We start from the raw sequence: 57671 nt of genomic DNA, 5'->3' as shown, positions 1-57671 counted from the left end.
TTTATGGTTGAGAACATTTTGACTGACTCTGCTATTAGAAACTCAGATATATTTATATATGAATTTCCATATATATGCAAATACGTATATTGATTTTATTTAAATTACTCAATGCCAATAAGTGTATATATATTCTTGCAAATTCTTATGAGTGAGAAAAAACGGCACTGTTGCAAATAGTGATTTGAGTCGATGATGTTCCCTTTAAAAAGTGCTTAGAGACCGAAAACCCTGTTGATTAGACACACTTCACCCTGAGGCTGACCATAATAAAATGACGATGCTTGTCCTTTACGTAGTGCACGCATGACTTCAATACCTTTAATTGTGGCATAAGCAGTCTTCATAGATTTGAATCCTAATGTGGCCCTGATGATTCGCTTTAACTTACCATGATCACATTCAATGACATTATTTTTATACTTAATCTGCCTGTGCTCAATATCTACTGGACATTTTCCTTCTCGCTTTAATCGTGATAAAGCATGGCCATAGGTCGCTGCTTTATCTGTATTGATGACCCGTGGAATTTGCCATTTTTTCACCGTATTGAAGATCTTTCCTAGAAAACTATAGGCTGATTTACTGTTCCGTCTAGCGGAAAGGTAAAAGTCAATCGTATGACCCCGTTGATCAACTGCACGATACAGGTAAGTCCATCGCCCCTTCACTTTGATATAAGTCTCATCCATATGCCATGAATGTAAATCTGTAGGATTACGCCAATACCAGCGTAACCGTTTTTCCATTTCTGGAGCATAACGCTGAACCCAACGATAAATTGTACTGTGATCCACATTTATGCCTCGTTCAGCGAGCATTTCTTGAAGTTCACGATAGCTGATGCCATATTTACAATACCAACGAACAGCCCAAAGAATGATTTCACCTTGAAAGTGCCGACCGTGGAAGGGATTCATCTGCTGTATCTCGAAATAAATAAGATATTTAGCTTATCATGTCAGCCTATTTGCAACAGTGCCGCCGAATGTCTTCAAGTTGCTTTTGATGCGGGTGCCAAGAAGGTTGCTTTGCCAATGAGTAGTGCGGCAGATATCCCTACGATTCCTGTGGAACTGTTTACCAAGTTCCAGACCAGTTTCTATGCAGATCCGGTGGATGCTGTGTTTAAGGGGCTAGGGGTGGATTAATTTCATATCTGTCTGGAAGAGTTACAGTAGATTGTTTTAAATTCAGTTTCTCAAGTTAAACACCATGTTGTAAAAGCATAATACTGCCTCTTTTAAAGAGCTAGTATTTTAGGGGGGGATTACCCTGTAGAATCATTTTTACCATCACTTTCCGAAGTACAAATTGCTTCCAAATAAAACTGATTTCCGTCTGGGCATGTGACCAAGAAATCTGGGCGTTTAGCTGAATCATTTGCTAATTCCGGGTGAGGAGACAGTGTAAAATTTTGATTTATTAAATATTGATGTAGCAGAAGTTCAAAAGTAGTTGAAGTAAATTGTCTCGGATCGCCTGATTTTAAACGAGCTATTATTTCGGGTTGCTCGATTACAGGATAATTATTCAAACATTGCTCTAAAAGTGATCGCATGTGCTGGGCTTTTGGCCAAGCACAACGATCTAAGAAATCAAATTCTGACTCATTTGCCTGAATAATATCGTGATTTGTACGAATAAAATTTTGGAATAACATACTAATCTGATAACCATTCGGCATATGCATTCACATCGATCATTGGCACAGTACCGCTAAACTGCAACATTGAAATAAGCTGGAATAGAAACGCAGTTGCTGGTTTTCTTTCTGATACAAATGTATAAGCTTTACTAGTAGAATCCCAAATAAAGTGTCCGTGTGCTGCTACACATCCGATATCTATATGATCTATCTCTGTGCTTCCATCCCCTAAAGCGTTCCTTAATGGTTCACCATCACATGGTGACCAATCACTTTCTAGCGTTAGAATTCCACCTAAGATAGGAATTAATGGTTTTGCTGGATAAGTTCCCTTAGCATAAGGTATTGGTAAGCTGGTGCGATGCAACGCTCTTACTGAAGCTATTTTTTGTCGAGCATATGCAACATGTGAAGCATTAATTGTTTGTTTTGCTTCGAAAACAGCATAAACACTTTCAGCTGGGATGATTGTTTGTCCTTCATATTTGAAAATGAAAGGAGAATACTGTCTATCATAAACTACGATATCAATTTGCTCACTGAAAATGCCATTACTATCTACAATGAAAGCTTTATCCGCAGAGTAGCGTTGCGGAAGATAAGTATTAAGCATCTCAAGCCATACTGACTCACTAGCATCACCTTTTGTTCCAGGATGGGAAAATGATTGTCGTGCAATTTCAAGGCGAAGTTGGATATCTTTATGGAAATTACTAAATAATGTTGATAACGACCACTCACTCATATTTTTCTCTCTTCAAATGGTGGCGTTGGATTCATTTGATTAGTGATTTCCAATGCTCGTTCAAACTTAACGCTATGCGCTGGATAGGCATCAAGAACAATTGTTGGGAGAAGTCGCTGAGTTAAATCGGAAAAAGTAAAACCACAACTATCTGCTTTCTCGCCTGTTGCGGCCACAAAGTGATTAATTTCATCATCATTAAAACCTAGAGCCTGAAGAGATTTACTGAGAACAGCATAACGTTGTATTTCATTAGGTCGTTCAAAAGTTAGAATATCTGCTGCTCTGCGTTTAACCGCGGGATCAAGTGCTCCAATCCGATTTGTACACATAATAACGGCAGCTGGCAATTGACCATTAGCAATTCGATCAATACCCCGTATAAATGCGTTAACTCCTGCACGGTCTTCATGATGCATTTGAGCTGATTCTCGAGATTGGGCAAGAGCATCTGCTTCATCTACTAAAAGAATGACAGCTCCACGTGCTGTACCGTCTGCATTTTTAAGTCTAGTGGCGGCTTCTACTGTATAGTCAAATGCGGCTGATAAAAGTTGAGTCATTTCTCCAACACGACCTTGTCCTCTACTTGATAAACTAAGAGGATACAAGGTGATATCAATATTGTCCTGTCGTGCAACAGCATCACCGATAGTTTCCGCGAGTTCTGTTTTTCCTGAACCAACATCTCCTGCTAATACCACAAGTGGTGGACGACGAAGTACATACTTCAATAAATCTTCAGCATCAGGATGGAATTGTTGTGCCCAAGTTCTTAAACCTGAAGGGTTAACTAGAAGGCTAAGTATCTTAGTAAGACGAGCTTTTTGATCATCAAGCCCAACCAGTTTTGCTAATCTTTCTTGAGGCTCGAAATCTGGGAAATTAAGTCTTTTCTCGAAAAGTTGATCAAGTGATGGTGTATTATGTGAAGTCATTTATTGCTCCTTACGCTTGCTCTACTCAATGCTTTCCCTCCAGCTGAGTAATTTTTATCAGTTTCCAAATATCCGTTTACTGTTGGTTCTTGAGCACCAGTACGCTGATATGGCATCCGTGCTTCAAAAGCATCTTTTTGGGCTTGGTTGAGGGCATTCCATGTAGATGAATAAGTATGGTAATTATAGAATGATGCTCCTGAAGTATCGGCCCCTGGCCTTACGCGACCAGGGTCATCATCAGTAGCTCCCGTTCCAGAAAGATCAAGTGCCGTGTATCTCAGCGTGGGTTCAATCCATTGATCGTTGCGTTTAAATCCCAAAGTGAGAGTACCAAAATAGCCGGCCTTTAGAAGCTCAATCACTTCTGTTTCAATATTTGCAATATGATCGTCTGTAGGTCGCTCATAAAATCGTTGCATACGCTTCAAGTCTGCCGCAACCTTTGCTGCCATATGACGTGCATGAGTAACAGTAAAAGTCGTTGACTCGGTGCTAGTAAAGCTAGACATATTTCATTTACCCCTGGAATGATGCACCAAAAACTTTTTGCCAGTAGTACACAGTCTCTTGCTTGGTCGGTGCGGATAAAGCTGCGTCAATAGCATCACCTGCATCAAGTGCAGCCTCGTAAATTGCGCTAGCATTGGAGTCTGTATACAACTGACTGACATTGTTAGAAGCGTTCACAGGATCAATGATTTGAACACGAGTATTAAAGTTTTCAACCGTAGATGCTGGATAATAATCAGTAAATAAAACCTTTTCTTTGAGGTCAGTCTTTGCAAGATAGGTGAAAAAATGCTGAAGAGCTTCAGGATAGTCGGCTAATGACAAGCCTCGATCACACAAGTGTGCGAGTATCAACTCTATCATGAATGATTTAAATCTGAACCCTTCATTAGCAGCTTTCATTCGGGCTGCCCAAAATTTTATTAATCGAACTACTTGAGAAAAATGTTCAGGCTGAGCTTGTTTACGTTTCCTTATAAATTCAAGATGATAAGGAATATTCGTCATCAGAAATGAACCGTTGTCTTGGCTTACTAAATTCCCATACCAATTCGGATTTCCATCATACAATATTGGTACTACATCAACATCCAATCCAGAACCACGAAAAGAAACCGTTACACAGAAAGTTTTTGGCTGAACCTGATCTGGAGAAAAGTTTGGGAATGCTTTACGCAACCGCTCTGCAAGATACTCCATGAGTGTATTTACATCACGTGGTGCATCAGCCCCACTGATATAACATGCCACATCAATGTCGTTAAGAGAGCGTAGTGCCGTACCTTTAGCTAGACTTCCAGCCAACATCATTTTTTTGAGAGTGAAATCTGGATGTTCACTTAAATAATTCTCAAGTCTATCGCGCAGACGTTTTGCTTGTGCTCGAAATTCATTTGCTTTTTCTTTTGGTAGATTGACCCTTTCTTGAGCAAAACGGGCAATATCTTGATGACTTACGTGTTCTCGGGTCATGGGTATTTTCCATAAGTTACATATCAAAATCGACATGATATATAACTATTTTTTTAATTTATGTTGAAAAACTAATCAACTGTTTTATGACGAATTAGATTGAATAATGAGCTTTCAGCTTTAAGGCTTTTTTTAGGACGGTTAAAAGCTACTAGGTAATTATATAAATGGAGTCTGGGTGAGTTAGCTTGCCGCCAAGTTCTATCGACTATTTTTAGTCGCTGGCTCACGTAAATCGTCATTTGATACACTTCGATGCCTTGCGAATGTATTAATAGTAACTGCAGTGAACCGTACCGGGTTTGTCGGAGACTTTTTATTTAAGTTAAGCCACCTGACCTAACGGGTTAATCTTATCATAGTACATTGCTTCAAACTCAAAAGGCGACACATAACCCAGTGCACTGTGTACACGCTTTTTATTGAACCAATCTACCCAGTTTAGTGTCGCAAGTTGTACATCTGCTAAACCTTGCCAATCTGCTTTTAAATATTCAATCACCTCTGTTTTGTATAAGCCATTCACCGTTTCAGCCAAAGCATTATCGTATGAATCACCAGTTGTACCGACTGATGCTCGTAAATTTGCTGCTTCTAAACGATTGGTATAGCGAATCGAAAGATATTGCACACCCCTGTCGGAATGATGAATCACATTCTTTGGCATGCCTCGATCGTGCAATGCTTGCTCCAATGCATCGAGCACCATATCTGTATTCATCCGTGTAGAACGAGCCAATAGAACACTTCAGGACCGTCTGATCAAAGAAATGCGCCTAGAAGGCATTTGCTCCATTGAGCAAGCCAATGCATGGCTACCCTGCTTTATTGAGCAATTTAATCGTAAATTTGCCAAGATAGCCTTTAAGGCACTGTTGCAAATAACCACGAATGGTAAGCTGAAAACTGTTTTAGCTAAAGGTGCAGCATATGAATCCTTTCCATGGTCGGCATTTTCAGGGCGAAATCATTCTTTGGGCTGTGCGCTGGTATTGTAAATATGGCATTAGCTATCGCGAACTGCAGGAAATGCTGGCCGAACGGGGTGTGAATGTTGATCACACGACTATTTACCGTTGGGTTCAACGTTATGCTCCTGAAATAGAAAAACGTTTACGCTGGTATTGGCGTAATCCTACAGATCTGAGCTCGTGGCATATTGATGAAACCTATGTAAAAGTGAATGGACGATGGTCTTATCTGTATCGTGCAGTCGATCAACGTGGCGATACCATTGATTTTTATCTTTCTTCTAGACGTAATACCAAATCAGCATATTGTTTTCTTGGAAAAATTTTAAATAATGTGAAGAAGTGGCAAATTCCACAAGTGATCAACACGGATAAAGCACCCACATATGGACGTGCTTTATCACGGTTAAAACGGGAAGGTAAATGTCCACCAGACCTTGAGCACAGGCAGATTAAGTATAAAAATAACGTGATTGAATGTGATCATGGCAAGCTAAAGCGGATCATCAGGGCCACATTAGGATTCAAATCTATGAAGACGGCTTATGCCACAATTAAAGGTATTGAAGTCATGCGTGCACTACGTAAAGGACAAGCATCGTCATTTTATTATGGTCAGCCTCAGGGTGAAGTGTGTCTAATCAACAGGGTTTTCGGTCTCTAAGTACTTTTTAAAGGGAACATCATCGACTCAAATCTCTATTTGCAACAGTGCCGGAATTTATTACTAGTTTTTATCCTATTGTGCTTAGCGCATGAATTCTTCATAGACATATATCTAAAAAAGTGTAGCAAGTTGCTACACTTTCTCCTAAATAAGCTCTTTCCCAAAAATATCATTCAGTCTTTCACGAATACTTTGAACGAATTCCGGATTATTTTTAAGTTTATGCTTCATATTTCGTTTAAAGTCATTCAGACCCATACCAATTTCAGCAAAATCCATTTGGAATAAAGTGTCATTAATAACGATATTTGCTTGAGAGTCAGTGAGACATCCTACTTTTTTAAACCACTTCTTGAATTGCTGATAATTTTCATGATTATTAAAAATATACCAAGAACGTATATTCGTATCGAATTTCGCCCCCAATTCTTTTACGAATGCATTGTCTTCAAATGGAACATCAAGATAGATTTTTTCAATTACTGCAATTTCATCCGGTGCTTTATCAGCAATCCGATGATGCAGTTTAAAATTCACACCCACAATTGGACGGCCTTTCTTAACGGTTTCATATTCTAATTGTAGGTCTGTATTTTCATTAATTTCTGCCACTATTTTGTCTAATACATAGCGTCTAAAATCTACCCAGCGATCATATTTGGTTTCATTAATATCAATCAGTGCTTTCAAGTTTTCCAAAAGTAATGGCACTTCATAACTCTTTTGATTGGCGTACTTGAATTCGTTTTTAATGAAATACGTATAAAGACTCATACTGGCAACAGAATTCAAGGCAAAAAGATGTTTTAGCTGATAGGTGGTAAAATTCCCCCCCGCCAGTTGAGTGAAATACGGCAATACCTCATTGGTAAAACGAATCTGAATCGCATTTTTAGAGTCATCTTCCCATCTTAACTCACGGATAATGGGAACGACAGAATGTACTTTTTTAGTTTTTCTCTTACCATCATCAGCAGGCTCCTCAATAATAAAATGAGCCACCCGGGATGAAAGTTCTTTATAGATGCGGTCTATTGCAACATTAATTGAATTACGTTTATTCAATCCTAGTAAATCTGCCAGATCATCCTTATACAAATAAATATAGGTTTGTTCGGTGATTTCACCATTTACCCTATTTTTCTCACTATAATTCGCAACTGCCATTGCATATAGAAGCGCTTTGTATTCATTGGCTGATAACTCGATTGGGCGAATTAAACGGTTACTGGTACTGACAACACCATTATGGCGAATGTTGCCTATACAGTAAGGAATATAATTCGATTCTTTTTGCAATGGTTCAGATTCTGTCATAACCGTGATATTTATAATTTGACTTAGTTTTTATATACAAAAGTGGAAAAACTTTCAAGACTTTCACCACAAGATTCTAAAAGTGGAAGGTTTATCATCAAAAAAAGCGTTTTAGCCGGTTTTTTGCCTTTAAAGTGGAATTAAATATAATATTTCCACCCTATAGTGACAGACCTTCCACCTTTAGCTCCTAAATTACAGTTCAGAATGCCTATTTTTTACTTGTTTTCATCCACATTCAGGTAGGTTAAGTCAGATAGAAACCCTGATGTGACAAGGTTTCCACCTTTCAGTTAGATTTGAAAGGTATAACTGTACATATAATCCTCAGGAAATATCCAATAAAAACAGATTATCCACAGGTTAAAAATATACAGTGACAACCTTTCCACCTTTAAAGCTTATTTACGGGACTTTATTAACAGCCTAAATTATTGTTTTTTTTAAATATTTTATTATAAAAATAGCAGTTTAATAAATAGCAGTGACAAACCTTCCACCCTAGTGACAAACCTTCCACTTTACAGTGACAGACCTTCCACTTTACGGTGACAGACCTTCCACCTTAGAGTGACAGACCTTCCACCTTACTGTGACAAACCTTCCACTTTACGGTGACAGACCTTCCACTTTTAAAAACATAGGTATTTGTTTTATATAATAAAAATATGCTCTTAATTATTAATTAGCTAAATAATTAATTATTCTAATTATTAATTAAGCTAGCCTATTTAAAGATTTATTTTTTAAGCTGTTTTACAGCTGAACAAATAGGTTTATAAATTTAAAAACTATAGTAAGATAAGTGAAAGTTATTTATATTACTAGACATTCAAATACGGAATCATCTGACACGCATGTCTGCAAAAATTATTACTGTTGCTAACCATAAAGGCGGATGTGGCAAAACAACGACTGTTGTGCACCTCGCCTCAGAACTTGCCAATCTGGGCAACAAAGTTTTAGTCATTGATTTAGATCCTCAAGCAAACGCAAGTTTACATATTGGGATCCAACATCCAAGCGAAATTGTTGTGACTACAGCAGAATTACTGGTGGGCGATATTTCGTTGTTGGCAGATGCATTACAAGAAGAAACGAACTTTGAAAAAGTATCATTAATTTATGGTTCCTTGAATTTAGGAAAAACAGAAGACCAACTAAAAGAAGAAGCTCCCCGTCCTTCTGAAGAGTTAAATATCAAGCTAGAACTGTTAAAGGATCTTTATGACTTCATATTGATTGATTGTCCACCTAGTCTTAAATTATTAACCAGCAATGCGCTGGCATCTTCAACCCATGTCATTATCCCTATCGAATCCGGATCACAATATGGACTGTATGGGGTAACAGATCTTTTAAACCATCTTGAAAAGATCAAACGTATTAATCCAGATTTAGAGCTTTTAGGCGCTTTACTGATTAAGCATGATGAACGTCAGAATGTTTGTAAACTGATTCGGGATGAAGCCTTAAAACAGGTAGGCAAAATTTTAGAAACCACCATTCCTCAAAGTACTAAAGTCAATCAAGCAGCGATTCTGCAACAATCACTTTTGAAAGTAGAAAAAAATTCAAAAGTACGTAAGGCTTTTGAAAGCCTTGCCAATGAAATTGTAGCGAAAGTATAAACCTGAGAGCATTATGGCAAGCACCAAAGAGCTTTTAGCTCAGAAACTGAAACAGAATACAGAAAAACATCAGCAAGCACAGAAAGACAATATTAAAGAGCTAAAAGAATTTAGACGTAATGTCCCTATTGAGGATATCAGCCGCAGTCCAAACCAGCCGCGTAAAGTCTTTGAAGAGTCACAGTTAAAGGAACTGGCGGATTCTATTAATGAAATCGGCCTCTTGCAGCCCATTACAGTGCGTAAACTGGATAATCTGAAATATGAACTGATTGCAGGCGAGCGACGCTTACGGGCGCATCAGCTACTCGGTAAGTCTGTGATTGAAGCCATTATCATTGATGCAAATGATGTAGAAGCATCTTTGTTAACCTTGGCAGAAAATTTAAAGCGTCAGGATCTGACAGATTATGAAATTTTTATTGGCCTGAACTCTCTCGATGAGAAATTAAAGAAAAACAAGCAACGTTTAGCCAATTCACTGGGTTTAAATCGCGAAGATATGTACAAGTATTTAGCGTACGAAAGGCTGCCTCAAGCAATTTTAAATGACCTTGATCTGGAACCAGGCCTGCTAGGTCGTACTGCTGCAACTGCATTCAAAAAATTTCTATCGGATCATCTGGAACAACTTTCTGAGGCCGAAACGGCTTTACTCGGGGCTTGGGAAAAAGTAAAAGACAAAAAACTTGAGCAAAGCAAAGTTACTGCCTATGCTGAAAAATTATTGAGTCAGGATCCAGAAAAACTGACCACGACATCAGTGGTCAGAAAAATTGAATATGCGGGTAAGATTGCGGGGAATATTAAACTGAATCAAAAACAGCTTAAGGTTTCTCTGAATATCTCGGAAATTGACGAAGCCAGTCTATTACAACTAGAAGATTTTTTAAAACAGCTGATTCAAAAAAGCGAAAAAGTGTAGCAAGTTGCTACACTTTTTTTAATAACCTCAAACCAATTATATTCTCATGCATTATTGAAATTTATTTTCTTAAGTACACTTCTTTGTATTTTGCCTGATCCTAGACAGTATCGTGGACAACAAATCCCTCTAAATTCTTAAAATATTTCTGTTCAAAGGCTTCTGGGCTTAACCAGCCGGTTGCGGAATGCCTTCTGACCCGATTGTAATAAATCTCAATATAGTCAAACAAGACTGTATTCGCTTCTTTTCGAGTCGAAAACACACTGCCATGTACCACATTGTTAGCGGCAATGTAAAAATGACCCCCTAATGGCATTTAAAAACTGACCCCCTTGGTTAATATAGCGGTCATTTTGGACTGCTCAATATGTTAACTTTGGAGCAAGCAGTGACAATCCAAATACTTCATCAACAAGGTAAATCTATTAAAGCCATTAGTCGTGAACTGGGGGTGTCCAGAAATACCGTACGTAAATATTTACGGCAAAACACCACACCTCAGTATCAGCGTATACAGCCTAGAATAAGTATCCTTGACCCATATAAACCTTATTTACTCCAACGTGTAAACGCAGCTCATCCTGAATGGATTCCTGCTGTTGTGCTCTACCAGGAAATTTTAGGGTTGGGATATCCAGGAAAGATCAGGATCTTGAGGGAATATCTTGCAACATTAAAACCAGTTGCCAAACCGGAACCGATCATTCGTTTTGAAACCCAACCTGGCCAACAAATGCAGGTGGATTTCACCACAATTCGACGCAACAACACGACTTTGAAAGCCTTTGTCGCAACATTAGGGTATTCCAGAGCGACTTTCGTGAAATTTTATGATCATGAACGTACCGATGCATGGATCGATGGTCTAGAAAATGTATTTCAGTTCTTTGCAGGAGTACCTCAAGAAATCCTGTTTGATAACGCTAAAACGATCATGATTGAACGGGATGCCTATCAGGAGGGGCAGCATAAATGGAACCCCAAACTGCTCGACTGCGCCAAGAAGTACAGCTTTCGTCCTCGCGTATGTAAGCCCTACCGTGCACAGACCAAAGGCAAAGTTGAACGCTTTAATGGATACCTCAAATCAAGCTTTATTGTGCCATTGAAAGCAAGCCTGAAGACTTCGGGTTTACTGTTAGATGTTGATGTCGCCAATGCCCACATTGGCCGGTGGCTGCATGAAACCGCCAATCAGCGGATTCATGCCACCACGCAAGAAAAACCGGCTGTTCGACTACAACAGGAGCAGCAAAAATTTACGCCATTACCGCAATCAGATACAGGTTCCAGCACTGTACCTGTTGCAGCAGCACAGCATGTCATGCCCTACGAGAGTTTGCAGCATCCCTTATCTGTATATGACCAGTTGCTGGGAGTTTCCTGATGAATCTGCAATACGACCGTATAGAGCAGCTTTGCCAAAAGCTCAATCTGCCTGCCATCGCATCACAATGGTCACATCATGCACAACAAACATTAGGTCAGGATGGAAGTTATGCCGACTTTGTTGAAGCGATCTTGACGCATGAATATGCTGTCAGGCAACAGCGCAGCCAGCAGGTACTGATGAAACTCTCAGGCCTGCCTCAAGTCAAAACCCTGGAAGACTATGATTTTAATTATGCCCTAGGGGCCCCTAAATCACAGGTGATTGAACTGTTCAATCTGAGCTTTATTGCTAGAGCAGAAAATGTGGTGTTTCTGGGGGCTAGCGGAGTAGGAAAAACGCATTTATCTATGGCATTAGGCTATAAGGCCATCATGAACAACATTAAGATCAAGTTCATTACTGCAGCGGATTTAATGCTGCAACTCAGTACAGCCTATCAGCAAGGTAAATTGAAAACCTATATGCAACGGGTGATACTCGCCCCAAAATTACTGATTATCGATGAAATTGGTTATTTGCCCTTTGGACGTGAAGAAGCGAATCTGTTCTTTAATGTGATTGCCAAGCGTTATGAAAAAGGCAGTACGATATTGACGAGTAACTTACCCTTTAGCCAATGGTCTAAGTCATTTGCGGATGATGTTACGTTGACCGCTGCGATGTTAGATCGGTTGCTGCATCACTGTCATGTGGTACAAATATCGGGTGAGAGTTATCGTTTGAAGGATATAAAAAGAATTGGGATTCAGCCCCAGGTTGAAACTTAATACGAGATCAAAGGGGGCAATTTTAGAATGCCGTTGACACTCATGCTGTAACCTAAATCATGCATGTCATGTACCAATGAAGGTGCACCCAATCGTGCATGATGCTGCCAATATACGGCTTTTAAATCATTATATTTCTGCGCTGGATTGGCCTGGTGTTTTCGCCAGGCATAATAGCCTGAAGTGCTGACACCCAGGCATTTACAGGCAGAAGATACAGTGACTTCATTCACATCCAGATCTTGAATTACCGTGTACTTTTCTTGGCATGATCTGTCAGAAAGTACGCATGCGCTTTTTTTAAGATGTCATTGGCTTCCCTGAGCTGTTTGACTTCTTTCTCTAATTCTAAGATCCGCTGTTGTTATGGTGAAAGTTGACGTTTGCTTGAACCCACTGGATTGGCTTCACGAATCCATTTGTCTAAAGTTGAATAACCCACACCTAATTTCTGGGCGATTGCAGCTATAGGTTCGTGGGAGTTTGAAAGGGCATAATCAATCGCTTGCTGTTTAAATTCCGGACTAAAACGTTTAGCCATTTCTTGGATTTCCAAAGATTGAAGTTACGTTATCTTTAGGGGGACATGCTGTCCATTATTTTGGCTAGGATCAAGGATAAGGGTTCTGTGAAATTTGTCGTGTACAGAGAAAAGAAGGCTAGCAAAGTTCAACGGTATATCAAAAGAGTATTTTGATTATCATCTTAAAGAAACAGAATGGCGTTGTATGAGGGTGCTTAATGAGCTAGCAACAGGGTTGTGGGACCTCATTAGGTAAAACTAAGTGTAAATCTGCTAGTCTAGAGCCATATTACAATAATGAAAGATTTGCGAGTAATTATAAAGTTATGAGATATTTTTTTCAGTAATAAGTATGGCTTTGTTGCACAAACATTTAAAAGTTAAAATACCTTTGTACGCCACGATCAATTCTATAGCCCTGTGAAGCAACAAATTTCGATTCACTTAGATACTGATGTTCTTGCATTTAACGAGACGGGCATCTAATCGAGTTGTCGTAAAATTTAAAACATGCTGCCTACCATAGCTCAATTAAAAATATTTGTGTAGATACCTCCTTGAGGGTAGAACTGGCTGTTTGTAGGTTCGCTACGCAGTAGTCAGCGAGCAGCGAACATCATGACCCTGATCCAGTCAGCAAAGATGAATGGGCTATGTATGCCTATTTAAGTGATGTGCTGAAAGGTTGCCGACACATAAAGTGACCCAAATAGTTGCAGCGACACCGCTTGGAACCTGAACCGAATTAAAAAATAGCGATGGGGTTCAGCGGATGCTTACCAAAATTTGAGGCGAGGCACATGATTTTCTGCTCAATTTAAACTGCTTTAACAGCATATCGATAACTTTGACAAGCTCAAAGATTTACATCTTAGGCGGTTTTTTCACTTGCTTTTTATGACTGGATTTAATAATTATTTGTTGAAACTGTTTATGAAAATTAAGGGGTTGTAACCAATGTAGTGAGGCAAAATGCAGAATATTAGAGAGTTTAAAATCATAAATATTTGAATAATATTGTTATTGTCAATATTCACTAAAAAATCTTCAAAAGTAAATAAAAAAAATGTTATAAAACTTTGTGTGTTAATTTTTGGTCATTTATTATGATTTTTGCTCAGTCAGCAAGCAACACTGCCCTCTTTCTTTATCAGTTTGTCCTTCCTTTCGTGACCACAACACCAAAGCTACTTAAGTTGAAGAAGAAGGTGGGGAGTCTGATGAAACAGAAACCAGACAGGAATAAAGACAAACAGGAGGAATTTACAAAATGCTATGTGCAGATATGGCAGCAGATTATCGAGATCTTAAAAACGGACAGTGCCGTGCGTGCACATGTGTACTATATGCCACAGCTGCAGTTGATCCGTGAACTTGATATTTATATTGATCCAGAAGTGCAGGCTGATGTTTTTGGTCAGTCAGGGAAACTCAGTGCCTATTTTTTGATGACGTTTTTTAACTTGCGCAACGAGGAGGCTAAAAAACAAGTTAAAGAGCTCCTGAAAATTAAGCGTCAGTGTGATCTTAGTCCTGAAGAAAAAATTGAATTGTGAGTCATGAAACGTGGCAAAAGTACAATCTTTAGAAAACTATCTGCAATCTCATCTCACTGCTGAAACGCAAGAATGTGAGAAATTAAATAAAGCAGACAAAAGCGATAGTGAGAAATTGCGGGTCAACTTCGCGATCCTATACTTGCAACTACAGCAAACTGTGACGTTCACAAAATTTTCTGAATTATCTGTAGATGATTTACTCCAAATTGAGAAATTGAAGCTTAATGCAGCTAAAGTTTATACCTCGATTGTGAGCGCCCGACAACTAGGCAAGGATTATCTATTTGCGGCATTCACTTATTTTGCTACGTATGTCTCTGAACAGCTGGATGAAACCGGTTATTTGCTCTTGCGGGTCAGTTATTTGTTTTACAAGCAATATCAGGCGATTTGTCCGTTAACGGCTTCTGACGCCAAGCAAAAAGAAATCTGTGATTTGTTGCGCTACATTTGTAAACCGCTGGTTGAGCTTGGTCTGCAACAGCAAGAGGAAAGCAGTGAGGAAAGCAGTGAGGAAAGCGACAGCAGACGATTACTGCAACGCTATTTAGATTTTATGTTGAATCTGGTGCAGTTCAATAAGGAAATTTATGAGAATTGGACGGAGTTTATTCAGGATTTTTCTTTAAAAGAGAAAAAATTTTCCAACTACTTGCGTGCACTAACCATCATTTTTAAACGTCTGGCCGACAAAAAAATCGTGTATCGAAAAATACACAGGAAAATACGAAGAAAACGCATACTGCAAAGAATAAAAGCTAAAAAACGGAAACCGAGAAAACCAAGACCTAAAAAGCTGAAACCTGTGCCGGATTGGCCCTCGCAAGAAGAGGAAGTTGAAAAGGACTACCCGTCGCAGGGGAAGATCACTTTATCTTATTTTCCGGCTGATATCACGTTTGATCCATGGATCGTGATAGATGAAGAGGGCGAGATCGATGCGATTGAACAAGGTTGGCAGATCGAAACCACAGATCCGGGAACTGGTCGTTTTTTTAGATTTGTAAATGAATATGCGACGCATATGTTGCGACATCGACAGCGTCGTTTACAACCGCTGGTGACCAACTCTTATTATATGAGTCAGGATGTAATTCAGCATCTTTTTTACCTGTTAAATGGCGAATTAAATAGCCAAGATCCGGACAGTTCTGCCATGGCTGCCGCCTGTTTACTCAGCCTGAGCAGTGGCTTGTCACCTGTTGCACTCCTGAACTATGAACAGCTGATTGAAAAGGGGGTGCTGCTGAAAACGGGGAGCGCCAAGCGGACGGAATATCAGGTGAGACTGTATCTGGCGATTACTCAGCAAAAAAATGAAAGTTTAATGCCACATCAGTTGAATCATATGGTATCTCATGAGCTGTATTTGTCCAGCAGCTGGTTTGAATATCTACATTTACGTTGTAGTACTTCGCCTGTGACGGTGCAAGAGGTCAATCAATATCTGAAAAAATGCATAGCAGGACAACAGCTTGGTTCAATCACTGTCGAAAAGTTACAGGCACAGTTGTACTTCCATGTTTTTCACCACACGTTTAATGAATATATTGCACATGTGCTGTCGGGTAAAGATAGTTCTCATGATCTTCCCGGCAGTTTTTACGGAGGGGTTGCAAAGAAGCAGCTGAATGAGAAGTACCGGATTTATCTGAATACGCTGTGCAGACCGGACACGGAAGCCGAGATCAAGATCGTCGAGCAGCAGTTTGAAAGCTCGAGTGAAGCGGATACCACCCGGCTGGGGAGTCAATTGGCCCTGACTCCGGATTTTGTGTCTGATTTCTTCCAGCAGCTGCATAAGGTCTGTCATGAGAAAATTCAGTTGCATCAGCACTTGATCGAGCGGATCAATGCCTACAGTTTGTGGATGTGGCATATCAGCCTGTTATGTTTAACACGACGTCCGCAAGAACATTTGTTGGGGGAGTGTAGTGCTTATGATCTGGATTTAAGACTGCTATATGTGAATGATAAAAAGAATAGCCAATCACGTAAGGATGGGCGTTTTATTCCGTTAGCGAAGTTTTTTACTCAGGCGTTTAAGCATTATCTCGATTTCTTAAACAGTGTGGTCACTCACTATGCTGACTTACTGAAATTTGTCTTCAAGAAAAATTTCACCCTTGAAGATCTGTTTGGCAAGGTGATTGTCTATCCGGGAAGCCTGCCGGTGACGGCTCAAGCATGGGACAGTCCTAAAATCAGGATCAAGCCTCTTAGCCGAGCTTGGGTGAATGAAGCGTTGTCGCGCTATGCCTCAGCGCCTATTTACAATAACTGGCTGCGCCATTTTGCAATGAATATGCTGATGGATCATGGAGTGGCGTTTAATGTGATTCAGGCCTTGTACGGCCATGATCAACGCGATCAGGAGCTGTTTTATCGTTATTCCTCAGCCTCCTTGTATCAGTATATATGCCATGTCAGTCAAGGCATCGATGAGATGATCAAGATATTGCAGGTTGAGCATTTATCCAGTCCGATGCCAAAAAAGGATAAAGCACATGACAAAGCATGATGTGATTGCTACGTATATTGGTGAGCAAGTTGAACTGACTTTTCAGCAGATGCTCCAATCGATTGCAGGGCGTAAAAGAAGTACGACAGATATTGATAAAGGGCTTGAGAAAATCTGGCTAGATTTTCAGTCAGCGCTGAAGAAATTTTTGAAGAACCATAAGCTTAGCACGGCAACACTCCGAGCCCCTTATCTACAACAGAGCGAAGCCTATTTTTTTCAACTGAAGGAAGACTACCTGAGCGAAACGCAAGAGGCTTATCCGATTAAAATCATGTCCCTGATATATGAAAATATCAAGCAGCAAGTCGAAGCGGATTTTAATAATAAGATGTCGGATGTCATTAAAAAAAATCAGGGTAATACGCTTGAAATCGATAGCGAAATTGAGAAAATTTGGGTGGATTGTCAGGAAGAAATCAAGGCATTTTTAAAGGAAAGAAAGATTGCCACGGTCGCGCTGAGAGCCCCTTATTTACAATGGGCTGAAGACTGTTTGATTAAGCGTAAAGAAGCTTATGAAAGCGCGTCGGAAGATGCTTATTTGATTAAGATTCCATCAACCATTTATCATCAGATTGCTCAGCAAGTGGCCTTTACTTTTCAACAAATGAAGGAGGCTATTGCAGGACAGAAGGACAGCCAGCAGGATGTCGATGACCAGATTGCCCGAATCTGGGCGAATTTCGCCAAAGGACTGGAGACTTTCTTAAGGAACAAAGACTTCACCACTCGTGCCAAGCGCAAACCGTATATCAAACACAGTGAAGCCAGTTTTTTAGCCTGTTTAGAACAGTATCAGAATGAGGAACACCAGCCTTATCCGATTAAGCTGCGTCCTACGACGCTGTTTTCTGATCCTCCACCGCGGCAGATTCTCAGCACTGAAGCCAGACTGCGGTTGGGACAGCAGCATTTTCATATTGCCAGAGGACTGAAAGCGTATTGGCGTAGCGAGACATTGCAGATGCCAACAGCACAACAGTGCTTGGGTCATCTGTATTTAAGTCTGATTTATTGTTCAGGCTGTAGTGATCTCACTCAGCTGGTCGCCATCGGCAATCGTCTGCTGGAGGAGGAGAAAGAGAAGGAGAAAATGTGCCATCCGTTGTCTGGGTATTCAACACTGTATCGAAGTGACTATAAAAAAATTACCAATCCACTGGTTCTCAGTTACTGCATGCCACACCGCTATTACGGCAATGAGATTAAAGACAAGAAGATTTATCAGTGGCGGCATGTCTGGTTCAATCCTTATGCACAACTTTTTTTACACATCCTGAAACAGCAAGCAGAGGACCTGCAACCACAACATCCGCGTAAGGTGCTGGAAGCGATTCTGAGTGTGTTCGAGAATCTTAAAAAACAGCTCAAGGTCTCGGAACAGATTGCGGCATTAAAAAAAATCTTGCAATCCGAGGATCAGGATCTCATTGAGATCACTGCACTCAAGCCCTTTCAGCATGTCAACTTGGCGCTAGAAATCCATCCAGACTTGAGTCTGGATATGTGTTTAAGTGAAGTATTGCAGAATCATCTAAAAACCGTGTCTTTAACGGCAGAAGACCAAGGTGTAGCCTGGTTCAATACCTTGAAATCCACGAATGATCTTGTCAAAGTAGAATATGGGATCCTCCCGTTAGAGACTGAAACAGCCAAACCGGTGGTTATCACGGCACATCAGCAACTGAACGAGCTTCCATTTGAGTTGGATTTTTTTGAACAAGAGCGAGCCCCGGCAGGGAAAAATAAGCAAAGCCAAAGACAACGCCATCAGCAGCAGTTTAAGCAATGGCGCAATATTCAAACCCGGTTGAGTGTAAAGAAGGCAGCCTTAGCGGGCGACAATTATAAAGAATGCAATTTGATAGAAGCACAGTTAAGACTATTGAGCTGGATCTTTTATTTGAGAAAAGAAGAAAAAGAAAACGGCAAGAAATTAAAATTGAGTAGTATCAAGCGTTATCTGAGCAGTTTTGCGAAAGACTATTTCTTTCATATCTATATGTATGACAATGACCTTGAACAGATGAATGTAGAGCACTATGAGCAATTGTATGCCTCCATCCTGAACGGCATCGATGAACGTGCTGAAACACAGCGTGAATACACAGACACTCGCACTCAGGGTCGGGCACAATATGCCTTTGGACGACTGAAAGATTTCCATGCTTTTTGCCAGAAAGAATATCCGGAGAATGTGCCAGCGGTCAGCAGCTTTGACCACAGTGATTTTCAACGTATCCAGTTCTGTCAAGCCAAGCTCATCAGCCCACAGCTGTTTATTCAATTAAAAAAAACAGTCATTCAGAAAATTGAGGCCTGTTCAACTCAAAAAGAAAAAGTCCATTTGCAGCTGTTGCTGCTAATGTACATCCTGGCTTATCGTTTGGGATGTAGACTCAATGAAATCCGGGGGCTGACGCTGGGTGAAATCATTTGTCCTCAACTGCTGTGGAAAGACGATCCAGGCAATCAAACGGTCGCCATACGCATCACCTTGAAAAATAATGTCTATCGACGACTGAAAAGCCAAAATGCGCAACGTCAACTCGATTTGAACGCGGTATTACTGGATGATGAACTGCAAGCGGTGAAAAGCTATCTTCTGCATTGTTTTCAGCAGCCGAATAATAAGAAGGCGAACGAGCAGTTGGTTTTTGAGATCGGTGGAGAAATCCTGAGCGAGCTGTATATCTCAAAAATGACCCGGCTGCTGTTCGATGAAGTCATCAAGCCAGATCACGGCTATACCTTCCACAGTTTCCGCCATAGTGCCGCCACTCATTTGGCAATCGCCTGGTTGGGATCGAAAGAAATGGTGATGACCTATACCGACTACAGCTGGCAGCAGGCTAAGTCTATGCGCAAGCATCTGTTCGGTGAACAGGCTATCAGGCATGAAGCGGTGATTCAGCATAAATGGCGTTTGCTGGCCGATTGGATGGGGCATAGCTCGATTGAACAAACGGCCTCACACTACCTGCATACCCTGGATCTGCTGGCGATTGATCGAATTTACAATACGCCCTGTGTAGTTCATCCTGCTGTTCTGAATAGGCATTATGATCGTGAAGAAACTGAAGCGGTGGATCTGAATCGCGACATCCAACACCGAAAGTGCTTTGAACGTGAGCAACCGGTGTTGGGTATTGATCAGAAAGTACAACCTTATCTGATGCCCAAGATGCAATTCGAGCTGAAGCCATTATCCTACAAGGTCATCTACACGTATCTCAACACATATCAAGATGCAGAGATCCAAGCACCTCATATAGTGGATAACCTAGATATTTGGATTAAGCGTGCGCTTTGGCTTGCTGTAAAATGGCAAGTACCTTCATTCAGTAAACTTGGATGGAATTTGGACAATGCTGCATCGATCGAGAAAAAGTACTTAAGCGACCTATATGACAAGCAGATCAAAACCAAGCTGAAGCCAAAGAGCCTACAGCTATTTATCGCATTAAAAGATCTTTTAAAGGAGAAAGTTCTGTCGGCTTTAGCTGTATTGATTCAGCATGGCAAACTCAGAAGAAACCAGTTTTGTTTCCAATGTCGTTTTGATGCCCAGCAAAAGCCAAAAATGGATTGGGAAATGCAGGATTTTATCGAGGGGATGCAGCTGTTGTTACCTGAAGATGTCCAATTACAGTACGATAACTATCCGGTGGATCTCACGCAAAAAAGTCGTGAGATTCACGTCTATTTTATCGATCAACAAAGCAATAAAAACATTACATTATCCCTTGCATTTGATTTGCTACTGGAAGCTGTACAACACCCTTCCTTATGGGAATAGCCTAAGCAGATATCGTTCAATTTAAGGGGCTCAGGCCTTTGCTTTGTCAAAATCTGATTTGCCAAGCAAAGGCCTGGGTTTCCGCGAATTTGATTTTTTGTTTTAATTATTCTCATGATTTTAATTCATTGAGGCCCTTTCATAGAATTAAAAAATAAATGTAGGTAGTGCTTCAAAAAGTATGCTGCATAGATTTTGAGATAAATAGGCATCCTTGGGGGTATTGAAAATACAGGGATTTTTTCGGTTAAAATTTTTAAAAAATAAGCCAGCATTAAACTTGAAACACCACCAGAAAATGAAAAAAAGTCTAATTTGGTTTGACCAAAGAAAAAGATACCCATATGATAATTACGTTACAGCAAAATCTGTAATCGGGCGTGGAAACCTGAAAATTACTACAGAAGCATTAAAACCGCTTTAGCGGTTTTTTTGTGCTTATTATGCTTAGTTTGCCATTATGGTAGGCCAGGCAGGGCAGTCTATGACTGGCCGTCTTCTGTAGTGCGGTATTTCCACCCCTGTTTGGTCTACCTCCATCTCGTGGAAAAGATGGTTGTAGATAGTCAACTCTAAACTACAGGTACTAAACATGAAGATTTTATTATCTAATCCCCCCATTTCTCTTATCTTAGGTCTCTTTTGTTAGCGCTGACTGGATATTGACGGTCATTTAATTCACAGCTTTAACCAAATCGAACTATATACATTTTCAAATTTCGTACTTGAGCGAAAGTAGGAAAGTGTTGCCTGGAGAAAATAAGAAATGGGTTCTACACGACTATTGACCAATATTATTCAGCGTAAAGTCATGTTGCCAGAAGAAATGTCACCTTCAATGCAGCGTGACAATTTTGAAGTGGCACTGACTGATTTTGAAAAGCATCCAATCATCAAATGTTTATTTAAAGCGGATAACCAGCGTTCTACGGAATGTTGGAGCGTGCAAGAAATTGCAAACTTTATTGAGGATTGCACAGAAGATCAAAACATCAATTTATGCATTTTGTATTGGAAAGATATACACAGCAATATTTACATTATTGATGGAGCACATCGTCTTTCCTGTATCTATGCGTGGATTAATAGATATTTTGCGGATGAGCAAGTCACTCAAGCACCTAATTTCAATGATCCACAAAAACAAGATATTCGTTACCTCCGCAATTATTTAGGAGATCTCGCTGATTTTCAAAGAATTTGCACTGATGCTGAATTTGCAGAAAAAAAGTCGAAGTTAGAAGATATTAAAATCAGTTTCAGGCAGGTACTGGGGACTCCGGAAGATGCGCGACGGGTATTTCAATCTATTAACTCAGATACTAAACGTTTAGATAAATATGAGGAATATCATCTCAGAAGTCGCGGGAGTGACGCCTATTATGCGATCTATGCCTGTTGTTATATCAATGACAATAAATCTAACTTGGAAGAGCTCCAATATACACGTTTAAATGAGCTGATTGAGTTAGGGGAGAGGATCCATCAGCTCCTTTTTTCGACCATTTTATTAGACAATGAAATGAGTCATGGCAAAAAAATTGGCTTGGTCAATGAGTTGATGAATATCATTGCTGGTGATCAGATTCATAATATTATGAGTCTGAATCAGGGGGAACGCGTTGAAAACCTGATGTCGCATCTGTTGACCATTCTTTGCAGAATAGCGACGCCTGTAAAAAATACTGGGGTTCCGAGTTTGGGCTTTCATCCATACTTATATTTTTATAAGGACCAGCGTTTTCAGATTACTTCTTTTCTTGCATGGTTTTCAATTGTGTATGAAATTCATGAAAGCCTCATGCAGATTCATCATCGAACGATTAGTTTCAAAGACTTCACCCGGGTACGCCGTAGTATTGAGTTCTTGATTGCTAATTTCCCCGTGGCGACCACTGAAACGGTCGGCAAGTTCGGCAGTGGTATCAAGGGCTATGATCGGCTACAAATTGTCTATAAAGCCTTTATTTGCTTAAGCTTGGAAATGGAAGTTGATTTTGATGATGAGGAATGCCTGAATACCTTTATTCTGTCCATGTCTAAGGCCTTCAAGTACATAAACTTTAACGAGTTTTATGTCGAAAGATTTTTGGGTGGTTATGATGATGCAGTGGTCAAGCATGTGGTGGGATATGTGGAGTCGATTAGTCCAATTTCTCGGTCAAAGCCCAAGGCCTTTTCGGCATTAACCAAGAGTCTGCTTAAGCACAATTTTCTGGTGGGTAATCATAACTTTTGCCTCATTTGTGATGGATTGATCTATCTTGATTCTACTGAATCGGATCATCGGATTGCCAAAGCCGTAGGTGGGCAAGGCGTTCTAGAGAATGGTCTGCTGGTTCATCCCATCTGTAATAGAATGAAATCAGATCTGAGTCTGGAAGAGATTAGAGCGGATTTGTTTGGTGAATTACTGTATTAATCAACAGAGCGATGAGCTCATTTTTGCAGATGTATCAATCATTAATCACATGATTTAACTTTTGATACATTCAGCCAATGTGGTTATTTTTAATTCAGTCCAGAATCACAACCAGAAACTAGCTGTAGTTTCTGAATGACCGTCAAGGTCCTTAGTTTCGCCCATAGATTCCCTCTGTGGGCTTTTTTTTGATCAAAAATTGTATAGATGCTCTAAAATAAACCTTTTAGCATTTCATAAGCAATTAGGATTAAGGCTGAGACCATCAGCACAACAAAAATGAGTTCCACTCTAGTTAACATATTAATTCCTTTTACTTTTCACTTAATTTATATAGCAGTTAAGTCGCAGCATCAATGACATAACATGACATGGAAAATAATTAAAAAGACAGAATTTGGATTTTTATCAGATCTACTGTTTGCATGCTTCAACAGTAGCTTTGAATGTTTCACTTAAACTTTAAACTTTTTTTAAAATTGAATATTTTTACATCTAGGTTCTAAACTTTGATAGAATTAATTAAAACTTTAGATTTCAAGTGTAAACAATGCGAAGCACTAATATTCGACGTGATGGCTACTTAAAATTTCTGAATACATGGCAAGACCGTGATGTCATTAAAGTGCTTTCGGGTGTACGTCGCTCTGGAAAATCCACCTTGTTAGCGATGTTTCAACAAGACCTAAAAGCACAGGGTGTACAAGCCGAAAACATCATTGCTATCAATTTCGAATTTATGGAATTTGAAGAACTCACAGATTACCGTAAACTACATGATTATGTACTGTCTAAAGTTGATAAAAGCAAAAAAAACTATGTTTTTTTAGATGAAATACAACATGTTACAAATTTTGAGAAAGTAGTCGACTCTTTATATGTTCGGGATTATATCGATTTATATATTACAGGCTCAAATGCATTCTTTCTAAGTGGAGAACTTGCGACTTTACTTACAGGACGCTATATAGAGCAACACGTTCTACCTCTGTCATTCCAAGAATTTAAACAGTGGCATATTGAAAATAATCCGATCATCCAACAATTATCCAATCGTGATTTGTATGCCATGTATACGCGCAGTAGTTTCCCTTATACGCTTGCCATGACTAGCCAGCAGGAAACTTATGATTACTTGCAAGCGGTCTATGCCAGTGTAATGTTTAAAGATGTTATTCCCCGTTTGAATACGGCCGATATTAACTCTCTCGAGCGTGTCGCAAGATATTTAGCAAGCGTGACAGGCTCACCCATTTCCATCAATAAAATTAAAAATACCTTTGTTTCAAGTGGGGTTAAGATTTCATTTGAAACAGTAAAACGCTATATTCAGGGCTTACAGGACAGTTTGTTATTTTATAGTGCCGCACAATTTAAAGTACGCGGGCGTGAGTTATTACAATCCTCTGAAAAATACTATTTAGTTGATGTCGGATTGCGCCGGATTATGTTGCCTGATGCTAATGCTGATCAAGGTCATATCTTAGAAAATGTGATTTATCTTGAGCTTGTCAGACGAGGTTATACGGTCTATGTAGGGCGGGTTGATGAATATGAAATTGATTTTGTTGCTGTCGATACTTTACAGAATTTAACTTATTATCAGGTGGCATTAGAAACGCTCAATGAGGAGACACTCAGCCGAGAGTTACGTCCATTACAGAAAATTTCTGATTCGTATCCCAAGTATTTGCTTACCTTAGACACGATAGGGACTGAAGCGAATTATAATGGTATTGTAAAAATGAGTGCTCTCGATTGGTTGCTATCTGAAAATAAGTAAAGTTGAGGGTAGACATGGATACTCTTATTTATTAATTAAAACTCAAAGACTTTTCAGCATCATTCAAGAATGTATTCAAGCATAATTTCTGCTCCAATTGTGATGGATCAATTTACCTCGATTCGATTGAGTCAGACTATCATGATTGAGCCAGAGTCGCTTACTGAAAGTAGCGAGAATTGCGCTGGAGTTTCTGAAGGATATTAATTCCTTAGTTTGCCCATTCATCCATCTGGGCATTTTTTTTGATTAAAATACAATGCTGTTCTTGCTAAAAAATGACGGCACCCACAATAAAACACAATATTCCAAAAATAATCCAAGGCCAGATCTTTGTCTTTGGTTGTTCTAAATTCTGAGGATTATATTCCGTGTGTTCTAGCGATGTCGGTTGTGGAACACGGGTCTTTTTAGAGTAAGGCTGGTGTTTAGAGTAAGATAGTCCCGTACCTGGAATACCGACACTGGTTCGCGTACCTTTTTTTCCAATATTTAGAGAAGCACCAGGTTTGCCAATGCTGGCACTGCTGATGCCTTTATGGGTCAGATTAATTTTAAAACCCGGGAATAATTTAATACTTTTACGAAATCTAAAACCCATATTTCTCTCATTCTAAAATTTAGCTCAATTTACGCTCTACACCAGGATCCATGATCTGCTAGAGATCGTACTTTGACGGCTATCATCAGGATACTAGTATATTTTTTATCTGATGATTGCAATACTACCTTTAAATACCGTCAAAAATGTTTACTGTATATTTGCTGTAGGGTAATCTTAAAGCTGCTATTTATTGACTGATTGGTATATGACGACAGATAAGCATGAAGTCCTGCTACGAATGCGAGCGATCGAGCTGCTTGTATACTGGGAAGGTCGTTTGGTTACCAATCGTTTGATGAGCTGGTTTGGACTTAGTCGACAGCAGGCTTCTGCGGATATCAAGCGCTATAATACGCTGTATAACCCCGATGCCTTGATTCATGACCCCTCCGTCAAGGGTTATGTGCCTAAAGCCAGCTTCCAGCCTGTACTGACTACAGCGCATATCAATGAATATCTCAATATGCTCTCGGGCTTGGTCAGTGAATCGCATGCCCTGATTGCGATGCCAGAACCGAATCTTGCAGCAGTTCAATTACCTGATCGCAGTGTACGTCCTGAAGTGATTCGGAAAGTTTTGCGTGCCTGCCGAAACCAAAACACTTTAAAAATGATTTATGCCTCCATGCAGAATCCGCAGTGGCATGAACGCATCATTTCCCCACACACCCTGGTGTATACCGGTTTTCGCTGGCATGTCCGTGCCTATTGCCATCAGAGCAAGCAGTTTAAGGACTTTTTACTCTCCAGAATTGATCGCACACCTGTTGTGGTGGCGATTGAGTCAGTAGACCCTGCTCAGGATCAGCAATGGCATGAAGAAATTGTACTGACGCTGATCCCTAATCCAAAATTGAATGAAGCTCAAAAAGCGCTAGTTGAAAAAGACTTCGGCATGCCTGATGGCAGATTACAGATTCCGGTGAAAAAAGCCCTGGCTCACTATACCTTGCAGCGATATCAGGCCGCGATCACGCTGGCTGAGGCGGATGATGCCTTGAAATATCCCTTGGTACTACAACGCTCAGATATCGAAAAGCTGTCGTCTTACCTGTTTGATCAGGCCTCATAGGAGATTGGCTATGTTAGAACAATTTCATTATGACAGTGACCTGATTGGTGGCTCCCTGATGGTGCGTGAAAGCCGGTTGATCGCGGATCTGTTATTACGAGAGGCGACTCCAGAACAATGGCATCAGGCCATTCAGATTGACAATATTCTGCAAAAAAGAACGCCTGCTTCAGCTCAACGTAACGCCACTGCCATTCGTAAGCGTCTTGAGCGCTTAGAGCCTGATTTCTGGAAAGCACTACGTGATGGGGATGATGAGCTGGCGACCCAGGTGGCTTTTTGTGGCGCATTGGAACGCAACCTATTGCTGCTTGAGTTTATGGAAACAGTGATGAGAGAGGCCTATATCTCCCAGGCTCAATACCTGGACAGTTATATCTGGTCAGACTTTCTGGATGAGCGTTCACAACGCGATCTTGATATCTGTGATTGGAAAGAGTCCAGCAAGAAAAAAATGGGGCAGGTGGTGTTTCGCATGCTGGCAGAAGCCGGTTACTTAAAAAGTACCCGTAAGCTGGAGTTGCAGCGTGTGATCGTCAGAGCAGAGCTGCGTAGCCTGTTGGAAGAACATTATAAACAACGCATTAAAAGATCTATGGAAGTGTCGCTATGGACGCGGTAGTTGTAGAGGGGCAGCAATGAGTCAAAAAATACATGAGCGTCTAAATCAGATTCCAGAGCGAATACTTTCCACCGAGTTTCTCACCGGTCAAGGATTGGGCAATGAAATTGGCTTCTGGATTTTTGATTATGCACCTGAAGATGAGTTGAAAGTGCGCGAATATCTGCATTTTCTAGACGGGATGCTGGAGAAAAAACACAGTCAGCTGAAGGTGGTGAATATCAACCTGCTGCAAGCCGTGGTGGATTATCTGGCTGAGCGTAACTTCATCGATAAAGCCATTCAAATGCAAAAAGCAAAAGGCGATGAAGCGCTGCTCAAAGCCTTAAAGGGCCCACTGCATATGGATAAGTTCGCGCCTTATCTGGTGAGTAAATATGCTACCAATGCGCAAGATATTGTGTTGATGACTGGGGTAGGGTCGGTTTGGCCACTGTTACGTGCCCATCACTTATTGAATAGTTTGCATTCGTTACTGGGGCATAAGCCAGTGGTGCTGTTTTACCCAGGCTATTACGACGGTCAAGCGATGAGTTTATTTGGAAAAATTCCAAGTAACAATTACTACAGAGCATTCAGATTAGTGCCTTAAACACGGCAAATAGAAATAAGAATTCGGGGGAATGGATTGAGATGAACATTAAAGAACTTTTTTACAAGCCATTAGATCGTGCGATAAACGGGGTGGTCAAGGCAGACCAGAATGACAATACCACGGTTTATCAGGAACTCGATGAGTATGTGGTCACCAATGAACTGGAAAAGCATTTTCGTGACTTTTTCCAGTCTTATGGTACAGACCTGAGCGATCCTTCGATTGCCAACCGGGTCGGCGTATGGATTTCAGGCTTCTTTGGTTCAGGTAAATCACATTTCCTGAAAACCTTGTCGTATATTCTGGCCAATAAAGTGGCACGTGATGCGCAAGGTAACGAACGCAGTGCTGCAGAATTCTTTGATGAAACTAAAATCCGCGATGCATTTATCCGTGCCGATATTGGCAAGGCCGTCAGCCATCATGCCGATGTCATCCTGTTTAACATCGACAGTAAAGCCAGCTCCAATGATGATGGCAATCCTATCCTGAATGTGTTTTTACGGGTGTTTAATGAGTATCAGGGTTTTAGTGCTGACCATCCACATATTGCCCATATGGAACGTCATCTGAGCCAGAAAGGCGTCTATGAACGCTTTAAACAGGCTTTTGAAGAATCCAGCGGCATGTCTTGGCTAGAAGAACGTGACGGATATCAGTTCTATCAGGATGATGTCGAAACTGCGATTTCTCAGGCACTCAACCTATCAGCAGAAGCAGCGCATAAATGGTTTGAGGATTCTGAGCAGACCTTTAGTGTTTCGGTTGAAAACTTCTGTCAGTGGGTGAAAGAATACCTAGACAGCAAAGGACCACAGCAACGGATGTTGTTTCTGGTGGATGAAGTGGGGCAGTTTATTGGCAGCGATACCCGTTTGATGCTGACCCTGCAAACCATTACTGAAAACCTGGGTACGATCTGTAAAGGCCGGGCCTGGATTATCGTCACCTCACAGGCAGACATCGATGCTGTTTTAGGTGAGATGTCTTCTTCCAAAGCCAATGATTTCTCCAAGATTGCTGGACGTTTTAAAACCCGTTTATCGCTGTCCAGTTCAAATACCGATGAAGTCATCCAGAAACGTTTATTACGTAAAACCCCAGAAGCTGAAGCATTGCTCAGATCGGTGTTTGAGCAAAAGGGTGATATTCTCAAAAACCAGATTACCTTTGACCGTTCAGGCCCAACCCTCAAGAACTATGAGGGTCCAGACAGCTTTATCCATAACTATCCTTTTGCGCCGTACCATTTCCAGCTGGTGCAAAAAGTATTTGAAGAAATCCGTAAGGTCGGTGCGACCGGTGCACACCTGGCCTATGGTGAACGGTCCATGTTGGATGCGTTCCAGATGGCCGCCAATGCGATTGCTACAGATGAAGTCGGTGCTCTGGTTCCTTTCCACCGTTTCTATACTTCAGTGGAAGGATTTCTGGATACAGCAGTGAAGCGTACCATCGACCAGGCAGGGCAGAATAAGACCCTGGATGGTTTTGACGTACAGATGCTGCGTACCCTGTTCATGATCCGCTATGTCGATATCATCAAAGGTACCTTGGATAACCTGGTGACTTTGTCGATTGAGAAAATTGATGAAGATAAGCTGGCATTACGCAAGCGGATTGAAGAAAGCCTAATGCGTCTGGAAAAAGAGAGCCTGATTACGAGGAATGGTGATGAGTTCCTGTTCCTGACCAATGAAGAACGCGATATTACCCGCAAAATTAAAGCCACTGACTTAGCAGCTTCAGAAGAAAATAAAGCATTAGCCGAGTTTGTTTTTAAAGATTTACTGCGGGATCAGAACAAATACCGCCATCAGGCCAATAAGATGGACTATCAGATTGGACGTTTCCTGGATAGTCATAGCCTGGATGGCAAGTATGAGAGCGATTTAAAAGTTGAGATCATTTCTCCACTGGATACTGAATATAACCTCTATACCGAAGCTTTCTGTATTGGTAAAAGCGCCGAGGCCGAAGGGCAGGTGCTATTTAAACTGGCAGACGATAAACAGTTCTTTAATGAACTGCGCACCTGGCTGAAAACCAATAAATTCATCCGCTTAAATGATGATGGTACCCAATCCGATATCACCCGTATTCTGGCAGACCGTGGCCGAGAGAACCAGGAGCGTAAAAAACGCCTGCGTGCCCGGGTCGAAGAAATGTTGCTGGACGCGGAAAGTTATGCCTTGGGTCAACATTTACAACTTTCATCTTCAAGTCCAACCACCAAGCTGGATGAGGCTTGTCGTTATTTGCTAGAAAACACTTATACCAAACTGAGCTATCTGCAAGTCTATCAGCAGGATGCCTGGCGTGAACTGAACGCTGTTTTGACTGTGGATGATATGGCGCAGTTAGGCCTGTCACTGAATGGTGGGCAGAGTAATCCAAAAGCCATGCAGGATGTCGAACAATACATCTCGCTGCGTGCAACCGGTACCGAACGTATTCTGGTATCGGATGTGGTGGATCGTTTTGCCAAACGTCCTTATGGCTGGCCAGATGCCGAGATTTTACTGCTGGTAGGTCAGCTGGCTGCAATGGGTCGGATTTCACTACAGCTAGGTGCAACATTGCAGTTAAAGGATGCCTTTGAGCCTTTACAGAACAGCCGCCGTCGTCGTGATGTTACAATCATGAAAAAACGCCAGACTGACGATCAGGTATTAAAACAGGCGCGTCAGCTTACTCAGGATCTATTCTCGGTAATGGGACCCTCGACCGAAAAAGAGCTATTTGAATTCTATTTGCAGCATTTTAAGACTTGGTTAGCCAACTTTAAGTCCTATAAGAGTAAAACTGATGTTGGGCAGTTCCCGGGCAAGAAAGTGATTGAAAAGTCGATTCTGACTTTGGAGCGTTTGCTGGCCAATAGTGACAGCTTTGATTTCTTTAAGGCCGTGGTCGAGAACAAGGACGACTATCTTGATCTGGAAGAAGATTATCGTGACATTCATGAATTCTTTAGCAACCAGATGCCAAGCTGGCAACAACTGCAACAGGCCTTACGTCATTTTGAGAAAAACAAACAGGCGCTGGGCAGTGATGATGTGGCAAAAAAAGCCCTCTCCGAATTACATCGTATTTTCACCCTTGAATCGCCCTATGGCCTGTTAAATAAAGTGGCTGATTTGGTTCGCACTGTGGAAAGCGTCAATGAGCGACTGTTGAGTGAGAAGCGCAATCAGGCGATAGAACACATTGATGACAAAATCAAGCAGCTGGAAGCCGAGATTAAAAACAGTGGCATCGCCACCGCTGAGCTGAGTAACAAGCTATTACGCCCACTACAACTGCTGAAAACAGATATTGAAGTGGAAACTAGCCTGTCCACCATCTATATGCTGCAAACCCAAACCAGCGTCGAGCGTTTTGATGAAGCCTTGTATGAGCTGGAACGAGAAGTTCAGGCTGAAATTCAACGTCAGGCCAAAGCGGCACAACTGGCTCAGAGCAAAGCCGAGAGTGTGGCGAGCTCAGCAACCACCACCAGCCCAGTTACATCAACACCTGCTGCGAGTCCGATAAAGCCCGCAATCGCCGTAGTGCCACCGAAACCTGTTGTCGAAGTCGATGTCGCCAGCATTTACAGCAAAACCTCCAGCAGTGTCTATCTGGAAACGGAAGAGTCAGTGGATCAGTTTGTAGATGCACTCAAAGCTGAACTGAAAAAAATCGTGAGTGATAAAAAGCGTGTGCGTATCCGCTAACTCGGGTTAGGGATATCGGCATCAGTAATTCATTTAAGGTTGAACTATGAACACCAGCAATATTAAAAAATACGCACCGCAAGCACGTAATGATTTTATCGCAGCGATGCGCAAGCAGGCGGCCAAATATGGCATCACCGCAGACAGCATTTTACCGGCAGAACAGAAAGGCGACTTGCTGCTGATTGGCGATCAGGTTTTTCCGCTGTCGGTGCTGAAACCACGTGAAAAGCTGATCAAGCGCATTCAGGCCAGCAGTTTTGAGCAGACGATTGATTATATTGCCTATAGCTGGTTTAACCGTCTGTGTGCCATTCGCTACATGGAGTGCAAAGGCTTGCTGGATCATGGTCGCCGTGTACTGAGTAGTTCCGATGGCAGTGCAGGCTTGCCACAGATTTTGGAAGAATGTCTGGATATTGACCTACCGGGTTTAGAAGCCAGCCGTGTGGCTGAGCTCAAACTTGATGGCAATAAAGACGAAGAGCTGTATCGTGAATTGTTACTGGCGCAGTGTCATGCGTTGAATCAGGTGATGCCACTCCTGTTTGAACAGGTCTCTGATGAATCTGAACTGTTATTACCTGACAATTTGACCAAAACTGATTCTTTGATTCGTGATCTGGTCAGCAGCATTCCAGAAGAAGACTGGTCGGATGTGCAAATTATTGGCTGGCTGTATCAGTTCTATATTTCTGAAAAGAAAGATCAGGTGATTGGTAAAGTCGTCAAGAGTGAAGACATTCCTGCAGCGACACAGCTATTCACCCCAAACTGGATTGTAAAATACCTGGTACAGAACAGTGTCGGTCGTTTATGGCTGATGGCGCATCCAGAAAGTACGCTGGCCAGTGAGTGGGAATACTATATTCAACCAGCGGAACAAAGTGATGAAGTTAATGCACAACTGAAACAGCTGATAGATGTACGCATTAGTGAAGATGGCGATACCTTAAACCCTGAAAGCTTAACTGTGCTGGATCCTGCCTGTGGTTCGGGGCATATTTTGGTGGAAGCCTATGATTGCTTAAAAGCAATTTACTTAGAGCGTGGCTACCGTAGCCGTGATATTCCACGTTTGATTCTGGAAAATAACCTGTACGGGATTGATATTGATACCCGTGCGGCACAGTTGGCCAGTTTTGCGCTATTGATGAAAGCGCGTGAGGATGACCGCCGTTTATTTAGCAATCCACCGAAGCTGAATATTATTGCGTTACAGGATAGTCAACCTGAGCGTTTGGAAGTATTTAGCCAAGATTTAGCAAGTGCCAATATTGCTCAGGCAGATTTAAAAGAATTACTGGACCTATTTGAACATGCTTCAACCTTTGGTTCTTTAATCCAAATTCCTGCATCATTTGCTAAAAAATTGCCTGATTTAGAAACCAAGCTGAATACAGCATTAGAGTCTGGTGATATTTTTGCACAGCAGTCAGCTCAAGAATTATTCCCTCTAGTACAACAGGCTAAATTACTCGGTAAGCAGTATGATGCCGTGATTGCGAATCCGCCGTATATGGGCGGTAAAGGCATGAATACAGTGCTGAAAGACTTTGCCAAAAAGAAATTCCCAGACAGCAAGTCAGACCTATTTGCCATGTTTATTGAACGTGGGTTTGAATGGTGCAAAGACAGTGGATTTAACAGCATGGTGACCATGCAAAGTTGGATGTTCTTATCTTCATATGAGGCATTCCGTGAAAAAATATTACGAGAGCGAACAATTCAGACGATGGCACATTTTGGCACAAGAGCTTTTCCAGAAATTTCGGGTGAAGTGGTGCAAACAACAGCTTTTGTGATGCAGGGTAAATATTTAAATGAGTTCAAACCTGTATTTTTTAGATTAGTAGACATTGAGCAAGACCAAAAAGAAGCAGTATTGAAACAAGGTTTAAATAGATTCGATACCACGATACAAGATGATTTTAATAAAATTCCAGGAAGTCCTCTTGCTTATTGGATAAATTCAATTGTTAGAAATTTATTTAATAATACTTCTGTTTCCGAATATTCAATTCAAGAAAGTAGCCAATGTTTGACGGGCGATAATAATAAATTTTTAAGATTTTCATGGGAGCTACAAGAAAGTAAAGTTGGGATTAATAAGAAATGGCTCTTCTATGCCAAAGGAGGAAGTTTTAGAAAATGGTATGGGAATATAGAAAATGTTGTTAATTGGAGCCCTGAAGCTATACACCATTATAGGACATCGAAAGTTCCTCGTATCATTCCAGAATATTTATGGTACAAACAAGGTATTACATGGAGTTTTATATCTTCAGTGACACCGAGTTTTAGATTTTTGCCTGAAAATGCAGTATTTGATGTTGGCGGAAGTTCAATCTTTTTTAAAGATAATCAAGACTTAAATTTTTTTCTAGGTTTATTGAATACACCCATTACTACCTTATTGGTAGGAATATTTAATCAAACTATGAATTTTCAGTTAAGAGATATTAGGAATTTACCAATATGTAGTTCAAAAGATGAAATACATAAATTAGTAAATGAATTAGTTACTCGCTGTCAAAAGATAGCTAAAAATGATTGGGACTCCTACGAAACCTCATGGGACTTTACTCAAAACCCAGTTATTCGTATGGGGCAGCCAAACCTAGAACAAGCATTTAACAGCTGGCAACAGCAAAATGCTGACGCTGTGGCAGAAATGAAACGTCTAGAAGAAGAAAACAATAAGCTGTTTATTGATGCTTATGGCTTACAGGACGAATTGACACCTGATGTTCCTGATGAACAAATTACTTTAACTCGTGCTGACCGTGAAAAAGACAGCCAGCGTTTAATATCCTATGCACTTGGCTGCATGATGGGGCGTTATAGTCTAGATGAATCTGGCCTGATCTATGCCCATGCAGATAATCAAAACTTTGATGCCAGCCGTTATCAAACATTCCCAGCTGATGCGGATGGCATTATTCCATTGACCGAAATGCATTGGTTCGAAGACGATGCTACACATCGTATCCAAGAGTTCTTAACTGCGGTTTGGGGGAGAGACACACTGGATGCCAATATGTTGTGGCTAGCAGAAAGCTTAGATAAAAAAGCCAATGAAACCGCTGAAGATACGATTCGCCGTTACCTAGCGAGTAAGTTCTATAAAGACCATATGCAAACCTATAAAAAGCGCCCGATTTACTGGTTATTCAGCAGTGGTAAGCAAGGCGCTTTCCAGGCATTGGTGTACTTGCACCGCTATAACGAAAGTACTTTGGCACGTATGCGTACTGAATACGTTATGCCACTCATTTCCAAAATGTCCGCTATGGCCAATTCTTTGGAAAGTGAAATCGAAAACAGTGATTCTGCTGCTGAAATCAAACGAAAAGAGAAAGAGCTGCAAGATTTGCATAAGCAACAGGCTGAACTCAGTAGTTTTGAGGAAAAACTGCGTCATTATGCCGATCAGCGTATTAGCTTAGATCTGGATGATGGGGTGAAAGTGAACTATGGCAAGTTTGGGGACTTGTTGGCTGAAGTGAAAGCTGTGACGGGGGAAAAGTGATGAATAGCTTTTCTTCCACACTAGATCATGCAGAGGTGGTTGCATGAACTTAAGTCAACTTCAGCAAGGCCTGGAACAAGCCTTTTATACTGAACAGCATCGAATTGTCTTTTGGTACGATGCAGAACAGTCATTTACTGAAGAAATCAAAGCCCTAGAGCTAAATGATGTCCAAATTTTGAATATGGCAGAAGAGTCGAGTCTGGCGATCAAGCTCAAACTGGAACTGCAAGATCAGCAGGGCAAATACTTGCTGTATTTCCCAAGCCCTGAGCCTGAAATTGAAAAAGACTGGTTACTGGACATCAAGCTCTATTCTCGCAGCTTCTATGCCGATCGTTTCTCGATTATCTTCAATGAGCTTGGGCTACAGCAACAAAGTTTAAGAGAACATCTGGCCAAACGTGAAGAATTCCTTAAAGCTAAAGCCCGTCTGAGCGCGTTAAGACGCTATATCCAGCCTGAGGCCGATGCCCAGGATCTGGACATGGCCATGATTGCAGCTGTGGTCAAGGCCGACAGTGCCGAGCTGATGCATATTGTCCTGGCACTGGCAGATGAAATGGTCCAGCAGAATCTGAGTCTGGAAGTAAATCCAGACTCCTTTGCTGAACTGGAAAAGTTCCAACTAGTGCCAGCTTTAGTCACAGCATTACAGGCGGAAATTGGTTATCCAGCATCGGTTGAAGAGTTGAATGGGGAAGTACCATTCAAGCTCGGTACGTTCTTTATCCGTTTGATGAGCACAGGTTTCTGTGAAAGCCTGGGCGATATACCGCTATGGGCTCAAGAACTGGTGATGTCATCTGTCAGTTCACGTGCGACGGCTAGAGCCTTCTTGTCACGCTGGAGAGATAGCTCCAAATACTACCCAACCTTTGATACGCTTTCCCAGACCGTGGCCAATGCACTGCGGATTCAGGAGAAGGTCGGGGCCTTTGATCTGAAGCAGCTGCTCGATGTCATGACCTTTGAAGTGATTGAACAAAAGATCATTGTTGATTTGGCCAGTCATATCCCTGCAGCAACCAAAGCTGAACTGGAACATTTCAGAACGATTATTTCTACCCGTCTGGATGGCTATTGGGCTTCCAAACATAAGGATGATGCAATACGCCGTAAATATCGCACGATCTATACAGCGTTGCAGGCAGCCATTGACCTGTTCAGCCTGCGACAGCAGTTTGATTCCGGGTTCTATTTCGACTCCAGCGAAGCCTTGTATAAAGCCTATGAACAGGAGTTGTATCGCTTTGATATGGCCTATCGCCACTACAGTGCTGCTTCTCAACGCGCTCATGTCGATATCCTGAAAAAACTTGATGAAGAAGTGGAAAATTGCTATTCCTACTGGTTTATTGACCACTTGGCACGAAACTGGGGAGAGCGTGTAGAAGCTGAGCAACGCTTGAATGTCTGGAAAGTGGCAGATATCCCAAATCAGCAGAACTTCTACGATACCCACGTCAGACCCTTACTCAATTCTGCAACGAAACGCCGTATTGTGGTAATTATCAGTGATGCTTTCCGCTATGAAGCTGCGGTAGAGCTGCGTGATCGTATCAATGAAAAGCGTTATTCTGAAGCGACCTTGTCTTCACAGCTGGGCGTTGTCCCAAGTTACACCACACTTGGCATGGCCTCGTTGTTGCCGCATCAGACTTTGGAGTACAAAGAGGCCGCAGGGGATGATGTTTTAGTAGATGGACAGTCCAGCAAAGGGATTGCAGCACGATCCAAAATTCTGGCTGCCTATAATGGATTGGCGGTTACCGCTGAAACGGTAAAAGGTTGGTCGCGTGATGAAGGCCGTGAAGCACTTAAAGACCATGATTTGATTTACGTTTATCACAACGTGATTGATGCTCGGGGAGACAGTGCCTCGACAGAATCAGAAACCTTTATGGCGGTGGAATATGCCATTGAAGAACTGACCGAACTTAGCCGCAAGATCTTGATGCATTTCAATATTTCTACCCTGTTGATCACAGCCGACCATGGCTTCTTGTTCCAGCAAAGTAAACTAGAATCTGCGGATCGTTCAAGCTTGACTGAAAAACCTGCCAATACATTGAAAAGCAAAAAACGCTATGTGATTGGGCATGGTTTACCAGAGAGCAAGGAAGCATGGAAAGGCTCAACCCAAGCTACGGCAGGCACACTATCTGCGACTGATTTCTGGATTCCAAAAGGGGCGAACCGTTTCCATTTTGTAGGAGGCTCACGTTTCGTGCATGGCGGTATCATGCCTCAGGAAATCGTGGTGCCGGTACTGACGGTAAAACAGCTGCGTGGTGAAAAGGCCGGACAACGAACCAAGCGTAAAGTTGAGGTTATTTCTACCAAATCCACGCTGAAAATGGTCAATAACATCCAGAAGTTTGATTTGATGCAAACTGAAGCTGTCAGTGAGCTGGTCATGCCAGTGACTTTATCCATTGCCATTTATGATGGGGATCTTAAAGTTTCCAGTGAAGAAACTTTGACTTTTGATAGCACTACCGACTCTGTTGCCGATCGGGTCAAACAGGTCAGACTGTCATTGTCCGGTACTGATTTTGACCGTAAGAAGGATTACTTCCTGGTACTGAAAGACAAAGACCTGAATATCGAAATGCAGCGCTATAAGGTCACCATTGATCTGGCATTTACCGATGACTTCTTCTGATAACGAATTAACGATAGAGCGTAGCCTACATGGAATCTGCTAACGATAAAGAACTGGATCAGCTGCTGAATGAACACTTTGCCGGGCGGGTGGTACGTAAGGATCTGACTAAACTGATCAAAGAAGGGGCCAATGTCCCTGTCTATGTACTCGAATACCTGCTGGGGATGTACTGTGCCTCGGATGATCCAGAGATCATTGAACAGGGACTACGTAACGTAAAGACCGTACTGGCTGAGAACTACGTCCGTCCTGATGAAGCTGAGAAGGTGAAATCCCTGGTCCGTGAACGTGGCAGTTATAAGGTCATTGATCGGGTGACCGTAAAGCTGAATGAGCGTAAGGACAAATACGAAGCCTCCTTTAGTAATCTGGGTATCAAAGATGCCGAAATCTCGGCAGGCATCGTTAAAGAGTATGAAAAATTACTTGTTGGTGGTATCTGGGTCATTGCTACGCTCAGTTATTATTTTGAAGAAGGACAAACCAATTCTCCATTTGGGGTGAGTTTACTCAAGCCGATTCAAATGCCGAATATGAATATGGATGAACTTTTCAGTGGCAGAGCAGCATTAAGCACTGATCAGTGGCGCGAGAGTTTAATCCGTTCGATCGGCATGGAACCGGCTTCGTTAAAAGAGGACGTGCAATGGCACCTATTAGCGCGTATGGTTCCTTTTGTCGAAAACAACTATAACGTCTGTGAGCTGGGGCCACGCGGTACCGGTAAAAGCCATATTTACAAAGAGTGTTCACCGAACAGTATTTTAGTCTCGGGTGGGCAAACGACTGTCGCCAATCTGTTCTATAACATGAGTAGCCGCCGTATTGGTCTGGTGGGGTTATGGGATGTAGTGGCTTTTGATGAAGTCGCCGGTATTTCCTTTAAGGACAAAGATGGCGTGCAGATCATGAAAGACTACATGGCATCGGGATCTTTTGCCCGTGGCCGGGAACAGATGGAAGCATCTGCTTCAATGGTTTTTGTGGGTAATATTAACCAAAGCGTCGAATCTCTGGTTAAAACCAGTCATCTCTTGGCGCCGTTCCCTGAAGCAATGATCGATTCAGCATTCTTTGATCGCTTTCATGCCTATATCCCGGGTTGGGAAATTCCAAAAATGCGTCCGGAATTCTTTACCAACCGTTATGGTCTAATCGTTGATTATCTGGCTGAATTCTTCCGGGAAATGCGTAAGCGTAGTTTTGCGGATGCCATTGAGAAGTACTTCAAGCTAGGGAATAACCTGAATCAGCGTGATGTGATCGCCGTTCGCAAGACGGTTTCTGGATTGATGAAGCTGCTCTATCCACACGGTCAGTTTAATAAAGAAGATGTACGGCAATGCCTGGAATATGCACTGCAGGTGCGCCGTCGAGTCAAAGAACAGCTGAAAAAAATTGGTGGTATGGAATTCTATGATGTGCATTTTAGCTATATCGATAATGATACCCTAGAAGAACATTTTGTCTCAGTCAAAGAGCAGGGTGGTGGCGGACTGATTCCCGAAGGTCCAGCCAAGTCAGGTTTCTTATATACCATCGGGCTCAGTAATAAAGGTATGCCGGGGTTATACCGCTTAGAACTTCAAGTGACCAAAGGTTCAGGAAAATTGGCGACATCAGGCTTATGGAATTCAAGCAGTGCCAAGGAGCAGGTCAAGATCGCATTTGACTACTTCAAGGCCAATGCATCCAGAATATCGGGTGGCAGTAAGGTGCTGGAACATGACTTCCACTTACATGTGGTTGAATTACAGAATACCGGGCCGCTCAGCCATCTTGCCTTACCAAGTTTAGTGGCTTTCGCTTCTGGCCTGTTAGGACGATCGGTACAAAGTCAGATGGTGGTACTGGGTGATATGAGCTTGGGTGGTTCAGTGACACCGGTGGAAAGTATTGCCGAATGTCTTCAAGTTGCTTTTGATGCGGGTGCCAAGAAGGTTGCTTTGCCAATGAGTAGTGCGGCAGATATCCCAACGATTCCTGTGGAACTGTTTACCAAGTTCCAGACCAGCTTTTATGCAGATCCGGTGGATGCTGTGTTTAAGGGGCTAGGGGTGGATTAATTTCATATCTGTCTGGAAGAGTTACAGTAGATTGTTTTAAATTCAGTTTCTCAAGTTAAACACCATGTTGTAAAAGCATAATACTGCCTCTTTTAAAGAGCTAGTATTTTAGGGGGGGATTACCCCACTGCTGTCCCATAGTTTGCTTTAAATAAAAAAACCTGAGTCCTAACAGTTAAAATATGAGTGCAAACAAACACTTTAACGACCAGGATTCAGGTTTTGTCACATCAGAATACCGTATTTCATGAGCTAATTAAACCTGTTGTGCGACAGGATTTTGAACAACTTGCTAAAGTACACCATGTTGGACAGAAATTTAGAGCGGCTTCCCGGTGGGATCAGTTTATTGCCATATTGATGTCTCAATTCTCTTGTAGGCAAAGTCTGAGAGATATTCAATCCAATTTGGAGTGCCAACAGGAAAAGCTGAGTCATCTCGGAGCAAAGTCTATTCCCCGAAGCACGCTGGCACGAATCAATGAGCAGCAGCCTGCTGCCTTGTATCAACAGCTATTTTACAAGTTGCTTAAATACTATGAACACTCAAAAGTAGCTCATAAATTTCGCTTTAAGAATCCCTTGTATTCCTTGGATGCCAGTCATATTGACCTGTCGCTTTCTTTATGTGAATGGGCCAAAGTTCACGACTCAAAAGCCAGCATGAAACTCAGTATAGGATTGAATCACAGCAATGATATTCCTGAGTTTGTTGCAGTTGAAAATGGCAAAGAAAATGACATGGTACAAGGCCGCAAATTCCAGTTTCCTGCTGGCAGCATTGTAGTTTTTGATAAAGGCTATGTCGATTACCAATGGTATGCAAATCTGACTGCTCAAAACATTGGATTTGTCACACGTTTTAGGCCTAAATCTGTGTATCAGGTGATCCAGCAACATCCAGTGCTTGAATCCAAAGGTATTCTAAAAGATGAAACCATTCAGCTGAATAGCGCACATGCCCTAAAAAGAAAAGCCCCAGTGTTAAGAAGAATTGAATATAGAGATCAGCAAAGTGGCAAGCACTTTAGCTTTCTCAGCAATAACTTTCATTTAGCCGCCTCCACCATTGCGGCGATTTATAAAGATCGTTGGAAAGTTGAGCTGTTCTTTAAGGCGATTAAGCAGAATCTCAAATTAAAAGCGTTTCTAGGCCGCAGCAGGAACGCAATTCAGACACAAATCTGGATTGCGATGATCGCCTATTTATTGGTGAGTTTCGCTCGACATTTAGGAAAAACAGGTTGGACAGTTCAACGTTTACTCAGAATAATTCAAGTGAATTTGTTTGAAAGAAGAACTTTAAAAGCTTTATTTTCACCCGATAAAATACCCATAAAACAAGAGGAAGCTCAAATGAGCTTCCTCTTGTGAAAAATTGTGGGACAGCAATGGGGATTACCCTTCATTTTTTCTTGATCAGATATCTGTTGTATTTTGACAGGATTTTGTTGATCTAAATATTTTTGATACCAAACACGCAATGTTTCAGGAGTACAACCGATTTTAGGAGCAATAGCTGTGATTGCTGCCCAAGTAGAAGGATAATCTTTTTCAGATTCAATTAGTAATTGAACCGCTCTTTCTCTGATTTCAGGGGTCAATTTTACTTTGCCATTTGTAAGGTAAAAGGGGGCAATTTTAGAATGCCGTTGACAATGTATCGCCTTTTGAGTTTGAAGCAATGTACAATGATAAGATTAACCCGTTAGGTCAGGTGGCCTAACTTAAATAAAAATTCTCCGACAAACCCGGTACGGTTCATAGCGAGTATCTGCTTATAAAAATTAGGTTTATTTGATTTTAACATCCGAATTGGGTATATGAGATTTTATGTTAAATGAATGATATAACCCATAGAGAAATATCATCAAATAATGAAGATACTTCGGATAAATTTTTGCTATAAATTATTGTTTTTATATCATTTTCTGAAAGCTTCCAAAATCCATCGGATGCTAGAATATATGTGGATTTTTTTTCAATATCTAAGGTCTTAAAGCTCAAGGGTTTTAACTTTTTTGTATTAAATGACTTGGTGACAATATTATCATTTGAAGAAGACCTAAGTATCATTTCGATACTTTGGGGATCTGTTTGATTATTTAAGCTCATCGCTAAATTATGAGGATAAGTAATCCAACTGATTTGTTGCTCATTATTGATTTTCCCAAGTTTGCAATCACCCAAATGTGCTGAATAAATTTGAGTCTGACTAAAAATAACCATCAAAATACTCATTGCTGCAGGTCGCAATTTTCCCCGATGTTCTATATAAAAATTCTCTGTTAGACGTTCAAAAAAATCATGTATATCTTGTGTAGTATTATTTAATTGAGCAAAGACGTCCTTCAAAGAAAGCACATAAGCCTGAAAATTTTTAACTAGTATGTCGCTGTTTTTACATCCCCCATGACCATCCACTACGTAACAAAAATATAGATTTTCATTATCAGTAAGGTTCCCTACAGCATCGATTCCAAATTTTTCTGGTGCGCTAAGATTCTGACATAAGGAAAAGGAGTTTATTAATATGCTTTTGGCCATTGTTTTATGATCGCTTGAATTACTTGTAAAGCTCTTTCTCTTGAGCCAAATCTACATTGATCTTCCATTATGATTTCAAAATCAGTTAATTCAGTGAGTTTTTTAAATTGGTCAGATAAGTAATCTTTGAGTTCTGTTGGAGCATTATAGACTTCTTCAACTAAGGAGGATCGTCCCAAGCAAATTGTGATGATATCTTCTAAGTCTTTGCTATATAAGGGATCTTCTTTACGGCCATGTAATGCTTCAAACTTGGTTGCTAAGAAATATTCAGGCATTAAGGTATTGATAATTAAATTATTTTCTAGCTTATACTCTACTTTTTTCTTATAAGCTTCTAGATACCAAGAATTAGAGAAGCCTAAAATTTTTTCATCAGTGGGCATAAAGTCTACAATTAGATCTTCCCCTAGTTGGTAGCGACAAGTGAAGTCCGTGTTCTTTTCAAATGGATCTGAACTTTGATAATTTTTAAACCCTAGTTTTCTGACTTTCTCATCTAACTCATACCATTGGGTTGTAGTCTTTATATCTACAATTAAATCAACATCTTGAGTGTATCTAGTTGATAAAGATAAATTTTCTGGATCTAAAAACAGGCTAGTAGTGCACCCTCCAATAAATACTAGGTCTTTGATAAGATCCTCGCTTAAAGCACTTACAACCTGCTCTAGCATCTTCATTTGTGTTAAAGCATTATTCATTGTAGATACTCACGTAATAGCTTTTCAGCTATTTTCTTTTCCCTTGGGGAACCTATTCTAAACACATCAATAAGAGCAAAAACTTCATACAGGAAATTATCATCTAACGCTGCATATGGTACAGATTTATATAATGGTTCAACTGCTAATCCTGAAATTGATTGATAGCTTTGAGCGGGCCAAATATAAGGTAATGAAGAAGAATACGATAAATGATCTGAAAGTTTTTTATTATTGAAAACAGTAGGAATACCAATATCAATAGCACCAACTTCTGTATGGAAAAAGTATTGAAAACTGTAAATAATTAGGTCTAAGAGAGCTCTTCTATTGGTTTTCCATTGCATTTCTACTAGCTCTAATCGCTTAAATGGTGAATTAGAGGTTACGATCAATAGCCCTATCTTGATTAAACGCTTTAAAGATTCTGAAACCTCACTTTTACTAATAACTACTGCTTCAGCCAACCCTCTGATTGATAAAGAATCATAAAAAGCACTTAATTTTAAAAAGATATCTAACTGCTCATCTTCTAATTTATCCCACTCAAGTTGTGCTTCTGAATAGTAATCTTTGAATATCTGATGCTGGTTCTCAATAGAGATCAGTTTTACGAGAACTAGAATGTCTTGAGGTTTAATCATATTAAGTTACCTTGTCCTCAATCCTTGGACTGAATTCATATTTGATCAATTCATTACCCTGTTTGCAAGTATTTTTTAAAAATAATATTAAATAAAAAAGCCCGACATCTTGTCGGGCTTTTTCGTGTTTGGTGCTAGGTAGGGCTGTCTACCTAATAATCCTAGTGCTAGAACTTATCGTTATTGTTTTATGTTCCGGAAGGCTTTGTTGCACAAACCTATCTGTAAAGGGTTTTTCAGCGATATAATTTTCAAATGAAGAAGCCTACACACAAAATCTACCGCACAACCAATTGGCCCGCATATAACCGAGCACTCATGAGTCGCGGAAATATTGCCATTTGGTTTGATCCTGCTACGCAATGGTATGCGCCATCAAAAGGCAAACAAGGGCGAAATCAAACCTACTCCGACGCAGCCATCCAATGCTGCTTAATGATTAAATCCTTATTCCGTCTGTCTTTACGTATGGTCACTGGCTTTGTGCAAAGTCTGATTAAACTTTGCGGATTAAATTGGATAGCTCCAGATTACACCACGCTTTGTAGAAGACAAAAGCATATTGATATTGTAATCAGCTACCAAAAAAGTAGCGATGGGCTGCATCTACTCATGGACTCTACAGGCATGAAGTTTCTAGGTGAGGGCGAATGGAAACGCAAGAAACATGGACCTGAATATCGTCGCCAATGGCGTAAACTTCATATTGTTATAGATGCTAAAACCCTACAAATACGAGCAGTTCAGCTTACAACCAATAATGTCAGTGATTCACAGGTGCTTGGTGATTTACTTAATCAGATTCCACAAGATGAGCAGATTAACTCTGTTTATACCGATGGAGCTTATGACACCAAGCAATGCCGTCAGGTCATTGCAGATCGGCAAGCGCATGCGGTGATTCCACCTAGAAAAAATGCGAAACCATGGAAAGATACAAAGAGTAGCTCGCTAGAGCGAAATGAATTACTTCGAACAATTAAACGTTTAGGCAGGACACTATGGAAAAAATGGTCAGGCTATCATCGTCGAAGTTTGGTTGAAACTAAGATGCATTGCATCAAATTATTAGGAGATAAACTCAGTGCAAGGAGTTTTGATAGCCAAGTGAATGAGATCCATGCACGTGTAGCAGTCCTTAACAGATTTACGGAATTAGGTCGCCCACTTACCCAAGTTACGCCTTAAATTTGGCTCAATTAGGGGCGCTTTGCATTACAAATCTTTGTGCAACAAAGCCCATCAGCTCTACGATGTTAATTTAAAAAAAACTAAAAACAGGGATAGAAAATTTTCGCTAAAGAGCTTTTTGATTTTCGATTTATAAAAAATATTGCTTTTTTTATACTATGGGGTACTATAGTATAAAAGCTAGCAAATAAGGAGGTCTGATGCCTAATCAGGTTGAAGACAAAAAAAAGATTCTTCTACGCGTCAGAAGGATCAAAGGTCAGACGCAAGCGATTGAAAAAGCGTTAGAAGACAATGTGGAATGTGGTGCAATTCTGCAACAAATATGCTCTGTGCGTGGTGCTATTAATGGTTTAATGAATGAAATGCTGGAGGTTCATTTAAAGGACACTTTAGTATCAGGTGAAACCACAGAACAACAACGAAAAGAAGAATTGGCTGAAATCGCCAAGATTCTAAAATCATATTTAAAATAGATCTGTATAAGGAATTATTCCATGAAGTCACGTGCTGCCGTTGCGTTTGCTCCTGGTCAACCTCTTCAAATTGTTGAAGTTGATGTTGCACCACCGAAGAAAGGTGAAGTATTAATCAAGATCTCCCATACCGGTGTGTGTCATACAGACGCATTTACTTTATCTGGCGATGATCCTGAAGGTGTTTTTCCGGCTATTCTCGGGCATGAAGGTGCTGGTGTCGTAGTTGAGGTTGGTGAAGGCGTGACTAGCGTCAAACCAGGTGATCATGTAATTCCACTTTACACCGCTGAATGTGGCGAGTGCGTATTCTGTAAATCTGGAAAATCGAACTTGTGTATTTCCGTTCGCGAAACTCAAGGTAGAGGCGTAATGCCAGATGGTACCACTCGTTTTTCCTATAATGGTCAACCGATTTACCACTATATGGGCTGCTCAACGTTCAGTGAATACACGGTAGTGGCAGAAGTATCATTGGCTAAAATCAATCCTGAAGCCAATCACGAACATGTCTGCTTACTGGGTTGTGGTGTCACAACGGGTATCGGTGCAGTACACAACACGGCTAAAGTACAAGAAGGTGATAGTGTTGCGGTCTTTGGTTTAGGTGGTATTGGTCTGGCAGTCGTACAAGCCGCACGTCAAGCTAAAGCAGGACGTATTATTGTGGTTGACATGAATCCAGATAAATTTGCGCTGGCAAAAGAGTTTGGTGCAACGGACTTCTTAAACCCTAAAGACTACGACAAACCAATCCAGCAAGTCATTGTCGAAATGACTGGTTGGGGTGTAGATCATTCATTTGAATGTATTGGCAACGTGAATGTGATGCGTGCAGCTCTTGAAAGTGCACACCGTGGCTGGGGACAATCCGTAATTATTGGTGTAGCTGGCGCAGGTCAGGAAATCTCTACCCGTCCATTCCAACTGGTTACTGGTCGTAAATGGCTAGGTTCTGCCTTTGGTGGCGTAAAAGGTCGTACGCAACTTCCAGGAATGGTTGAAGATGCCATGAAAGGTAAAATTCAATTAGAACCATTTGTGACACATACGATGGGCTTGGATCAGATCAATGAAGCCTTTGATCTAATGCATGAAGGTAAGTCAATTCGTACTGTAATTCATTACGAATAATTCCGTCAGACCTTATAGTTTTCCATGCATGTGCATCATGAATGACATGCATGGAATCCTCTAAAACGGCACATTATCTGTAAAACCGATCTATCTGTGTAGGCATCGTGTATAGGTTCAACAAACCTGCCTACATTTTAAATCTTAATCACTATTCTCTGTGGAGAATGTCAGACTCTTTGTTTACTCGATTTCTCATGCAGTCTTGCTCAACATAGGTAATTGATTATGGAAATAATTGAGAAACATGCTTCTTTTGGTGGATCGCAAGAAGTGTATCGCCATCAGTCAATAGCATTAAACTGTTCAATGAAATTCTCAATATATCTGCCACCTCATGACAAAGATGAGCGGTTGCCAGTTTTATATTGGTTATCAGGACTGACTTGCAACGAACAGAACTTTATTACTAAAGCCGGAGCACAAAAGTATGCGGCTGAACATAAAGTCATTATTGTTGCACCAGATACCAGCCCACGTGGAGAAGATGTACCAGATCATGCAGATTATGATTTAGGCCAAGGCGCAGGATTCTATGTGAATGCAACACAAGCACCCTGGTCACAGCATTTCAAGATGTATGATTATATTGTGGAAGAGCTCAGAAATCTGATTGACCAAAATTTTCCGACCAATCAAGTCCAAAGCATTATGGGGCATAGCATGGGTGGTCATGGTGCATTAGTCATTGGGTTAAAAAATCCTAAGCTGTATAAAAGTATTTCTGGTTTTGCACCAATTGTTGCACCTAGCCAAGTACCTTGGGGGAAAAAGGCTTTTACACACTACCTAGGTGAAACCGAAACTTTATGGAAAAGCTATGATGCGATTGAATTAATCAAAAACGCTGAAGTTCATTTACCTATTTTAGTCGATCAGGGAACAGCTGATGATTTTCTTGAAGAACAGCTAAGGCCTAAGCTTCTTAGTAATATTTGTTTGGAACAAGAATATCCTCTTACACTTAACCTAAGAGAAGGGTATGACCATAGCTATTACTTCATTGCGAGCTTTATAGAGAAACATATAGAGTTCCACAGCAAATTCCTAGCTAAATAACTTTCATAGATATGCGGATGTACAATGTTGTTCTTGAGTGCTTCTTGAGCAATATAATTTCCAGATGAAGAGGTCAGCTTATAAATCTAAGGTAGAGTCAATTGATCCTTATATAACTAAGATTGAATTTAATAATCTCATATCTTAATTTTTTGGTTCAAATGTTAATGGGGTTAACTTGAATAAATTCATAGCATTATGTCGAAATAAGAACCTAAATTTTGGCTCAGCTATGGGAATTTTTTTTAACTCTTATACAACAAAACTTTCTGACATGCATACATTAGCAATGTCAGAATCAGTTTGAATTCTAATCAATTGTGGAGTTTTAGTCATGCTTAAAACAGCTTTATATGTCCGTCTTGAAGCTAAACCGGGTAAAGAAGATGAAGTGGAAGCTTTCCTTAAAGCCGGTTTACCTATTGTAATGGAAGAACCTGCGACAGTTGCGTGGTTTGGCCTACGTCTTGGACCTACAACATTTGGTGTTTTTGATGCATTCCCTGATGAGGCGGGTCGCCAAGCACATTTATCTGGCAAGGTTGCAGCTGCGTTGATGGCTCAGGCCGAAGAGCTATTTTCAGAGCCACCGTCTATTGAAAAAGTAGATGTTTTGGCGAGTAAACTACCAGCTTAAACCGACGTTTAAATGTATGAGTGTGCTGCCTGAAATTTTGAATGAAAGGCAGCACTTCAACCCTATGATGTTTGTCAGAGGCTTTCTATTCAAGTTGGGCTACTTTATTTAATGGCTTAATCTCATCATTTACTTGGGTCAATATCCAAAACAGGGTAAATAAACGAATATAACTATTTACATGCTTTATATTGAACCAATCTATCTAATTTACTGTCACATTTGTACCTCTGCTAAACCGTGTCAATCTGCTTTTAGATATTCAATCACCTCTGTTTTGTATAAGCCATTCACCGTTTCAGCCAAAGCATTATCGTATGAATCACCCGTTGTACCGACTGATGCTCGTAAATTTGCTGCTTCAAAACGATTGGTATAGCGAATAGAAAGATATTGAACACTTCTATCGGAATGATGAATCACATTCTTTGGCATGCCTCGATCGTGCAATGCTTCTCATCACAGAGATCTAGAGTCCGATAATAGGTTGAAGGGGCGATCGGTAAAATTCTACAAATCGCCTCGACTCCGTACAGCTCTTTATTATGGATAAAATCCACCATTATTTGTGAGGGCGGTCGAGCTCCGCCTGGGCGAAAAAAGCGGCTGCTTTACGTAGAATTTCATTGGCACGCTTTAATTCTTTAATTTCACGTTCCATTTGCTTCATTTTTTCTTGGTCAGATATCTGTTGTACTTTGGCAGGATTTAGTTGATCCATATGCTTTAAATACCAAACACGCAATGTTTCAGGAGTACAACCGATTTTAGGAGCAATAGCTGTGATTGCTGCCCAAGTAGAAGGATAATCTTTTTCAGATTCAATTAGTAATTGAACCGCTCTTTCTCTAATTTCGGGGGTATAGTTTGGTTTTTTCATCGGAATAGTCTCTCAGAATATTGAGTCTCCGACAAACCCGGTACGGTTCAGTCAATCATATTTGATGGATTAAGTATTACAGCCTTGTTAGGTATAATAAATGAATAATATTATCTTTCAGAATTCCTATTTACGGAATAATTACCATAACACAGGATTGGACATGCAGAACAAATTGGAAATGATACGTATCTTTTGTGTCGCAGCAGAGTGTCGAAATTTTAAAGAGGCAGCAACGATGCCACAGGACGTATTTTCTTAGGTGAAGAAGATGTTGCAGTATGGGTTAAAGATCTTAATCCAAAGACCCAGTTACCGATGCAGCAAGTACTTGCTGTGGGGGATGTCTTATATGACGACATTGAAGGCATGGGACTTTATCACGCAAAAGACAAAAGTTACCTAGTGGTATCTAGTCAAGGCAATGACAGTTTTGTGGTTGTGGATAGCAAAGCACCGTATACAGTTCGGGGCGCATTCCGAGTAGGGATTAACACCGAAAAAGGGATTGATGCCGTCTCAGAAACCGACGGTTTGGATGTAAGTTCTCAAGATTTTGGTGGTAAGTGGAAACAAGGCATGCTGGTGGTACAAGACGGACGCAAACGTATGCCAGAAACTAATCAGAACTTTAAGTACGTTCCTTGGGAAAAAATAGCACAAGCCCTGCACTTGGACTAAATGTTAATTCAGTATATGGGCTGGTGTAGCAAAGCACAGCCCACTTTTATAAATACCTACGCTGCAGCAAGCAGCAATTAAAAAATTGGGGAGCGTTATGCAAGCAACAATGGATCAAATGTCAGTGTGGATGCTGATCAGCCATGCCAGTGTTTTAGTCAAAATTGTGATGTTGATTCTAGTCTTAGCTTCGGTGGTGAGCTGGTATCTGATTGTACGTCACGGCATGCTACTGCGTGGGCAAGAGCAACTCTGGCATCGGTTTTTAAAGAACTTTAGACAGCAAAAAGATTTAAACCTATTACAGCAGGAATAACACTAAATCAAAAAAAATTGGAAGAATGATTATTTAAATATTATTGTAAAACAATAATATATATTAAAATAAATAATTTTTTAAATAAAAAATAGGAAAAAATATATAAGTATTTGCTGTGTAATTTTGAACTGATTAAATCATAAGTTTTGAACAAGCGGTAAAAGATATCAAGGTGTTTTTTATCAATTTATTCTGCCACTCTCAACTCCAACCTAAGCTTGGTGAATATAACGTCATCCTAGGTACTGGATCATTCGGGACAGTTATCGACCAAAACAACAACGATGTACAGCATGATGTTTATTTGAATGCTTGCAGACCGAAGGCCACCAAGGTACTTAGGGGTCGTCTCAGGAAACGGAAAATATAGCACGCTAAGGATTTTCACTCCGACTTCTTTTAACGATATCCAACACGGTATTTTTGCTTAGATTGACCAGCCGACCGACTTGTCGATAAGAGTGTCCAGCAGACACCAACTCCAACACTTTAGGTGCCAGACGATCTGACTTGGTACGTTGACCAGGACGACGACCAAACACAACGCCCCGCGCTTGTGCCGCTGCTACACCAGAGCGCACACGTTCACGTAGTAAATCTCCCTCAAACTCTGCTAATGCAGACATCACAGAAGCCATGAGCTTTCCCTGAGATGTGGAAAGGTCAAACTGCAAACCTGTTTGTGCCACCAGAGATACCCCGAAATGCCCAAGATCTTGTAATGACTGTACGAGATCCACGGTGCTTCTGCCCCAGCGTGTCAATTCCGTCACCAAGATGGCATCGATTTCACGAGATTGCGCCATGGTCATCAAGTATTTTCTTTGCAATCTCTCATCCTTACTGCCTGATGCAGTTTCTTTCCAAACACCGACAACATCGTAGCCGCAACGATTGGCGTAGGCACGTAGGTCATATTCCTGTCGTTCGCAGGACTGATCGTTCGTTGATACTCGGCAATAAATGGCCGCATTCTGTCCCAATTGAACCTCCTTGCGAAATTGCAGCGCAAAGCTAAGCGTGGCGGTACAAAATAATGTACCTTTAATAGTTTAGTTTATTTGGGACTAATGAGCCATGCCGCGCCATTCTATTTTGTCGTCCACGGAATTGGGAAGCCTGTTCGAAATTCCAGATGATAGAGCTTTTATGCTTCAGCATTACACTCTGAGTGATTCTGATAAATCCATAGTCCATCAACATCGAGGGGCATCCAACAAGCTAGGCTTTGCAATTCAACTTTGCTACATGCGTTACCCTGGAGTGATATTGGGTATTAACGACGAACCATTCAAACCCTTACTTTTCATGATGGCTGCTCAACTTAGTATATCAGTGGACTGCTGGAATGATTATGGTCAGCGCGAGCAAACAAGACGAGAACATATTGCCGAATTGAAAAAAGTTTTTGGGTTCAAACTATTCACCTTGAGTGACTATCGGCAATCGGTCAATATGATGGTGGATTTGTCCCTTCAGACAGATAAAGGTCTTATTTTAGCCACAACTCTCGTTGAAAATTTACGACAAAAATCAGTCCTTTTGCCAGCTATAAATGCAATTGATAGTATTTGCGCAGAAGCAATCACATCTGCCAACCGCATAATTTATACTGCTTTGACGAGCTCACTTTCAGAAACTCATCGTCAAAATATAGATGCTTTGCTGAACCGTAAAGAGGGCAGCAAACTGACAATATTGGGGTGGCTTAGACAGTCACCAGCTAAACCAAACTCAAAGTACATGCTTGAGCACATTGAGCGGCTGAAGTGCTTACAAGCCATCGATCTACCTGAAGACATTGGAAAACACGTTCATCAAAATCGCTTACTGAAAATTGCTCGCGAAGGTGGGCAAATGACTCCTGCTGATTTGGCCAGATTTGAATCTCAACGTCGATATGCCACTTTGGTAGCAATCGTTGTGGAGAGTATGGCCACGATCACCGACGAAATTATTGACCTGCATGATCGCATTATTGGAAAGCTATTTGCTATCGCAAAAAATAAACACCAGCAACAATTTCAATCATCAGGTAAAGCGATCAACGACAAAGTGCGTTTGTATGGGCTTATCGGGAAAGCCTTGCTAGATGCCAAGCAAAATGGCAGTGATCCGTTTGCCGCCATCGAAACTGTTATTTCATGGGATGCTTTTGCAGCAAGTATTACTGAGGCAGAAAAACTGGCGCAACCCGAAGACTTTGATTTTTTACCACGAATTGGCGAGAGCTATGCAACTTTACGCCGTTACGCGCCAGAACTTCTTGCCATACTTAAATTGCGTGCTGCCCCAGCAGCAAAAGATATGCTTGCCGCTGTAGAGTTGCTCCGCAGCATGAATGTTGATAATACACGAAAAATCCCCTCTAATGCTCCAATAGCGTTTATCAAAAAACGGTGGGCAAGACTAGTCTTTACCGATGATGGTATTGATCGCCGCTATTACGAAATATGTGTGTTATCTGAACTTAAAAACTCGCTACGGGCTGGGGATCTCTGGGTACAAGGCTCTCGCCAATTCAAAGACTTCGATGAGTATTTAGTGACTGCTGATAAATTTAATCAGCTAAAACAGTCCAATGAGTTACCTCTAACCATTACTACTGATTGTGATCTATATTTGCAAAGTCGCCTTTCACTATTGGAGCAGAAATTAGCAATCATTAATCGCATGGCAGCGACCAACGATTTGCCTGATGCGATGATCAATCAATCTGGTCTAAAAATAACACCTCTCGATGCCGTGGCTCCTGATACAGCCCAAACTTTAATTGACCAAACAGCAATGCTGTTACCACATATCAAGATCACCGAATTATTAATGGAGGTCGATGAATGGACAGGCTTTACTCGACACTTCACTCATTTGAAAACGGATGACACTGCGAAGGATAAAGCGTTATTGCTCACGACCATACTGGCTGATGCAATTAATTTAGGGCTGACGAAAATGGCCGAATCATGTCCTGGTACAACTTATGCCAAACTCTCATGGCTACAGGCTTGGCATATCCGTGATGAAACTTATTCAACGGCATTGGCCGAATTGGTGAATGCTCAATTGAAACAACCTTTCGCTGAAAACTGGGGAGATGGCACTACCTCCTCATCAGATGGCCAACGCTTCCGCGCAGGTGGCAGAGCTGAAAGTACAGGACATATCAATCCAAAATATGGCGCAGAGCCTGGAAGGTTATTTTATACACACATTTCTGATCAATACGCACCATTTAGCAGTAAGCTGATCAATGTGGGCGTTCGTGATTCAACCTATGTTCTTGATGGGCTGCTGTATCACGAGTCTGATTTACGCATCGAGGAACACTACACCGATACGGCTGGATTCACCGACCATGTTTTTGCACTCATGCACATGCTAGGGTTTCGATTTGCACCACGAATTCGTGATCTGGGCGATACGAAACTCTATATTCCAAAGTCAGACATAGACTATGCCGCACTTAAACCCATGATTGGCGGCACACTGAATATCAAACAGATTCGTACTCATTGGGACGATATTTTGCGTCTGGCCGCATCAATCAAGCAAGGGACTGTCACAGCGTCGCTAATGCTACGTAAACTCGGTAGTTATCCACGACAGAATGGTTTGGCATTGGCATTACGAGAGCTGGGGCGTATTGAGCGCACACTGTTTATCTTGGATTGGTTGCAAAGCGTAGAACTACGCCGTCGGGTTCAAGCTGGATTAAATAAAGGTGAAGCCCGTAATGCATTAGCGCGCGCCGTTTTCTTTTATCGATTGGGTGAGATTCGAGATCGAAGCTTTGAGCAACAGCGTTATCGAGCCAGTGGCTTGAATCTAGTGACCGCCGCCATTGTATTGTGGAACACGGTTTATTTAGAGAGAGCGACTAACGCCCTACGAGGGCATGGTCGCACAGTCGATGATACCTTGCTGCAATATCTGTCACCGCTGGGGTGGGAGCACATCAATTTAACTGGGGATTATCTATGGCGAAGCAAAGCCAAGATAGGTGGTGGAAAATTTAGGCCATTGCGCGCAATTGAAAAACCTTAGCGTGCTATATTTTCCGTTTCCTGAGACGACCCCTATCATTACGACGAACTTGAGCTTCTCGGAATGGAGCAATGTATTTGGTGATGCTAAGTTGACGACTGCACTGCTGGATCGACTGACTCATCATTGCCATATCATCGAAACGGGTAATGAATCCTATCGTTTTAAGCAAAGCACGGAGGAAGCCAAGCAGCGTATAAAGAAACGAGAAGCAGAGAAAGGAGAGTTATTTTAACCGTCGATCAGTGAAGAAAAAGCAACAGCAATTGATCGATTTATCCACAGCAGTGTAGTACGCTACATTGCTTAAATGCCTGGTCAATATTCAACGAGCATCGCTGGTCAATATTAAGTGAGCGTCAACAATCTTGGGCATTTCGGGGTATCTCTGGTGGCACAAACAGGTTTGCAGTTTGACCTTTCCACATCTCAGGGAAAGCTCATGGCTTCTGTGATGTCTGCATTAGCAGAGTTTGAGGGAGATTTACTACGTGAACGTGTGCGCTCTGGTGTAGCAGCGGCACAAGCGCGTGGCGTTGTGTTTGGTCGTCGTCCTGGTCAACGTACCAAGTCAGATCGTCTGGCACCTAAAGTGTTGGAGTTGGTGTCTGCTGGACACTCTTATCGACAAGTCGGTCGGCTGGTCAATCTAAGCAAAAATACCGTGTTGGATATCGTTAAAAGAAGTCGGAGTGAAAATCCTTAGCGTGCTATATTTTCCGTTTCCTGAGACGACCCCTAACTGAAGACATTGACGGTGGATGGGCTGCAATGGGAATTAAAACCTCTACAGAGTTCACAGCGGGTTGCAAGCGTTGGGTTGAGTTGAGGTTATCGGATTGGAAGTGGAGGGCTGCCATATGATTGCCATCTCTGACATAGCGTTTTAAGGTATTTTTCTAGGGCGTATTGATGTTTCAACGTATTAACAATCATACGAACAACCTCATTCTCTCAGGTCATTTTCTTCTTGCCGATGGGTGATTTTTCGCCGATAAGCACTTGGTGATACACCAAACCAGCGTTTAAACGCGCGCCGAAAATTAGCAGAGTCGTGGTAATTCAGTAAGCTGGCAATTGCCTCGACCGATATTTGAGGGTCATGTAAATAACTACTGGCTTTCTCAGATAAAATCCGATCTCGAATCAGCCGGTAACTCGTGTTCTCTTTGACCAGACGTCTGGCCAGCGTACGCTTATTCATAAACAAGGCTGCAGCCAGATCCTCTTCACTCAGTTGCCCGAGCGGATAGGACAGCATGGCTTTTTGCACTTGGTAGGTGGTGCTGTGTTGTTGGGTCTTGAGCCGGTTGAGGATCATTTCGCATTGTTGCATCGCCAGCAGATAGCTATCGTGCTGCGCGGATGCATTGGCAATCAAGCACAACTCGGTCGGCACTCGGATCGACAGTTGTGGCTGATCAAACTGATAGGTACCGGCAAGATAATCCGCGTAACAGGCATGATGATCGGGGGCGGGATGGCTAAACTGAATCACCGCCTCGGTCAGCGGTCGTCCAACAATAAATTCGGCACATTCCGAAAAAATCACCGCAACAGTTTCGGACAGTAGCCGATGTACTGCATGACTCAAGGTCTGCTCAAAGAAAATCAAGCAGGTCGTCCACTCAGCATTGGTGTGTGTTTCGAGCCTAATCAAACTCATACGGGTCGGCAAAAAAGTTTGAAACGCTTGTAACACGGCCAATAAGTTCGGGCTGCTATTGATTAAAAAGCCCATCGAGCCATGTGTTGACGGCGTGAGCCGCTGCCCTAAACGCAAGCCAAACTGATCGGATGCGGACAACTCCAAGCTATTTTGTAAGATTTGAATCTGTTGGCTGGCCGTGATCATGGTGTCATCACGCATCAGTTGCTCAGTGGTCAGCGCAGTGAATTTTAATAATTTCGGCAGATCGCGCGCTTGTAAGTCCAGTTCTCGACCGATCAAACGGGTATAGCTACACGGAATGATCGCGGGTTCTTTGCCTGAGTGAGTCTGATACATGGAATATGCTTTATTGGCTGACGAGGTAATATTGTCTTTTTATGACCTCTATTTGTCAAATAATAACCTCTACAGAACCGCAGAGAGTGCGTAATCTTGAGCTTGAACAGTGAAATTAAGCCAAATCGGAGTCGTAGCCATGAGCCAAATTACATTTATTGCCCACGATGGTGCACAAACCAGCGTTGCAATCGAAGCGGGTAAGTCACTAATGCAGTTGGCGGTTGAAAACGGTGTTGCCGGAATTGATGGGGATTGCGGTGGCGAATGCGCCTGTGGTACCTGCCACGTGATTGTCAGTGCTGAGTGGTCGGATGTTGCGGGTACGGCACAAGCGAATGAGCAGCAGATGTTGGAAATGACCCCAGAGCGTGCTGCCACCTCACGTTTGGCGTGTTGTATCCAAGTGACCGATGCAATGGATGGCATGACGGTACATCTGCCTGAGTTTCAGATGTAACACGTCAGCTGTAACCCAGCGGATCAACCGCCTTAACAAACACACCTCGTCAACGATGCTCAGTCAGGAGACCATCATGAACTCAGTCGCAGAAATTTTTGAGAAAATAACCCAAACTGTCACCAGCACCGCTGCAGACGTAGCAACCACGGTTACGGATAAAGTCAAGTCTAATGAGCAGTTTCAAACGGGCAAGCAGTTTTTGCATGGTCAAGTGACCCGTTTTGTCCCATTGCACACGCAGGTTCGCGGCATTCAGTGGATGCAAAAAGCCAAATTCCGTGTGTTTAACGTGCAAGAATTTCCTGCATTTATCGAGCAACCGATTCCAGAAGTTGCAACACTGGCACTTGCTGAGATTGATGTTAGCAACCCATTTTTATACAAGCAAAAAAAATGGCAGTCTTACTTTAAGCGGCTGCGTGATGAAGCACCGGTACATTATCAAGCCAACAGTCCGTTTGGGGCATTTTGGTCGGTCACGCGTTACGATGATATTGTCTATGTCGATAAAAATCATGAGATTTTTTCAGCTGAACCTGTGATCGCGATTGGCAACACCCCTCCTGGGTTAGATGCTGAAATGTTTATTGCAATGGACCCACCCAAGCACGATGTGCAGCGGCAGGCCGTACAGGATGTAGTCGCACCAAAAAATCTCAAAGAGCTAGAGGGTTTGATTCGGCTACGCGTGCAAGAGGTTTTGGATCAGTTGCCAACGGATCAGCCGTTTGATTGGGTGCAGAATGTTTCGATTGAGCTGACAGCCCGTATGTTGGCAACATTATTTGATTTCCCATACGAAAAGCGGCACAAATTGGTTGAATGGTCAGACTTGATGGCTGGCACTGCGGAGGCCACAGGTGGGACAGTGACAAATTTGGATGAGATTTTTGATGCAGCAGTCGA

General features: G+C 41.5%; 41 protein-coding genes, 13 pseudogenes and 1 other annotated feature (2 of these 55 cut by a window edge). Of the genes and pseudogenes, 35 read left to right on the top strand and 19 right to left on the bottom strand.

Going from position 1 to position 57671, the window contains the following annotated elements; translation table 11 throughout:
- Both arsC and TOL5_RS22300 read right to left on the bottom strand, forming a co-directional pair.
- Window positions 1-17: the beginning of an arsenate reductase (glutaredoxin) gene (arsC, locus tag TOL5_RS22305; protein ID WP_179990976.1), read on the bottom strand. The gene continues 412 nt to the left of window position 1, outside the view; only the first 17 of its 429 coding nucleotides appear in the window; it begins with the start codon at window positions 15-17; its stop codon lies off the left edge, out of view.
- 198 nt (window positions 18-215) lie between these two features.
- Window positions 216-920, bottom strand: coding sequence for an IS6-like element IS1008 family transposase (locus tag TOL5_RS22300; protein ID WP_001067783.1), 705 nt, complete (start codon window positions 918-920; stop codon window positions 216-218).
- A gap of 57 nt (window positions 921-977) precedes the next feature.
- On the opposite strand from TOL5_RS22300, the pseudogene TOL5_RS22295 reads away from it, so the two are divergent.
- A pseudogene (locus TOL5_RS22295) lies at window positions 978-1151 on the top strand (peptidase); the annotation flags it as partial.
- Between the two features lie 119 nt (window positions 1152-1270).
- On the opposite strand, the gene TOL5_RS22290 reads toward TOL5_RS22295, so the two are convergent.
- The 6 genes and pseudogenes from TOL5_RS22290 to TOL5_RS22265 all read right to left on the bottom strand — a co-directional run.
- Window positions 1271-1663 (bottom strand): hypothetical protein, encoded by a 393-nt coding sequence (locus tag TOL5_RS22290; RefSeq protein WP_020753580.1) that lies wholly within the window; start codon window positions 1661-1663, stop codon window positions 1271-1273.
- A gap of 1 nt (window position 1664) precedes the next feature.
- On the bottom strand, window positions 1665-2393 hold the full coding sequence (locus TOL5_RS22285) for a DUF6602 domain-containing protein (protein ID WP_020753579.1): 729 nt from the start codon (window positions 2391-2393) through the stop codon (window positions 1665-1667).
- Window positions 2390-3331: an AAA family ATPase gene (locus tag TOL5_RS22280; protein WP_020753578.1), complete on the bottom strand. Its 942-nt coding sequence runs from the start codon at window positions 3329-3331 to the stop codon at window positions 2390-2392. Before TOL5_RS22280 ends, TOL5_RS22285 begins: the two co-directional genes overlap by 4 nt.
- Window positions 3328-3843: a hypothetical protein gene (locus TOL5_RS22275; RefSeq protein ID WP_020753577.1), complete on the bottom strand. Its 516-nt coding sequence runs from the start codon at window positions 3841-3843 to the stop codon at window positions 3328-3330. Before TOL5_RS22275 ends, TOL5_RS22280 begins: the two co-directional genes overlap by 4 nt.
- A gap of 7 nt (window positions 3844-3850) precedes the next feature.
- The gene (locus TOL5_RS22270; RefSeq protein ID WP_020753576.1) at window positions 3851-4816 is read right to left on the bottom strand and encodes a CBASS oligonucleotide cyclase; all 966 of its coding nucleotides are present in this window, start codon (window positions 4814-4816) and stop codon (window positions 3851-3853) included.
- A 325-nt stretch (window positions 4817-5141) separates the two neighbouring features.
- Window positions 5142-5546 (bottom strand): annotated as a pseudogene (locus TOL5_RS22265) (integrase core domain-containing protein); the annotation flags it as partial.
- Between TOL5_RS22265 and TOL5_RS22260 the strand changes: the two are divergent.
- Both TOL5_RS22260 and TOL5_RS22255 read left to right on the top strand, forming a co-directional pair.
- Window positions 5539-5679 (top strand): annotated as a pseudogene (locus tag TOL5_RS22260) (ISNCY family transposase); the annotation flags it as partial. The pseudogenes TOL5_RS22265 and TOL5_RS22260 sit on opposite strands and share 8 nt — an antisense overlap.
- A gap of 67 nt (window positions 5680-5746) precedes the next feature.
- Entirely contained in the window at window positions 5747-6451 is a 705-nt protein-coding gene (locus tag TOL5_RS22255; RefSeq protein ID WP_001067784.1) for an IS6-like element IS1006 family transposase, read from the top strand.
- Window positions 6452-6598: 147 nt separating this feature from the next.
- Here the strand turns inward: TOL5_RS22255 and TOL5_RS22250 are convergent, their stop codons facing one another.
- On the bottom strand, window positions 6599-7771 hold the full coding sequence (locus TOL5_RS22250; RefSeq protein WP_199980836.1) for a replication initiation protein: 1173 nt from the start codon (window positions 7769-7771) through the stop codon (window positions 6599-6601).
- 857 nt (window positions 7772-8628) lie between these two features.
- On the opposite strand from TOL5_RS22250, the gene TOL5_RS22245 reads away from it, so the two are divergent.
- Window positions 8629-9402, top strand: coding sequence for a ParA family protein (locus TOL5_RS22245; protein WP_001274705.1), 774 nt, complete (start codon window positions 8629-8631; stop codon window positions 9400-9402).
- A gap of 13 nt (window positions 9403-9415) precedes the next feature.
- Entirely contained in the window at window positions 9416-10327 is a 912-nt protein-coding gene (locus tag TOL5_RS22240) for a ParB/RepB/Spo0J family partition protein (RefSeq protein ID WP_004761035.1), read from the top strand.
- A 100-nt stretch (window positions 10328-10427) separates the two neighbouring features.
- Here TOL5_RS22240 and TOL5_RS22235 read toward each other — a convergent pair.
- A pseudogene (locus TOL5_RS22235) lies at window positions 10428-10610 on the bottom strand (IS3 family transposase); the annotation flags it as partial.
- 87 nt (window positions 10611-10697) lie between these two features.
- On the opposite strand from TOL5_RS22235, the gene istA reads away from it, so the two are divergent.
- Both istA and istB read left to right on the top strand, forming a co-directional pair.
- Window positions 10698-11717, top strand: coding sequence for an IS21-like element ISAba8 family transposase (istA, locus tag TOL5_RS22230; RefSeq protein WP_199980837.1), 1020 nt, complete (start codon window positions 10698-10700; stop codon window positions 11715-11717).
- A complete protein-coding gene (istB, locus tag TOL5_RS22225; RefSeq protein ID WP_199980838.1) occupies window positions 11717-12490 on the top strand; it encodes an IS21-like element ISAba8 family helper ATPase IstB in 774 nt (257 codons plus the stop codon). The genes istA and istB overlap by 1 nt, the downstream gene beginning before the upstream one ends.
- A gap of 38 nt (window positions 12491-12528) precedes the next feature.
- Here the strand turns inward: istB and TOL5_RS22220 are convergent.
- Window positions 12529-13031 (bottom strand): annotated as a pseudogene (locus TOL5_RS22220) (transposase); the annotation flags it as partial.
- A 109-nt stretch (window positions 13032-13140) separates the two neighbouring features.
- Here TOL5_RS22220 and TOL5_RS22215 point away from each other — a divergent pair.
- The 7 genes and pseudogenes from TOL5_RS22215 to TOL5_RS22190 all read left to right on the top strand — a co-directional run.
- Window positions 13141-13269, top strand: a pseudogene (locus TOL5_RS22215) (IS1595 family transposase); the annotation flags it as partial.
- A gap of 311 nt (window positions 13270-13580) precedes the next feature.
- Window positions 13581-13752, top strand: a pseudogene (locus tag TOL5_RS22590) (transposase domain-containing protein); the annotation flags it as partial.
- 367 nt (window positions 13753-14119) lie between these two features.
- Window positions 14120-14569: a hypothetical protein gene (locus tag TOL5_RS22210; protein ID WP_199980839.1), complete on the top strand. Its 450-nt coding sequence runs from the start codon at window positions 14120-14122 to the stop codon at window positions 14567-14569.
- A 10-nt stretch (window positions 14570-14579) separates the two neighbouring features.
- Entirely contained in the window at window positions 14580-17093 is a 2514-nt protein-coding gene (locus TOL5_RS22205) for a hypothetical protein (protein ID WP_199980840.1), read from the top strand.
- Complete coding sequence (locus TOL5_RS22200) at window positions 17080-20895, top strand: site-specific integrase (protein WP_199980841.1); 3816 nt, start codon at window positions 17080-17082, stop codon at window positions 20893-20895. Before TOL5_RS22205 ends, TOL5_RS22200 begins: the two co-directional genes overlap by 14 nt.
- Before the next feature lie 766 nt (window positions 20896-21661).
- Entirely contained in the window at window positions 21662-23317 is a 1656-nt protein-coding gene (locus TOL5_RS22195) for an HNH endonuclease signature motif containing protein (protein WP_199980842.1), read from the top strand.
- 550 nt (window positions 23318-23867) lie between these two features.
- The gene (locus tag TOL5_RS22190; RefSeq protein WP_123785431.1) at window positions 23868-25100 is read left to right on the top strand and encodes an ATP-binding protein; all 1233 of its coding nucleotides are present in this window, start codon (window positions 23868-23870) and stop codon (window positions 25098-25100) included.
- Between the two features lie 271 nt (window positions 25101-25371).
- On the opposite strand, the gene TOL5_RS22185 is transcribed toward TOL5_RS22190, so the two are convergent.
- Window positions 25372-25701: a DUF4236 domain-containing protein gene (locus tag TOL5_RS22185; protein WP_004726791.1), complete on the bottom strand. Its 330-nt coding sequence runs from the start codon at window positions 25699-25701 to the stop codon at window positions 25372-25374.
- A gap of 208 nt (window positions 25702-25909) precedes the next feature.
- On the opposite strand from TOL5_RS22185, the gene TOL5_RS22180 reads away from it, so the two are divergent.
- The 8 genes from TOL5_RS22180 to TOL5_RS22145 all read left to right on the top strand — a co-directional run bounded on the left by TOL5_RS22180 (window position 25910) and on the right by TOL5_RS22145 (window position 41352).
- Window positions 25910-26776, top strand: coding sequence for a WYL domain-containing protein (locus TOL5_RS22180; RefSeq protein ID WP_199980843.1), 867 nt, complete (start codon window positions 25910-25912; stop codon window positions 26774-26776).
- Between the two features lie 10 nt (window positions 26777-26786).
- The gene (locus TOL5_RS22175; RefSeq protein WP_100834298.1) at window positions 26787-27398 is read left to right on the top strand and encodes a DUF1819 family protein; all 612 of its coding nucleotides are present in this window, start codon (window positions 26787-26789) and stop codon (window positions 27396-27398) included.
- A 16-nt stretch (window positions 27399-27414) separates the two neighbouring features.
- A complete protein-coding gene (locus tag TOL5_RS22170) occupies window positions 27415-27990 on the top strand; it encodes a DUF1788 domain-containing protein (protein WP_004281985.1) in 576 nt (191 codons plus the stop codon).
- 41 nt (window positions 27991-28031) lie between these two features.
- Window positions 28032-31709: a BREX system P-loop protein BrxC gene (gene brxC / locus TOL5_RS22165; protein WP_199980844.1), complete on the top strand. Its 3678-nt coding sequence runs from the start codon at window positions 28032-28034 to the stop codon at window positions 31707-31709.
- Between the two features lie 46 nt (window positions 31710-31755).
- Entirely contained in the window at window positions 31756-35241 is a 3486-nt protein-coding gene (gene pglX / locus TOL5_RS22160) for a BREX-1 system adenine-specific DNA-methyltransferase PglX (RefSeq protein ID WP_199980845.1), read from the top strand.
- 43 nt (window positions 35242-35284) lie between these two features.
- The gene (pglZ, locus tag TOL5_RS22155) at window positions 35285-37909 is read left to right on the top strand and encodes a BREX-1 system phosphatase PglZ type A (protein WP_199980846.1); all 2625 of its coding nucleotides are present in this window, start codon (window positions 35285-35287) and stop codon (window positions 37907-37909) included.
- A gap of 29 nt (window positions 37910-37938) precedes the next feature.
- Complete coding sequence (gene brxL / locus TOL5_RS22150; protein ID WP_199980847.1) at window positions 37939-39978, top strand: protease Lon-related BREX system protein BrxL; 2040 nt, start codon at window positions 37939-37941, stop codon at window positions 39976-39978.
- A 222-nt stretch (window positions 39979-40200) separates the two neighbouring features.
- Window positions 40201-41352, top strand: a complete 1152-nt coding sequence (locus TOL5_RS22145) for an IS4-like element ISAbe18 family transposase (RefSeq protein ID WP_005176703.1) — start codon at window positions 40201-40203, stop codon at window positions 41350-41352.
- 29 nt (window positions 41353-41381) lie between these two features.
- Here the strand turns inward: TOL5_RS22145 and TOL5_RS22140 are convergent.
- The 4 genes and pseudogenes from TOL5_RS22140 to TOL5_RS22125 all read right to left on the bottom strand — a co-directional run.
- Window positions 41382-41618 (bottom strand): annotated as a pseudogene (locus TOL5_RS22140) (hypothetical protein); the annotation flags it as partial.
- Between the two features lie 196 nt (window positions 41619-41814).
- Window positions 41815-42525: a serine/threonine protein phosphatase gene (locus TOL5_RS22135; RefSeq protein ID WP_199980979.1), complete on the bottom strand. Its 711-nt coding sequence runs from the start codon at window positions 42523-42525 to the stop codon at window positions 41815-41817.
- Complete coding sequence (locus TOL5_RS22130) at window positions 42507-43229, bottom strand: hypothetical protein (RefSeq protein WP_199980978.1); 723 nt, start codon at window positions 43227-43229, stop codon at window positions 42507-42509. The genes TOL5_RS22135 and TOL5_RS22130 overlap by 19 nt, the downstream gene beginning before the upstream one ends.
- Complete coding sequence (locus TOL5_RS22125; RefSeq protein ID WP_086393400.1) at window positions 43226-43873, bottom strand: MarR family transcriptional regulator; 648 nt, start codon at window positions 43871-43873, stop codon at window positions 43226-43228. Before TOL5_RS22125 ends, TOL5_RS22130 begins: the two co-directional genes overlap by 4 nt.
- 255 nt (window positions 43874-44128) lie before the next feature.
- Between TOL5_RS22125 and TOL5_RS22120 the strand changes: the two genes are divergently transcribed.
- The 5 genes from TOL5_RS22120 to TOL5_RS22100 all read left to right on the top strand — a co-directional run bounded on the left by TOL5_RS22120 (window position 44129) and on the right by TOL5_RS22100 (window position 48370).
- Window positions 44129-45061 carry an IS5-like element ISAba12 family transposase gene (locus tag TOL5_RS22120; RefSeq protein WP_199980986.1) on the top strand — a complete coding sequence of 311 codons (933 nt, stop codon included), beginning with the start codon at window positions 44129-44131 and terminating at the stop codon, window positions 45059-45061.
- Between the two features lie 203 nt (window positions 45062-45264).
- Window positions 45265-45540 carry a metal/formaldehyde-sensitive transcriptional repressor gene (locus TOL5_RS22115; RefSeq protein WP_001133625.1) on the top strand — a complete coding sequence of 92 codons (276 nt, stop codon included), beginning with the start codon at window positions 45265-45267 and terminating at the stop codon, window positions 45538-45540.
- Between the two features lie 21 nt (window positions 45541-45561).
- Window positions 45562-46674 (top strand): S-(hydroxymethyl)glutathione dehydrogenase/class III alcohol dehydrogenase, encoded by a 1113-nt coding sequence (locus tag TOL5_RS22110; RefSeq protein WP_000842132.1) that lies wholly within the window; start codon window positions 45562-45564, stop codon window positions 46672-46674.
- Window positions 46675-46902: 228 nt separating this feature from the next.
- A complete protein-coding gene (fghA, locus tag TOL5_RS22105; RefSeq protein WP_199980970.1) occupies window positions 46903-47733 on the top strand; it encodes an S-formylglutathione hydrolase in 831 nt (276 codons plus the stop codon).
- Between the two features lie 334 nt (window positions 47734-48067).
- Window positions 48068-48370, top strand: coding sequence for a putative quinol monooxygenase (locus TOL5_RS22100; protein WP_199980969.1), 303 nt, complete (start codon window positions 48068-48070; stop codon window positions 48368-48370).
- Between the two features lie 85 nt (window positions 48371-48455).
- Here TOL5_RS22100 and TOL5_RS22095 read toward each other — a convergent pair.
- Window positions 48456-49250, bottom strand: a pseudogene (locus tag TOL5_RS22095) (hypothetical protein).
- Window positions 48862-48975, bottom strand: a sequence feature (AL1L pseudoknot). Its footprint overlaps the pseudogene before it by 114 nt.
- A 163-nt stretch (window positions 49251-49413) precedes the next feature.
- On the opposite strand from TOL5_RS22095, the pseudogene TOL5_RS22090 reads away from it, so the two are divergent.
- The 3 genes and pseudogenes from TOL5_RS22090 to TOL5_RS22080 form a co-directional block, all read left to right on the top strand.
- Window positions 49414-49488, top strand: a pseudogene (locus tag TOL5_RS22090) (LysR family transcriptional regulator); the annotation flags it as partial.
- Window positions 49485-49931: pseudogene (locus tag TOL5_RS22085) on the top strand (phytase); the annotation flags it as partial. The pseudogenes TOL5_RS22090 and TOL5_RS22085, both read left to right, overlap by 4 nt.
- A 97-nt stretch (window positions 49932-50028) precedes the next feature.
- Window positions 50029-50247 (top strand): hypothetical protein, encoded by a 219-nt coding sequence (locus tag TOL5_RS22080; protein WP_227560949.1) that lies wholly within the window; start codon window positions 50029-50031, stop codon window positions 50245-50247.
- A gap of 377 nt (window positions 50248-50624) precedes the next feature.
- On the opposite strand, the gene TOL5_RS22075 is transcribed toward TOL5_RS22080, so the two are convergent.
- Window positions 50625-51233, bottom strand: coding sequence for a recombinase family protein (locus TOL5_RS22075; protein ID WP_004726718.1), 609 nt, complete (start codon window positions 51231-51233; stop codon window positions 50625-50627).
- Window positions 51234-51327: 94 nt separating this feature from the next.
- On the opposite strand from TOL5_RS22075, the gene TOL5_RS22070 reads away from it, so the two are divergent.
- From TOL5_RS22070 to TOL5_RS22060, 3 genes and pseudogenes are all read left to right on the top strand, one after another.
- Complete coding sequence (locus tag TOL5_RS22070) at window positions 51328-54294, top strand: Tn3-like element ISAcsp1 family transposase (protein WP_004726714.1); 2967 nt, start codon at window positions 51328-51330, stop codon at window positions 54292-54294.
- A 16-nt stretch (window positions 54295-54310) separates the two neighbouring features.
- Window positions 54311-54529: pseudogene (locus TOL5_RS22065) on the top strand (ATP-binding protein); the annotation flags it as partial.
- Window positions 54530-54649: 120 nt separating this feature from the next.
- Window positions 54650-55000 (top strand): annotated as a pseudogene (locus TOL5_RS22060) (recombinase family protein); the annotation flags it as partial.
- Between the two features lie 240 nt (window positions 55001-55240).
- Here TOL5_RS22060 and TOL5_RS22055 read toward each other — a convergent pair.
- Window positions 55241-56302: an AraC family transcriptional regulator gene (locus TOL5_RS22055; protein WP_004656993.1), complete on the bottom strand. Its 1062-nt coding sequence runs from the start codon at window positions 56300-56302 to the stop codon at window positions 55241-55243.
- Between the two features lie 139 nt (window positions 56303-56441).
- Between TOL5_RS22055 and TOL5_RS22050 the strand changes: the two genes are divergently transcribed.
- Both TOL5_RS22050 and TOL5_RS22045 read left to right on the top strand, forming a co-directional pair.
- Complete coding sequence (locus TOL5_RS22050) at window positions 56442-56762, top strand: 2Fe-2S iron-sulfur cluster-binding protein (protein ID WP_000078398.1); 321 nt, start codon at window positions 56442-56444, stop codon at window positions 56760-56762.
- A gap of 76 nt (window positions 56763-56838) precedes the next feature.
- Window positions 56839-57671 carry the 5' portion of a cytochrome P450 gene (locus TOL5_RS22045; protein ID WP_001089493.1) on the top strand. Its footprint extends 661 nt past the window's final position, so 833 of the gene's 1494 nt are visible here — the first part of the coding sequence; the start codon lies at window positions 56839-56841; the stop codon falls past the right edge of the window.

The organism is Acinetobacter sp. Tol 5 (genome assembly GCF_019702905.1).
GTDB lineage: Bacteria > Pseudomonadota > Gammaproteobacteria > Pseudomonadales > Moraxellaceae > Acinetobacter > Acinetobacter bereziniae.
This window is presented reverse-complemented; position numbering and strand designations above follow the sequence as displayed.

What these genes read in the sequence shown, in the direction of transcription:
- TOL5_RS22290 (WP_020753580.1), bottom strand. Translation starts at nt 1,663, where the DNA reads ATGTTATTCCAAAATTTTATTCGTACAAATCACGATATTATTCAGGCA.
- brxL (WP_199980847.1), top strand. Translation starts at nt 37,939, where the DNA reads ATGGAATCTGCTAACGATAAAGAACTGGATCAGCTGCTGAATGAACAC.
- TOL5_RS22080 (WP_227560949.1), top strand. Translation starts at nt 50,029, where the DNA reads ATGCAAGCAACAATGGATCAAATGTCAGTGTGGATGCTGATCAGCCAT.
- TOL5_RS22200 (WP_199980841.1), top strand. Translation starts at nt 17,080, where the DNA reads ATGACAAAGCATGATGTGATTGCTACGTATATTGGTGAGCAAGTTGAA.
- fghA (WP_199980970.1), top strand. Translation starts at nt 46,903, where the DNA reads ATGGAAATAATTGAGAAACATGCTTCTTTTGGTGGATCGCAAGAAGTG.
- TOL5_RS22175 (WP_100834298.1), top strand. Translation starts at nt 26,787, where the DNA reads ATGTTAGAACAATTTCATTATGACAGTGACCTGATTGGTGGCTCCCTG.
- TOL5_RS22115 (WP_001133625.1), top strand. Translation starts at nt 45,265, where the DNA reads ATGCCTAATCAGGTTGAAGACAAAAAAAAGATTCTTCTACGCGTCAGA.
- TOL5_RS22185 (WP_004726791.1), bottom strand. Translation starts at nt 25,701, where the DNA reads ATGGGTTTTAGATTTCGTAAAAGTATTAAATTATTCCCGGGTTTTAAA.
- pglX (WP_199980845.1), top strand. Translation starts at nt 31,756, where the DNA reads ATGAACACCAGCAATATTAAAAAATACGCACCGCAAGCACGTAATGAT.
- TOL5_RS22100 (WP_199980969.1), top strand. Translation starts at nt 48,068, where the DNA reads ATGCTTAAAACAGCTTTATATGTCCGTCTTGAAGCTAAACCGGGTAAA.
- TOL5_RS22250 (WP_199980836.1), bottom strand. Translation starts at nt 7,771, where the DNA reads ATGACAGAATCTGAACCATTGCAAAAAGAATCGAATTATATTCCTTAC.
- brxC (WP_199980844.1), top strand. Translation starts at nt 28,032, where the DNA reads ATGAACATTAAAGAACTTTTTTACAAGCCATTAGATCGTGCGATAAAC.
- TOL5_RS22270 (WP_020753576.1), bottom strand. Translation starts at nt 4,816, where the DNA reads ATGACCCGAGAACACGTAAGTCATCAAGATATTGCCCGTTTTGCTCAA.
- TOL5_RS22245 (WP_001274705.1), top strand. Translation starts at nt 8,629, where the DNA reads ATGTCTGCAAAAATTATTACTGTTGCTAACCATAAAGGCGGATGTGGC.
- TOL5_RS22285 (WP_020753579.1), bottom strand. Translation starts at nt 2,393, where the DNA reads ATGAGTGAGTGGTCGTTATCAACATTATTTAGTAATTTCCATAAAGAT.
- TOL5_RS22255 (WP_001067784.1), top strand. Translation starts at nt 5,747, where the DNA reads ATGAATCCTTTCCATGGTCGGCATTTTCAGGGCGAAATCATTCTTTGG.
- TOL5_RS22300 (WP_001067783.1), bottom strand. Translation starts at nt 920, where the DNA reads ATGAATCCCTTCCACGGTCGGCACTTTCAAGGTGAAATCATTCTTTGG.
- TOL5_RS22180 (WP_199980843.1), top strand. Translation starts at nt 25,910, where the DNA reads ATGACGACAGATAAGCATGAAGTCCTGCTACGAATGCGAGCGATCGAG.
- TOL5_RS22110 (WP_000842132.1), top strand. Translation starts at nt 45,562, where the DNA reads ATGAAGTCACGTGCTGCCGTTGCGTTTGCTCCTGGTCAACCTCTTCAA.
- TOL5_RS22135 (WP_199980979.1), bottom strand. Translation starts at nt 42,525, where the DNA reads ATGGCCAAAAGCATATTAATAAACTCCTTTTCCTTATGTCAGAATCTT.
- TOL5_RS22240 (WP_004761035.1), top strand. Translation starts at nt 9,416, where the DNA reads ATGGCAAGCACCAAAGAGCTTTTAGCTCAGAAACTGAAACAGAATACA.
- TOL5_RS22050 (WP_000078398.1), top strand. Translation starts at nt 56,442, where the DNA reads ATGAGCCAAATTACATTTATTGCCCACGATGGTGCACAAACCAGCGTT.
- TOL5_RS22275 (WP_020753577.1), bottom strand. Translation starts at nt 3,843, where the DNA reads ATGTCTAGCTTTACTAGCACCGAGTCAACGACTTTTACTGTTACTCAT.
- TOL5_RS22130 (WP_199980978.1), bottom strand. Translation starts at nt 43,229, where the DNA reads ATGAATAATGCTTTAACACAAATGAAGATGCTAGAGCAGGTTGTAAGT.
- istB (WP_199980838.1), top strand. Translation starts at nt 11,717, where the DNA reads ATGAATCTGCAATACGACCGTATAGAGCAGCTTTGCCAAAAGCTCAAT.
- TOL5_RS22055 (WP_004656993.1), bottom strand. Translation starts at nt 56,302, where the DNA reads ATGTATCAGACTCACTCAGGCAAAGAACCCGCGATCATTCCGTGTAGC.
- TOL5_RS22195 (WP_199980842.1), top strand. Translation starts at nt 21,662, where the DNA reads ATGGGTTCTACACGACTATTGACCAATATTATTCAGCGTAAAGTCATG.
- TOL5_RS22280 (WP_020753578.1), bottom strand. Translation starts at nt 3,331, where the DNA reads ATGACTTCACATAATACACCATCACTTGATCAACTTTTCGAGAAAAGA.
- TOL5_RS22170 (WP_004281985.1), top strand. Translation starts at nt 27,415, where the DNA reads ATGAGTCAAAAAATACATGAGCGTCTAAATCAGATTCCAGAGCGAATA.
- pglZ (WP_199980846.1), top strand. Translation starts at nt 35,285, where the DNA reads ATGAACTTAAGTCAACTTCAGCAAGGCCTGGAACAAGCCTTTTATACT.
- TOL5_RS22190 (WP_123785431.1), top strand. Translation starts at nt 23,868, where the DNA reads ATGCGAAGCACTAATATTCGACGTGATGGCTACTTAAAATTTCTGAAT.
- TOL5_RS22210 (WP_199980839.1), top strand. Translation starts at nt 14,120, where the DNA reads ATGATTTTTGCTCAGTCAGCAAGCAACACTGCCCTCTTTCTTTATCAG.
- TOL5_RS22070 (WP_004726714.1), top strand. Translation starts at nt 51,328, where the DNA reads ATGCCGCGCCATTCTATTTTGTCGTCCACGGAATTGGGAAGCCTGTTC.
- TOL5_RS22125 (WP_086393400.1), bottom strand. Translation starts at nt 43,873, where the DNA reads ATGATTAAACCTCAAGACATTCTAGTTCTCGTAAAACTGATCTCTATT.
- istA (WP_199980837.1), top strand. Translation starts at nt 10,698, where the DNA reads ATGTTAACTTTGGAGCAAGCAGTGACAATCCAAATACTTCATCAACAA.
- TOL5_RS22120 (WP_199980986.1), top strand. Translation starts at nt 44,129, where the DNA reads ATGAAGAAGCCTACACACAAAATCTACCGCACAACCAATTGGCCCGCA.